This window comes from Streptomyces sp. NPDC005266, from assembly GCF_040607655.1.
Taxonomy (GTDB): Bacteria; Actinomycetota; Actinomycetes; order Streptomycetales; family Streptomycetaceae; genus Streptomyces.
In genome coordinates this window covers 518,972-573,340 of record NZ_JBEXHC010000002.1, presented here as the reverse complement: position 1 = coordinate 573,340, position 54,369 = coordinate 518,972, and the positions used below count along the sequence as shown (strand labels likewise).

The window sequence follows — 54,369 nt, the reverse complement described above, 5'->3', positions numbered from 1 at the left end:
CGATTAAAATCATTCCATAGTTGAGGTGGAATTTGGCAACAGCGGTAGTTACACTTTCAAGCTCATCAAGCAAGGTGGTGAATGGTTGATCGATGGATCGACTTGCTACCACCACTGCGGATAGCCCCAGCCGGCTCCGTGGACGTCGCCCGCGCCCTGGCCGCCATCCGCGGAGCCGTGGCCGCCGGCACCGAGACGTCTCACACGCGAGACACCACCCGGCCGCCGCGGCCGCGCTCGACTACGGCCTCTCCCAGCGCGCCCTGATCGCCGTCTCCGGCCGTACCGGCGACGTCGCAGGCTGATCCCCGCCGACTCGCCGCACTCGTCCACAGCGGCCTCCAGGCCCTCGATGAGCCCATGGTGCGCGCGGTGGTCCGCCAGGCCGTCCGCGACGTACGCACCGCACCGCCCCGCCCCCGCCGCCCGCCGAACCGCCGGCGGATCCCGCGGTCGCCGAACTCCGCCGCGTCGTCGACGACCTCGCCGCCAGCACGCACGCGATCGGCGAGCTGATGCTCGAAGTCGCGCTGGCCTACCTGTCCGACACCGAGGCGGCCGACGTCCTCGCCCTGCTCTGTGAGGAGATCGGCGAGCCCCTCGAGCACGGCCTGGCCGCCCGCGGCTACGCGATGTCCGGGGACCGCCGCGCCCTGCACCGCACCGTCCTCTGACCGCCGCCGCTCGCGGGCACTCGGCTTCCGCTGTGAGTCACACACCCTGTTCTCCCTGGTGGGCCGGGTGCGCTGTGAGGCTGTCAGGTGTGAAGCGAGGGCCTGCGGCGGGGACCTGGTGCTGCTCCTGGTGGTGGTGCAGCGCAGCATTTGCATGGGCCCGCGTAGCACAAGGCTGCTGCACGGGTCGGCGGCCGGTCCCGCGGTGGTGCAGCGGGTGGCGCCGGTTTGTTCTGCTGCTCCAGAACGGTCCGGTGTAGCTGGTGCTACCGGCGTGCTGCTCCGTCCCGGCCGGGAACGACGACGGCGCCCTCCCGGTCGGGGGGCGCCGTGATGGTGCGCGGAGTCGACGGCGGTCAGCCGGCTAGCCGGAGGGTGGGACGGGCCTCGGGGGCGGGGGCGTCCTCGCCGCCGTCCGGGTCGGGGTCGAGGTCGGTGCCGGTGCGGGCGTCTCGGGCCCGCGGGGGCCGGATGTCGCCGGTGGGGAAGTTCAGCGGCCACACGAACGTGTCGAGGTCCTTGAGGTGGTTGACCATGTGGGTCAGCGACTCGTAGCCGGCCAGCAGCGGGTGGATGAGCACGGTGCCCTTGCGCTGCCGCTCGCTCAGGATGCCCTTGTCTCGCAGCTGGCCGATCGCGCGCGAGACGACGGACTGGGTGAGCCCGAGGCGTTCGGCGATCTCCTGCTGTCGGATGCGGACCAGGCCGCCGGGCTCCTGGCGGGCGGTGAGGACGCCGAACACGTCGCGGACCGTCGGCGACAGGCACGCGTGACGCCGATGGCTGATCATCGTCTCGTGCTGGCCGCGCGCCGGCCGCCACAGTGACGCAATGGACGCAGGACTCGCCGCCGTTCTCGGCGCCACCGGCGGAGCTCTCAGCACAGCGGTGACGGGTGCCACCGCCGCGCTCCTCAGGATAGCCGGGCATGAGACGTGTCTGACAGACGGTGCGTCTGCCTGGTATTGGGGTTGACGGGAATCGCGTCTGAGCCCCGGATCAGGGGTGTGTCTCCCCAGGCCGTGGTTCTTAGGTGTGATTCGAGGCTGGTGCTTCAGGGGCGATGTGCCCAGAACAAAGCATGTCCGCCTTCACCTTCAGGGACAAATTCTTCGCGGTCGACGATCAGGCCGGCTTGTGTGAGCCAGGTGCGATTCGTTGCGGCGTCCGCGTGGCTCCACCACATGGCGGCCCCTCCTTCGAGCCAGTTGTCCTCGGTTCCGGTCCAGGCGTCGTGCCCGGTGGTTCCCAGGAAACAGCCGCCGGGGCGGAGCCAAATGGCGATCCGTTTCAGCATGGGGAGTTGTTCCTCAAGGGGAACGTGGATGAGTGCGTAGAAGGAGACGACGGCGTCGAAGGACGCGGCAGGGAAGTCCGCTGTCGTGGCATCGGCATGGATGAACTCGGCTTCCGACACAAGTTGTCGCGCCCTGCTGATCTGCACCTCGCTGATGTCAATACCAGTGACACGGTGTCCAGCTGTCGTCAGCGATCGAGCCACTGGAATGCCGCATCCGCAGCCCAGGTCCAGCACCGAGCTCTCGGTCGGGATGCGGCTGCACAATTCGCTGATCCACGGTTGATACTTCGTCTCGGCAGCGTATGCCTCCTCGTAGTGACGGGAGAGCGCGTCATAACCACCCCCGCACCACGCCAGTGTCGACCCCGATGGGCGGCTGACTGCGCCTACACCGAGAACGGCCGGGACTCTCGGTGGTCCAGTCGCCGTCGAAGAGCGCGGCGACCAGGCGGGCGTGGCCGTCGGAGAGTTGCCCGGAGGGCGGGTCAGCATGCGCGGGCTGGGCCTCGCGGGGCACCCAGGGAAGCGGCGTCGGTACAGACCCGTGGGCGGGGCGGTAGGGGGCGGGTTTGGGTGCCCTGGAGAGCGGGTCAGAAGTGGGTGGTGATGCCGAAGGCCTGTCGGAGCTGCTCCATGTCGTGACGGTCGCGATCGGCCGGTTCGTAGTCCTGGTGGAAGTAGACCTGCTGATCGGCCGACAGGCAGGGGACGGCGGTCCCCTGGATCTGGGAACTCACCATGCGCAACGGACGACCCGCCACCATCCCCCACCCGACCACCCCTGGCCCCACAACACCCGCTACCCCAAAGCCGCATGAACCACCACTACCCTCCCGCCCCACGCCGGAACGCAGCGCGGTAATCCCGCGGCCGACAACCGGTCCGGCGCGCGAAGACGGCACTGAAGGTGCTCGGGTCCGCGTACCCAAGCTCGGCGGCAATGCCTGCGACGGTCCTGTCCGTGTTCTCCAGAAGGAGCCGAGCGCGCCGGACCCGTGCCCACTGCAGGTACTCGAGCGGAGACTGCCCGGTCTCCTCGCCGAAGCGACGGAGCATCGTCCGGGTGCTCACATGGAACTCCCGGGCGAGAGCGGACAGGTCGTAGCGGGTCCCGAGACGCCTGTCGAGCCACCGCTTCACCCCGAGTGAGAACTCACGCCCCAGCTCAGGCAGCAGGTCCAGGTCGACATACGGGGCCTGGGAGGAGCGGGCGTCGTCGAGCAGCGCGATGCGGGCGATGTTGCGGCCGACACGGGAACCGTCATGTTCGCGGATCAGCTGGAGAGCGAAGTCGTACATGGCGCTGAAGCCCGCGGTCGTCGTCACACCGCGATCGGTGACCACCAACTGATCCGGACGCACCTTCACCTTCCCGCTGCGACTGGCCAGTTGGTCCGCGAAGAGCCAGGACGTCGTGGCTTCCCGTCCGTCGAGCAGACCGCCCTCGGCGACCAAAAAGGCTCCTACGCAGATCGATACGACCGCCACGCCGGCGGCAGCCTGGGCCCGGATGGTCGCCACCTCGGGCTTCAGTTCGGCGAGCGTCGCATCGAGATCGGTGTCGGGCGAGAGCTCGAAGCCCGGCACGATCAGCACATCCACGGGCCGCATCACCGACACGTCAATGGCTGAACCGCCGGACGCTCGTACCCTGCGCCGAGGCGAGACGACGGACACCTCGTAGGAGGGCCGGGACGCCCCTTGGGCTGCGGCGACGCGGTTGGCCATGGCCAGCAGGTCGGGAACGCCGTATACCTCGGACGCAAAACAGCCGGGATATGCCAGTACCCCTATGCGCAGCGCGTCCACGGCCCCTCCAACGCTCGAACGAATGGCGACATCACCCTGCTGGACGGCGATATCGCCGCTTCGCGCCGGGACAGTCTCCCGACAGACTCCCGTCATGACAACCAAGCGACCGCAACGCCACTCCCCCGAGGACGACCCGCTGGACGACTTCTCCCGAAGGATCGTGACCATCGACGGCGTCGCCAAGACCGTCCACGTCATCGGGTCGGGTCCGGCCGTCGTCCTGATGCCCGAGATGCCGGGCATCAGCCCGGACGTCGCACGGCTTGCGCGCTGGTTTGCCGCGGCCGGCTTCTCCGTCCACCTGCCCTCCCTCTTCGGCATCGACGGTGCCTACCCGACCGCCGATGAAGGAAAAGCCGTGGTCCGCCGCGCCTGCGTCAGTGCCGAGTTCCGGGCCTTCGCGGGTGGCGGCACCAGCCCCGTCGTCAGCTGGCTCCGTGGGCTGGCGCGCATCGCGCACGCGGAGTGCGGCGGACCGGGCGTCGGTGCGGTCGGGCTCTGCTTCACCGGCAACTTCGCGCTGACCATGGCGCTCGAACCGGCGGTCATCGCCCCGGTGGTCAACCACCCCTCGCTCCCCCTCGACGACCCCGCCGGGCTGGAGATCGGTGACGAGGACGCCGACTCTCTGGCACGACGCGTCGCCCGTGACGATCTGCGGGTGCTCGCCTACCGCTTCGAGGGCGACAGATGGTGCACGGGACAGCGCTTCGCCGCCTACCGGGCACTGCTCGGCGACGCATTCGACGGTCGCGTGCTGCCGGCCGGCGCAGCGAACCCGGAGCCGCCGCCGTTCTTCCGTGATGTCGTCGGATGCGCGCACAGCGTGGCGACTGCCCATCTCGTCGACGAGCAGGGCCACCCGACGCTGCGTGCCCGCGACGAGATCATCGCATTCCTCGCCGAACGCCTCCGCCCCGACCGGACACCCGTCGGTGCCCCGTCCTCTCCGGGGGCACCGCACCACCCGCGGTCATAGTCTGTCGCCATGCAGGAGACGTCGAAGCAGGAGACGTCGAAGCCCAGGTCGTGGCAGGAGATGCGCGAGTGGCAGATCGGACTGCTCGAACGCGACACGGGTGAACCGCTCGGGGCGTTGACGGAGCGGATCCGCCGCCAGGCACCTGCCACCGATCAGGAACTGCGGGCCTGGCCGAGCTGCTCGACATGACCGTCCAGGCGCGCAAGACCTTCGTGGCACTGGTCGGCCCGAAGCGGACCTTCGCCAGAATCCGGGCCGCCACCCGCATGCGCGTCGACGCGGGCCTGCGCATGCCGGGCGCGGAGCCCGACGGGCGGCTGCTGGCGGCGAAGGGTCTCGGGGACGAGATGGCACTGTCAAGCTCCGCACCGACCCCGGCCACGCCACCGCGCTCCTGCGCGCCCTGACCAACCTCGAAGTCAACCGGTGACGGACGATCAAGACCGCAGACTGCCGCCCGCGGCCAGCGTGAGCACCCTGGTCGAGCGCCACGTCAGCCCCTCCGACCAGCACGTTCGAAGATGGCGAACCTTCCCTGTTGACGAAGAACCCACCAGGACCACGATCCGGCTGCGGCCAGCCACCACATCCCTGACCGCTTCGTCCAGCACGCGGTCATGGTCACGCCGCACGTACCCAGGCAGCGGCCGGGTACCGGGCACATCGGAGCCGTCAACTGCCTTGCTGTGCCCGGCCGGGTGGATCTCCAGATCGTGCGGTTCCCACTCCGTGATCAACCTTCCAGGCCCCGGCCGGTCATTGACCCCGCTCCGGGCCGCCTCCCGCTGCAGCACCAGCAAATCCTCGCTGGGCAGCTTCAAGGCTTGGGCCAGCGCGGCCACGGTCTTTGCCGAGGGGACCGGCCCATCGGTCTGGAATGCCTGCGACACGGTCGTGCGTCCCAGCCCCGCCCGTCCAGCCAGAGCCGTCTTGTCCAACCGCATGCGGGCCAGACCGCTGCTCAGCATCCTGCGCAGTTCGGCGAGTGCCGGATTGTTTCCGTTCTGCTCGTCGCGCACGTGCTTGTCCCCGGGCCGTTATGTGTTCGCCGGTGTTCATCTTCGTCCCGGCGAACCCCGGCGAACACCACTTCCGCGACCTTCGTCCACGTCAACGCCCCTTCGTGTACTGGGAGTCTGCCGTGACCGTCGCCGTCGTCCTCCTCGCCACCGCTCTCGTGATCGTCGTCGCGCTGCTGGCCGCCGCCGGCGCGGGCAAACTCGCCCGCATGGACGGCGCGACCTACCCCACCGCACTCCCCCGCGCCACCGTCGCCTTCGCTGCGGTCATTACCCTCGCCGCCACCGCGGCCAGCGTCTTCGTCACCCTCCTGACCTGACCACCATGGATCTGGGGCAGGCTCGCGTGGTGGACATCCTGCCTGCGGTCTATGCGACTGTCCCGCCAACCATCGAGCGGATCTACATCACTGCCGGAGATCCGTGGCACCGCGGCGCGCAGTCATGAGTTTCTGCGGGACGCGGTCGCCGCGCGGCTCAACGCCCCACTGCCCGAGGACTGGCAGGTGGAGTCCCGCGCAACGAGGACCGGCCGACCGGACACCTGGTCCCCCTCCCCCGCAACTCGGTGGCAGCGCGGCAGCCCGCCTGTGGAAGGCGCTGCACGAGCACTGGTCTCCGCGATACGGCGCCCGCCAGGTCATGGCGGTGTGCCGGGTCTCGGCTCGGGTGATTGGGGCGCGGTGGCAGCGGTGGCGGCCGCGGGGGGCTCGGAAGTGGCGGGGACCGCGGACGGAATCCGGGCGAGGTCGTGCAGGAGAAGAGTGCGGTCCGGTACCGGGAGCTCCTTGGCGGCCTGCAGGACCCTGGCGGCCACTGCCGCTGGCCTGGCTAAATCCGCTGGCCTGCGCGCCTTCGCCCTGCTCGGCGTCGTTCAACTGGGCCTGGCCGTCATTCCCGCTGTGGCCCGCTACGCCGAGACACGGCGGCACCTCGTCTTCCGCAGGGAGCTTGCGTGGTGAGCCAGTCACCGGGATGCGCTTGCTGGGCTGGGATGGCGTCCTGCCACTCTAGGTGGTCACAACGGTCGTGACGGCACCCGCCGCCGCAGACGTCGAACGCCTGCTGACTTGCGCCGTTGTGACGCGCGTGTGAGGAGTTGCGGTCAGGAAGCAGCGCTGATTGATCATGGTCGGGAGCTGCGTGGAGTATCCGACAGCCGATGGCATGATCCGACTCCTTCCGGGCAGGTGACGGCAGTGCAGTCCACTCATTCCCAGCTCGTTGGACGGGTTCGCCATGCCCTGAAGCTGGCGGGCTTCCATGTCGTCGATGAGGCGGATGACACCACGGCGGGGCTGAGGGTGAGCGAGGCGGCGGCGGGCGTGCTGGTGAGCTGGACGGCGTCGCACGGGTTCACCGCGTTGGCGGCGGATCAGCGTGGGGCGTCCAGCGAAGGGATGCGGGTGGTGGTGCAGGCGGCGATGGCGGGCCTGCTGGTTCAGTGCGGGCACACGGTGGTGGAGGCTCCGGACGGGAACGGCATCGTGGTGCTGGCGGAGGGGTCGGCGGGCGGTGCGTGACCGCCTGCCCCAGTCCCACCCGGTCACAGCTGGCGGCCGGCAGCGTCCCCGCCGGGGTCGTCGGCCAGCACGATCATGGTGGTGATCCGCTTGCCCACCGGTTCGCGGTGGATGGCGAAGCTCTGGCCGACGGCCATGACGATCTCCAGCCCATGCCGGCCGATGCGGGTCGGGTCGGGCGCGAGGATCGCGGGCGGGGTGGGATTGCTGTCCCAGACGGTCACTTCGATGGCGCCGCCGTCGATCTCCAGGGTGAGCAGGCAGGGACCGGGCGCGTACTTGCGGGCGTTGGTGACCAGCTCGCTGACCACGAGCTGCACCATGTCCATCGCGCGTGCGGACACCGGCAGCCCGTGCACGGCCTGCACGTCAGTGAGGAAGGTGCGGGCCAGGTCGCGGGCGACGGCGATGTCCTCGCTGCCCTCGAATGCGCCGGACGCCGCTATGACGTCCCCCAGTAGCGACTGCTCGTCCTCGCCGCCTGCTGTCTGTTCCATACCGGTCCGCCTCGCCCCCGTACCCAAACGTTTACCCCGTACCTTCACATCAGGCGTGGGCGGCTCGGGCAGGGGGGTGGTGTCGGAGCCGTCTGCGCGGGTCTCGGTGTCGGGTCTGGGTGTCGTCGCCCTCGCTCGGGCCGAGCCGCCCGCCGAAGGGGCCGTCCTGGCCGGGCAGGGCCTCGAGAGCTGGGCGCCCTCACGCTGGACATACGCAGTCGCCGATCAGCCTGTCGTCCGTGCCTGTGCCCCATACCCGTGATCTCAGCCTGCCTGAGCTCTGGCAGGCAAAAAGAGGCTGGCGACGTTGACACACAACCTTCACAAGACCGTCTGAACAGCACTGCACGGCGCTGTCCGAACTCCACCGGGCAGACTGTCTTGGAACCAGCGCTGTATCGCGGACCGATGGCCGGTGTTCATGGCACGGCGCATCTGGTCACTCGGGCCGTTCAGGGTGAGCTTGGAGTTGCAGCCAGCAGTGCCGGACATGTTCTTCGGCGTCCTTCACGGCTGCCCTTGCGGACTCGTCCGACGCGGGAGGCGGGATCATATCCGGTGCGTGTGCGGTGCGGCGCCACGGGGGGCGGGCGGAGCCGGCGCCATGGCTCTTTCGTGACGGGTGGGTGGCGGCCCGCCGGGTGGCCAGGATGAGGCCGAGGGCGGCTACGGCGGTCAGGGCGGACATCGCGTGGGATGCGGACACGGCGGTGGAACCATTTCCTGCGGGGGAAGACCTGGACGGGGGTGCCGGTATCCACGTCACACCGGCACCCCCGGTCGGTCACCTGCGTCAGCCGGGCCAGGTGCCGGTCAGACGGCGTGTGGTGGCGGCGCCGGCTCGGTCGACGGCGGCCTTGACCCCAGCGAAGATCGCGCCCTGCAGTGTGGCGGCGATCAGCACCTCTGTCCAGGTGCGGTCCTCGTCGGTGGCGTCGGGGGCGTCCTCGTCGTGGCCGAGCATCTTCCACGCCCGCTTGAACACCGCGCCGGCGAGCATGCCGCTGACGGCTCCCAGAGCGAGACCGACCGGCTTGTAGGCGATCTTCGAGGCTTTCATCCGCTCACCCCTTCCGGCGACGGCACGCCAGCCACACCAGGACGGCCACACCGGCTGCCGTCAGCAGCAGGGTGCGGTTGTCCCGCGCCGCCTGTGCCCCCAGGGCCGCCTTCTGCCGCACCGGTTCGGGTGCCTTCTCCTGCAGCAGACTGGTGGCCTGGGCGGCCTTGGCCCGGGCCTGCCCGGCAGCGGATGCGGCCTTGTCCTTCACCGGGTCGGGGATCTTCTCCCGCACCTGGGCTGCCGTATGGGCGACCTTGGCCTGCAGCTCCCCGGCCTTGGCGGCTGCCTGCTGCTTGACCTCGGCTGCCTTCTCCTGGGCGCGGGCCTTGACGTCCGCCTTGGCGGCCAGCGCCTCGACCGTCTGTCCGAGCTCCTCCCGGGTGTGGTCGACCTGCTCGCGCAGCTCCTCAGGGCTGGAAGCGGTTGTCTGCTCGTGGGGCGGCTGGGTCATCGCTGTGCACTTCCCTTGATCTCGGCTACATCGGCCTTCACGCTCTCCACCGTTCGTTCGGGCGTCGGCGGCGCGCCTTCCTTGATCTGCTTCTTGCCGCTCAGGGCCATCACAGCGGTGATCACACCCAGCAGCGCCGTGACGATCAGCGCCGCCGCCCATACCGGCAGCGGCACCGCGAGGACGGCGATCGCGGTAGCCACCAGGGCCTGCAGCATCAGGAAGCCGACCACCCCGGCGCCGCCGAACAGGCCACCGCCTTTGCCGTAGCGTTTGCCTTTCTCCTTCATCTCCGCCTGCGCCAGCCTCATCTCGCCGCGCACCAGCTCCGTCAGCTGCTGCGACGCGCGCTGCACCAGCTCGCTCACCGGCTCGTCGGTGCTCTGCGTACTACTGCCCCCGCCAGGGGGTGGCTGGATCGTCGACACGACGATCACCTCCCGTCTTCTGTGCTCTGAGCAACGACGGGCCGTGCAGGGCCCGTCGCGTGTGTACGCGAGTACCCCGAACTGACCAGATCAGGGCACCGCGTCGGCGCGGTACGCGAGCGAAGGGATGGAGCCGCGTGCGTGTGGGTTACCCGCACGCACGCGGTCCTGGTGCGTGCGGCGGCCGCCGGGGTGGCTTGTCCGCGTATGCCTGGCAGTTGGGGCTGCCGGACACACGAGCCGGCTCGCTCATGCACGTCCCGAGCGGGCCGGCGCAGGCAGCAGACTCCAGCCGGGTGCTGACGTCAGGCATGACTGGTGATTCGGCCATAGGCCGCTCATCACCGTGAGGCCGCAGGGTCACGGGCAACGGCCGCTAGAGCCAAGAGCACGAGACCAGGCGCAGGGCGCGGTGGGTGAGCCAGGCGCTGGCTAGGCCGATGGCGGCGCCGGCGGCGACGTCGCTGGGGTAGTGGGCGCCGCTTTGCACGCGTTCGACGGCCACCATGGCGGCCGGTACCGTGCACAGGACGCAGGCCAGCGGCCACGTGGGGGCGACGCCGGAGGTGAAGGCGACCGCGGCGGCGGTATGCCCTGAGGGGAAGGACGAGGAGTCGGGACGGTCCTCGACCTCGTCGTGCGGGAACCACTCCTTCGGCGGCCGTGGACGCTCGGCCAACTGCTTGCACACCGCGTTGGACACCAGTTGCGCCACGGCCACAGCAGCCAGGCCCGCGGCGGCGGCCCTGCGACCGCGCCAGCCGCCCCTCCAGGCCATCACCGCGGCCGCGCCGCACCACAGCTTGGTTCCCTCCGCCGCCTCCTCCACCGCCGACAGCGTCCGGTGAAGCCCGGGTGAGGCACTGGCAGCGAGTCGCTTGGTCAGTCTCCGGTCTGTCTCACGAAAGCGTGCCATCACATCCATGGCCTGCGAGTATCCCGTAGATCACCAGTCATGCCACGCCAGAGACCACGTACGGTGCCGCGGCACGGTCAGGTTGGCTGTGGCCGGGGAGAAGGGGAGTCGTTTGTCTGCGGCTTCGGGAGTCAGCGTGCTGTGCGGGAGCCCCTGCTACCAGGAGGCGGCCACCGCGAGGGCAGTCGAAGCAGAGGAGGGCTCGGGGACTTCGCGTTCCCAGGGCCCGTCCCTGGCCACCGACCCAGCAGGCGCGCAAGGCGGCCACCGCTGGAAGCAGCGCGTGACTGGCGAAGTCACGTGCATCAGCCCATCGCGTGCGCCTGCGACTGGCCATCTCGTGTCGACATGACGCCACTCCTCGCGTGCATGGCCACTCACGTCTCCTCCAGGCGGCGCACGTCCTCCTCATCCCACGTGCGGGTGTCGCGGGGCTGGGTGTAAGGCTCGGCCTCGGGCGGATGGCCGCCGGCGATGGCCCGCTGCCGTACCGTCTCCGCGTCGAACTCCAGACCCAGCAGGATCACCAGATTGGAGATCCACAACCAGACGAGGAAGACGATGACACCGGCCATCGTGCCGTAGGTCTTGTTGTACGAGGCGAAGTTGGCGACGTAGAATGCGAAGCCGGCGGAGGCGATCATCCAGATCACCAGGGCCAGGAAACTGCCCGGGGTGACCCACCTGAACCCCCTCACCTTCGCGTTGGGGCTCGCCCAGTAAAGGATCGCGATCATCACGGTGACCAGGACGACGAGGACCGGCCACTTGGCGATCGACCACACCGTCAGCGCCGTGTCCCCGACCCCCAGCGCCTGCCCGGCCCGGCGGGCCACAGAGCCGGTGAAAACCACGATCAGCGCGCTGATCACGGCCAGCACCATCAGCACGACCGTGACCCCGACCCGCACCGGCAGTACCTTCCACACCGGGCGGCCCTCGGGTATGTCGTAGACGGCGTTGGAAGTGCGGATGAACGCCGCCACGTAGCCGGACGCCGACCAGATCGCCAGTGCCAGACCGGCGAGGGCCATGACCGACCCGATACCGGCGTTGCCCTGCAACTGCTCCACGGCCCCGGTGATGATGGTGCGGGCGGAGCCGGGGGCGAACTGTTTGAGGTTGTTCAGCACCGTGTCAGTGGCCGACTTCCCGGCGATGCCGAGCAGGGAGACCAGCGCCAGCAGCGCCGGGAACAGCGACAGCACCCCGTAGTACGTCAAGGCCGCGGCGCGGTCGGCCAGTTCATCGTCCTTGAACTCCTTCAGCGTGCCCTTGAGGACTTTGCCCCACGACCGCTTGGGCAACTCGGTCGGGGCATCCGGTGCCCGCTGTTCGACCTCCGGCCCCGGACCGGCGCTCTCCGGTGCAGGCACCTCGTCATCGCGGTCGGCGTCTTTTCCTGGATGCAGTTTCGCCATACCCACTGAGTAACCCCAACGCCGGGCCCCTAACGCCCGTTCGGCAGCCTCGGCCATCCCCGATCAGGCCGACGCGAAGGTCCCCACGGATCAAGCCGAGGCTGCCGAAGGCGTGGAGGAACGAGCGCCTGGAGGCCACGCTGGAGGCGTCGGCCAGGCCGTCAGCTCGCCACTACGCCGCGGCTGCCCTGGTGGGCGCGGCAGCGCGCTGGGTGACCTGATGCTGGGATGCGGGCCCGCAGTCAGCCAAGGGCCCGCCACGCGGTCAGTGTCGCGTCTCCCACCACAGGATCAGCAGCGTTAAGGCGCCGCTGCCCAGCTTGCACGCCACGCCCTGAAGGAAGTGATGTGGACACTGTGTTCACCGCTTCCGGCCCATTTCCGCAGGTGAAAGCGGATGGACGGGCGGCGCGGGCCACGGCGGCGGGTCCCCGATCCGCTCGCGGCCCGCCTGGCGGGGGTTTTGAGGTGGTAAGAAGCCGCAGCAGCCGTGTGCCGGAGCCTCATTACGGGGTCCTGGCCCCGTCGGCCGTGGTGTGCGCTGGGCTGGAGGCGCGGGGGCTGTTGCGCCCGGCACGGCTCAGTCGTCGCAGTGCTGTCTCTTGCCTTCCCCTGTCCGTGCTTGTCCCGGCTTTCGTGGTCCTGGTCGTCATCGCGTTCCCGTGCGGGCGGCACGGTGACGGTCGAAGTGGCAGAGGATGCGGCCGGGGACGGGGGCCGGGTTGCGGGTACGGAGGCGGCCGTAACCGGGCTGGCCGTCGCCGGGGCGGGCGAGGATGGCGACGAGGGGGCGCCGTCGCCGGATCACATCGACGTTCCCCGTGCTGCTGCGGCAGCGAAGAGCGCCAGGCCGATGCCGCAGAACGTGGCGTGGGTGGCCAGTCTGCGGCGGCCGCGCGGGCGGGAGTGCGTCGCGCCCCGGGATCGACGGGACCGCGGGCCGGGAGCCATGGGCGGCGCGGGCATGGTCGCGGTGCTGCCCGGTGCGGGCGGGGTCGGCGTCCGGTGAGAGCCGGCGAGCCAGTAGGCCGCCTGCTCGGCGGTGGGCCGGTGCGCCGGGTCCTTGGCGAGCAGGAGCAGCAGCACGTAGTCGAAAGAGTGAGGCCAAGAACGCCGATGCGGCCCGCTCCGGGTCGGCCGGGCCGGCGCCGAGGAGATCGGTGGCCGCTTGGGCATGAGCGGCGACGGAGGTGCGGGTGGCTGCGGTGACCCACACCAGCAGATCCACTTCGTCCCTGTCCCATGTCGCGCGGGCGCGGTTGGCCGCCAGTTGTGTCGTGCCGACCCCGCCCATGCCGGCCAGTACCTGGCCCAGCACGACCGTGCCGCCCTCGGTCACGGCCTGCTCTGGCTGCGCGGCGACGGCACGGTCCTGGAAGCAGTCACCTGTCGAGGCAGCACTCCCCCTTGGTGTCGGCCGCTCACCACCGACCGCGGCGCGGCATACTACGCGCTCTGCCCACCAGCGGCTGCCCAACAGCCGGGCGGCGTACCGTGGTTGTCAGTGGTCAGCTGAACGTGTTGCAGCCGGCGACGCGGCCGGTGCGGTAGCCGGTGGAGAACCATTGCCGGCGCTGGCTCGCGGAGCCGTGGGTCCAGGTGTCGGGTGTGACCTTGCCCTGGTAGCGCTGCTGGATACGGTCGTCTCCGACGGCGGCGGCCGCGTCCAGCCCGCGGTTGATGTCGTCCTTCGTCACGTCGGTGATCAGTGGCTTACCGCTCTTGGGGCCGGGGGTGGTGGTGGCGTGGTGGGCCCACACTCCGGCGTAGCAGTCCGCCTGCAACTCGAGTTTCACCGAGCCGCTGTTCTGGCCCTTTCCGCTGCCGCGGGAGATCGTTCCGCTGAGGTCCTGGAAGTGGTGGCCGTATTCGTGCGCGATGACGTAGGCCTCGGCGAACGGGCCGCCCTTGGCGCCGAACTTGCTGCTCAGGTCGTTGAAGAAGCCGAGGTCGAGATAGACCTTGTCATCGGCTGAGCAGCAGAAGGGGCCGACGTCGGAAGTCGCGTCCCCGCAACCGGTGTTCACACTGCCGGTGAACAGGAACGTCGGGGCCTGCTGGTAGGGCTTGCCGGCAGCTGTCTGCGTCTGCTTCCAGAACGCCTGCACGCTGTCGACCACGGCGACGATCCGGCACGCCTCCTTGCGGTTGGCGTCGGCACCGGTCCGGCAGTCCGCCGCGAGGTCCGCGGCTGACGTGCCGGACGAGGACGTGTCGCTGCTGCCCGAGCCGAACATGCCGGGGTCGACACCCAAGAGCACGGACGCGACCAGCACCACGAGCCCGACCAGTCCCCCGCCGATGGTCTTCCCGCCGCCCGGGATCCCGCTCAGCGCACCTCCCCGACCGTCCTCGACCTCGGACGTGTCCAGAGCAGCATCGTCGTCGAATTGCATACACCCTCCCTCAAGCAGCACGCCGGACCGCCCCGCGTCGTCCCGCTCGCCTACCCCGTACGAGGACATCCCCATCCCGTCCTCTTCCTGCTCCGCCTCATGGAGGAGCAGGCCCGGCGACGCCGCGACGCCGCACTATGGGTGAACGGCGTTCCTCTCCGTTGTTCAGCTACGCGCTGGAGGTGGAGCCGATCACAGCTTGAAAACCACTCCACGCCAGATCCATCCCGCGCCGAGGACCGTGTTGCGCAAAGGGTTCTTCATCTCCCGCGAGTCGAAGCCGAACGTCTGAACCCTTTGCCGGCGGCCGTCGGGCCCCTGTTCGTTGGTCCACCGCTTGGAGACCGTGGTCGTCGGCCCGCGGTTGTACTTGCCCGAAGTGGCGACTTTGGGCGTGGTCCCGACCCATGTCACCTCCCACTGCTCGTCGAGGGTGCGTACCTCGTGTTTCTCCGGGACCAGGCGCATGCGGATCCGAACCTGGCGGTCCAACTGGCTCCGGGCGAAGAAGGTTTGCCAGGCGGGTTCCTGGATTCGCCACTCGGCCACCAGGTCGGCCTTCTCCTCCGGGCGGGCGTCGCGTACGACGAACGGCACGTCCGGGCCGTTGAGCGCGAGCAGCGCGGCCCGCAGATGCGTGGCAGGCAGCGCCGCGACCCCGCTATCGGGGTATTGAGTGCCGGTGTACTTGTCCCAGAAGCGGCCCATCGCTATGCCTCCGCCCCGGTATCGGGGCGAACCGTGCGCAGGAACTTTTGGAAGTCACCCACAACGCTGTCCTCCTGCTCTGCGGTGGAGGTCAGGATCAGTCGGACCACCGCGCGCTTGTGCGGACTGTCCGTGTCCAGCATGGCCAGGTAGACCTGGGACTGCACGAGCTCGCGGCGTGCACCGTCGGTGACGGCCGACAGGGTCAGCCTCTGCGCCAGGCCGGGCGCGGCTTCAGAGCCGAGCTCGCGGCGGCTGGTCACCACCACCGACTCGGCGACCTCATGCAGGCGCTCCACCGCCTCGTCGGCCATGTCGGCCAGCGTCGCCTCATCCGGCCGGAAGTCACCGTCGATGGTGATGTTGGCCGTGAACCCGGAATCTGGCTGCCGATGCAGCGCGGTGAAGGCCACACCCGGAGGGCCGACCTCGTCCGGAGAGGCAGGTTGCCAGCCCTCCGGCAGGCTGAACTCGATCGGCACCGGCGGTGTTGCAGGCATCTCACGCCCTCCTTCCACGGGCAAGTACATCAGTCGAACAATCCCACGACGCCGTCCTTGAAAGTGCCGGCCGCGTCACCCACGGAGTCCGCGGTGTCACCCACGAAGTCGGCCGCGTCACTCGCGGCGTCGGAAACCTTGCCCGGGTCTATTGTGATTATCGGACGAGCAGTGGACCCTGATCGAGCCGGTGATCACCGCATGGGAGGACCGGCACCGCTCGGTCAGCGGCCATCAGGGCGCCTATGACATGCGGGACATCGTGAACGCGATCCTCTACCAGGGGCGAACCGGATGCCAGTGGGCCTATCTCCCGCACGACCTGCCGCAGAAGAGCGCGACGTACTACTACTTCGCCGCCTGGCGCGACGACGGAACCGATCAGGCCATCCACGAGCTCCTGCGCTGCCAGGTCCATGAACGCGCCCGGCGATTAGAGGACCCGACTCTGGTGGTGCTGGACACGCAGAGGTCCACGCAGCCGCCGGGGTCCCCGCCGCCACGACCGGCCACGATCCGGCCAAGCGGGTGCCGGGCCGCAAGCGTGGCCTGGCCGTGGACGTCCTCGGTCTGGTCATCGCAGTCGCCGTCCTCGCCGCGAACGTCCACGACAACACCGCGGGCATCGCCCTGCTAAGCGAGGTTGCCGTGAACGCCGGCGGCACCGTCCGCAAGGCTCTGGTCGACCAGGGCTTCAAGACCCAGGTCGTCACACACGGAGCCGGCCTCGGTATCGACGTGGAGATCGTCCAACGCGACCCGCAGCACAAGGGGTTCGTCCCGCAGCCGAAGCGGTGGAGGGTCGAGCAGACCTACGGGATCCTGATACTGCACCGGCGCCTGGTCCGCGACTACGAATACCGCACTTCCTCCTCATCCTCCCGTGTCTACTGGGCGATGACCCATGTGGGTCCGACGCCCGTCCTCTCAGAGCAAGCCAGGGCCGTCAAGGACATGCGGACAGCCCTGGCAAGCCGGTGCCAGGGCCTGGCTTTTGTGGTTCCGGCAACTGCCGACACAGGACCTGGCTCACGGTTCTCGGGCTGCCCCGTAACAAGCGCAAAGCACTTCCCGGCTGCTCTGTCTTGGGCAGGGAGGTGTGATGACAGACATCGCGGATGACCCCGAACTCGGTCGCACAACGCTCCGTAAGGCACTCTCGGCAGTGCCCACCCCGGTCACCGTGGTAAGCGCTTCGGACAGTGAGGGGCCATACGGCCTGGCCGCCGGGTTCGGCGGCGGGATCGGTTGGCGCGGGGGCGGGAACGGTCGGCGCGGCTGCGGCGGCCGCCCGCGCGGCGGGCGCGCGTTGGGCAAGGGCCGCCCGCGCGGCGGGAGTTCGGCCCGCGGCGGGAGTTCGGGCAGTCGGCGGCCTTGGCTAATCTGCACGGGTGACCACTGACCTGACCCTGCTGCCGCGTGTCGCCTATCGCGGACAGGAGGTCACCGCGCCCCGGCTCCGCGGCCTCCTCGCGCTGCTCGCGGGCGACTTGCGCACGGGCTGCGGCACCGAACGGCTAGTAGCAGGGCTGTGGCCGGACGAGTTGCCGGAGCGGCCGGGAAAGGCGGTGCAGGTCCTCGTGTCCAGGACGCGGGCGCAGCTCGGCGCCGGCGTCATCGCGAGCACGCCGACCGGATACCGGCTCACACTCGCCGAGGATCAGGTCGACAGCTCCGCCCTGCTGCTGCACGCCGCCGCGAGCGCGGACCGGGCCAGGGCCGGGGACCACGCGGGATCGCTGGCTGCGGCCGAGGCCGGGCTCGCGCTGTGGGAGGGCACCCCTGACGGGGCCGGCGGCACCGACGACCCCGTAGCCGCGTTGCGCACCGAGCGCGCCCCCGTCCGCGGCACGCTCGTACGCGCGCAGGCGCTCGCGCTCGCCCGGCTGGGGCGGCACGCGGAGGCGGCCGGGCCACTGGCCGTGGCCGCCACGGAACATCCGCGCGACGAGGAGGTGCTCGCCGAGCTGCTGCGCGGCGAGGCAGCGACGGCGGGCCCGTCCGCCGCGCTGACGCGGTACGAGGCGTACCGCCGTGAGCTGCGCGACGAGCTGGGCACGGATCCGGGCGCCGGGCTCAAGGCCGTACAGCAGGAGCTGCTGCGCGGCGAGGCTCCTGTGGTCAGGCACGGCGTGCCGCACGAGCCGAACCAGTTGCTGGGACGGGACGAGGACATCGCGGCGGTGGAGCGGCTGCTGCGCGCCTCCCGCGCCGTCGCCGTCGTCGGCCCCGGCGGCCTCGGCAAGACCCGGCTCGCGCACGCCGTCAGCCGCCGGGCCGAGCAGCGCGTGGTGCGTTTCGTGCCGCTCGCCGGCGTCACCGCGGACGAGGACGTGGCCGCGGAGGTGGCCTCCGCACTCGGCGCGGGCGAGGGGCGGCACGGCGCCATGAGCGGCCACGCCTCGGCCGACCCGGTGTCCGGCATCCTCGGCGTACTCGGCTCCGGGCCCGCTCTGCTGGTGCTGGACAACTGCGAGCAGGTCGTCCGGGGCACCGCCGATCTCGTACAGGCCCTGGTCTCGTCCTCGAAGGACCTGCGCGTGCTCGCCACCAGCCGGGCCCCCCTTGGCCTGACATCGGAGGCGGTGTACGCACTGCCGGAGCTCGGTCTCGACACCTCCATCGAGCTGTTCACACAGCGGGCCCGGGCCGCCCGGCCCGGCGTGCAGCTGCCGCCGGAAGTGGTGGCCGAGCTGTGCCGCCACCTCGACGGGCTGCCGCTGGCCGTGGAGCTGGCCGCGGCGCGGGTGCGGGTGCTTTCGGTGCCGGAGATCGCCCGCCGCCTCGGCGACCGGTTCGCGCTGCTGCGGGGTGGGGCGAGGGACGCGCCGGAGCGCCACCGCACGCTGCACGCGGTCGTGGAGTGGAGCTGGAACCTGCTCGCGGACGACGCCCGGGCGGCGCTGCGCACGCTGTCCGTCTTCCCCGGCGGCTTCTTGGGCGAAGCGGCGGAGCAGGTGCTGGGCGCGGACGCGCTGTTCCTGCTGGAGCAGTTGGTGGACCAGTCGCTGCTGACCGTCGCCGACACCCCGGCCGGCGTGCGGTTCCGGATGCTGGAGACCGTTCGGGAGTTCAGTGCGGCCCGGCGTTCGGAGACGGGCGAGGACGAGGAGGCCGTCGGCCGGTTCCTCGCCTGGGCGCGGGACTTCGGGGTCACGTACCACGACTGGTTCTTCGGCTCGGAACCGCGGGCCGCGGGCGAGCGGATCAGGGCCGAGCAGGACAACCTCGTGCTGGCCCTGCGGCACGCCCTGGCCCGTACGGACGGACCCACCACCGCCGCCCTCACCGCCGTCCTCACCGCCCTGTGGTCCACCGGCTCCAACTACCGCCGTCTCACCGCCCTCGCCGCGGACACCGGCCCGCCGCTGTCGCACTACTACCCCGAGCCCGAATACGTCGAAGTCGCCCGCGCCGCCGCGGTGTTGTGCACGGTGAGCCTGTTCATGGGCTACGGCCCGCACGTCGTACGCCAGCTCGTCACCCTCCGGCGGCTGCCCCCGGCCCCGCCGGACACGCTGCTGCGCGCCACCGCGGCAGTGCTGAGCGCGGTTCCCGAGATGCTGCCTCCCGACTACGGCGTGCTGCAGAAACTCTGCGACAGCGAGCAGCCGCTGCTCGCCGGCATCGCCGAGTGCGTCGCCACCTACGTCTGGGAGTACGAGCACGACATCGACCGCGCGCTCGCCTCCGCTCGCCGGACCATCGCCGCACTGGCCCCGGTCGACAACCCGTTCCTGCAGGTCATGAGCCACACCCGGCTGAGCCAGCTGTGCTTGCAGACGGAGCAGGGCGAGGCCGCGTACGGGCACCTGAAGGCGGCGCTCGAGGCGCTGCCGCGGCTCGGCGACGAGCACGACTCCATCGGCGTCCGCGGGGGCCTCGTCCTCGCCTGCCTGCAGCGCGGCGACCCCGACGAGGCCGAGTACTGGCTGCGGCAGGCGGAGGACGTCACCACCCTGCAGAAGGACGACTCCGACAGCACCGACCTCGGCGGCCGCGCCGAGATCGCGCTCGCCCGCGGACTGACGGAGGTCGGGCTCGGCTTGTGGCGCAGCGCCGTGGAGGGGGTGGCCGAGGCCGGCTCGATGTACAGCGGCGATCCCTTCCTCGACCGGTGGGTGCTGAAGATCCAGTCGGCGGCGGTGACGGCACACGCGTATGCCGGCCGTCTCGAGCTGGTCGCGGAGCCGGTCGACCGGCTGCGGCAGGGGCTGCGGACCCTGCTCTCCGGTCCGTCCGGCTCACCCATGGAGCGCCCTGTGTTCGGGACGGTGCTGCACGCCCTTGGCATGGCGGGGCTCGCCTCCGGCGACGCCGGTGCCGTACGGATGATCGCGCTGGCCGAACGGCTGCGGGCGCTCCGCGACTACCAGCCGACGATGTCGGCGGACCGCGCCCGGAAGGCGGTCAGGGCCGCCGGGAACGCTGCCGGGGCGACGTACGCCGACGCGGTGTCGGAGTACGCCGCCCTGGGGCGGGACGAGTTGCGGGAGGCAGCCCGCGCCGTCATGGCTATTACTTCGGGTCGCGGTTGAACAACGCCGTCGACCAGCGGTAGCCGAGCGCGGTCAGGCCGACGCACCAGACGATCGCGAGCCACCCGTTGTCGCCGATCTCGGTGCCGAGCAGCAGGCCGCGCAGGGTCTCGATGGCCGGCGTGAACGGCTGGTATTTGGCGATCGGCTGGAACCAGCCCGGCATCGTGTCGGCCGGGATGAAGGCACTCGAGATGAGCGGGAGGAGGATCAGCGGCATTGCCATGTTGCTGGCCGCCTCGGGGTTCGGGCTGGCCATCCCCATCCCGACCGCGATCCAGGTGAGCGCCAGGGCGAACAGCGCGAGCAGCCCGAACGCCGCCAGCCACTCCAGGGCCGTGGCGTCCGTGGACCGAAAGCCGATGGCCACGCCGACGGCGCCGAGGAGGACCACGCTGGCGATGCACTGCAGCACGCTGCCGACGACGTGCCCGATGATCACAGAGCCGCGGTAGACCGCCATCGTACGGAAGCGGGCGATGAGGCCCTCGGTCATGTCCATGGAGATGTATACCGCGGCCCCGATCACGGTGCTGCCGATGGTCATCATCAGGATGCCCGGGACGATATAGGCGATGTATTCGGAGCGGTCGGCGCCGCCGCCACCGATGCCCGCGCTCATCACGTCGCCGAAGATGTAGACGAAGAGCAGCAGCATCATGATCGGCGTGAGCAGCAGGTTCAGGGTTGCGGACGGGTAGCGCCGCGCGTGCAGCAGATTGCGGCGCAGCATCGTGTTCGAGTCGCGGACGGCGAGGGAGAGGACACTCATCGGACGTTCTCCTTGGGCTGGTTGGGGACGTTGATGCCGCCGGTCAGGGCGAAGAACACGTCGTCGAGGTCGGGGGTGTGCACGGTCAGCTCGTCCGCCTCGATGCCGGCCGAGTCCAGCCAGTCGAGGATGGCGCGCAGCTCGCGCTGGCTGCCGTCGCTGCGGATCTGCAGCGCCAGCGCCTCGTCGTCCCGGGTGACATCGCGCAGGGCGACGGCGGCGGACTGATAGGCGGACGGGTCGGCGAACCGCAGCCGCACGTGCCCGCCCGGGATGAGCCGCTTCAGCTCCTCCGGGCTGCCCTCGGCGGCGATCTTGCCGTCGTTCAGCACCGCGATGCGGTCGGCGAGCTCGTCGGCCTCCTCCAGCATCTGGGTGGTGAGGAAGACGGTGACGCCGCCGGAGACCAGCTCGCGGATGATCCCCCACATGTTGTGGCGGCTGCGCGGGTCGAGGCCGGTCGTCGGCTCGTCGAGGAAGATGATCCGCGGGTTGCCGATCAGCGTCATGGCGAGGTCGAGGCGGCGCTTCATGCCGCCGGAGTAGGTGGAGGCGGGCTTCTTCGCGGCCTCCACCAAGTCGAAGCGCTCGAGGAGTTCGACGGCGACGTGGCGGCCCTCGCTGCGGGTGAGGTGGTGCAGGTCCGCCATGAGGAGCATGTTCTCCTCGCCGGTGATCAGGCCGTCGACGGCGGAGAACTGCCCGGTGACGCCGATCGCGGCCCGCACGGCCTGCGCGTCGGCGGCCAGGTCGTGGCCGCCCACATGCAGGTCGTCGGCGTCGGCGGTGATGAGGGTGGACAGAATCTTGACGGCGGTGGTCTTGCCGGCGCCGTTCGGGCCGAGCAGGGAGAAGACGGTGCCGGCCGGCACCGCCAGGTCGATGCCGTCGAGGACCGTCTTGTCCCCGTATGCCTTGCGCAGCCCCTTGGCCGCGATGGCGAGTGAGGGCGATGTCGTTGTCGTCATGCCGCAGAGCTTGCGGCAGGGCGCATTCAGCGCGGTTTCACGATGGTTTCAGCGCCCTGGAACCGGGGTTGCCTCGGCTAAGCGGATGCGGTGAAGTTCGCCGCTGATCCCTCGCCGTTCGGCCTGGCCGAGGGCTTGGACGCCGAGAAGGATCAGCACGTGACTTCGCCGTAACCGCTTAGTACTGCAACCGGCTGTGCGTCAAGCTCAGCGGGGACGGCCTGGCTTCCGTCACCGCCGACCGCGCCCTGACCGCTGCCCTCGGGCGCGGCGCGCTGACCATCGCCGAGGCGCACCGCAGGGTCTCCAGAACCTGGCGCCGCCAAGGCCACCTGTCCCGTGCCACCGACATCGCCGTGCGCGCCGGACGCCGCGCGGCTCTCTGTCCAGGGCAACCTCTACGCCACCGCCGCGTACACCGCCGCCCAGCAGGGCGACCGCCACACCACTCACGCCCTGCCGTGGGAGTGATCGACACGGTGCAGGGGGGCAGCCGGAAGCCTACGTCTCATCCAGTCGCCTTGGCCTCGGTGGCGCAGGTGGGATGGCCCCAGCCGTCGGCGTTCTTCGTGATGACTTCGCCCTTCGCGTACGGCTGGCCACAGCGACACCGACCAGGGAACTTCGCCTTGACGGATCCCCTTGAGCGGCCGCTCCCCCGCTGTGCCGCCCCGGTGCGCCGGTGTGGTGTGCCGCTGCGGCCTGCTGAGCGTGTGGTTGTCTGGGCTTCGGGTGGGGGCAGCGCGGATCCGAGCGAGGTACCTGCGGGCTGCTGCGTGCGGGCCGTGTGGCTGGCTGCCCGGTCCGCGGCCGCGTTGAACGGGTCGCCGTCGATCTGGTGCGCGGGAACGTAGACGAACTCCACCGTTCGTCCGTCCAGGAGCTCGTCGATACGTATCACCAGGTCGCGGTTAGCCACTGGTGTCCCCGAAGCGGTCCGCCATCCCTTCTTTCGCCATCCTGGCAGCCACGTGGTGACCGCTTTAATCGCGTACTGGGAGTCCATCCGCACCTGCAGGGGCACAGCCCGGTCGACGGCCTCCAATAGTCTTCGCAACGCCGTCAGCTCGGCCACATTGTTGGTCGCGGAGCCAAGTGGCCCCGCTTCCCAGCGTTCCACCGCACCGTCGGTACCCGCGATGACCCACGCCCAGGCCGCGGGCCCGGGATTTCCCTTCGACGCCCCGTCACACGCGGCAATGATCTGTTCAGCCATCCCCCGATACTGCCAGTTCGCTTTCTGTGCTCGAGGACACACCAGGCCGCACCGTCCCAGGCGGACCGCTGAGCATTCACATCAGGCACCAGAAGCGGATCGGTCCTGCAAAGGAGCTCGCCGACGGCCAAACGTCGACCGCCCGGGTGTATGACGACCTGTCCGGCTCATCTACCGCCGCGCATGCGGTGCAGCTGCGGCCACAGGTCTTCCGTCGCGGCGTCCAGGTGCCCACTGACCACGTGCCCTCGGCCAGTCTCGCCCTCAAGCCCCAGTACGACGGCCGGACAAATGCTCCGTCGTCAACCTCTCTTCAGGTGTCGCGGGATCCGTGCTCGGCTCGGGGTTGGTCCCGTCGGGGCTTGCCGACCGCCCCCGGGCATGGACGCGGACTCGGTACCACCCGGGTCCCCGGGAGTTGACTGTTGTTCCGCTACGGAGGTGGTGCCTCTTTGGCTTACTTGGATACGACCCGTCCGAGCGGGTTGGGGGTGACGTTCACCAGCGCGGATCAAGCGCGTGGGAACCGCACTCCGGCGCGGGGCATTCGCCCGCGTTACATTCTGGTCAAAAGCGTCATGCGGTTGGGGCCTGGAAGTAGTGACCCTTGTCGAGGTCATCGAGGAGCCCACGGTGGGTCGGCTGCCACCCGAGCAATTCGCGAGTCAGCTTGCTCGAGGCCGGGCTGTCGGCTGCCAGGAAACCGCCCAGCCAGCCGAAGTGCTCGCCTGCGTCCTCGGGAGAGACGGCGAGCACGGGGAGGTCGAGATGGCGTCCGATCACTTCGGCGATGGCGCGGATCGGCACGCCCTCGTCGGCGACCGCATGCAGCGTCGATCCCGCCGGGGTCTTTTCCAATGCCAGGCAGATGAGGTTCGCGGCATCCAGCCGGTGCACGGCGGGCCAGCGGTTGGACCCGTCGCCGATGTAGCCAGAGACGCCCTTGTTACGGGCGATACCGACCAGGGCCGCCATGAACCCGTGATCTCCTTCGCCGTGCACCGTCGGGGGGAATCGCACAACGGACGAGCGGACGCCGCGGGAGGCGAGGGAGAGCGTCATCTGCGCATTGGCCAACCGAGTCTGCGCACCGCCGATCAGCGGCGCCACCGAGTCGGAACCTTGCCCGTCCCGTTCGGTCCCGACGCGCCCCGGTGCGAGCCCGAGCGTCCCAGAGGCGATGACGAACGGCCGATCAGAACCCGCAAGCACCTCGCCGAATGTCTCGATGGCGCGGCGATCCGCATCGGCGGCACCCTGGAAGTCCCCCGAGAAAGCAAGGTCGTGCTTGAACGCGAGGTGGATCACGCCATCCGAAGCGGCAGCTGCTCTCCGCAGGTTGTCGAGATCATCCAGAGCGCCGCACAGCACCTCGGCCCCGGCCGCGACAAGCGCAGCGGCCGAGGCGTCCGAGCGAGCGAGTCCGACGACCTGATGGCCCGCGCCGACGAGCTCGGGCACGACGGCGGAACCGATCCAGCCGGACGCACCGGTCATGAACACGCGCATGGGAAACCTCCCGGGTAAGTCGACCGTCCGCCTCACGGCAAGCGTGGGCAGGGCAGTCGATGTCAGCGACTGTCGTCAATCTACACGTGATGTCAGTAGCTGTCATCACATAGGATCGGAGGCATGAGTCGATGGGAGCCGAACGCGCGCGGCCGGCTGGAGCAGGCCGCACTGGAGCTCTACAGCGAGCGCGGGTTCGAACAGACAACCGTGAGCCAGATCGCCAGGCGGGCGGGACTCACGGAGCGAACGTTCTTCAGGCACTTCGCCGACAAGCGCGAGGTCCTGTTCGCGGGCGCGGCCTCCTTGCAGGAACTCCTCGTGAGCACCCTCGCCGGCGCGCCTGAGTCCGCGGCGCCGATCGACGCGGTAGCCGCGGCTCTCGACGCCGCCGCGGCCGTCTTCCAGGATCGCCACGAACACTCCCGACAGCGCCAGAGGGTCATCGCCGCGAACGCAGAGCTGCAAGAACGCGAGCTGATCAAGCTCGCATCCCTGTCCGCGGCACTCGCCGACACGTTGCGTCGGCGCGGCGTCGCAGATCCAGCCGCGAGTCTGGCTGCCGAGGCAGGGATCGCTGTCTTCAAGATCGCGTTCGAACGCTGGATCAGCGGAACCAAGCAGCGAGACATGTCACAACTCATCAAAGAGTCACTCGACGAGCTGAAAGCCGTGACCGCGGGCAATTAATCACCAGCTCAGGCCCCGGCACCGCCCTCTTCCGTGGGCGGCACCGGGGCAGATCGCGCGGCTGCAGCACCACCCGCATCGTCCAAGCCGTCCCCGCCCTTCACCTCGCCACGTCGGCCTGCCGTTGTGCTGAGGTGTGCGTGTTGGGCGAGATCGGCCACCGCGAGGTCGTCGGCAAGATGTTCCTCAGCCCACCCAAGAGTCTCCTGCAACGCACTCGTGGGCGGTCGGCACCTGGGTGGCCTCGCATATGCAGGTAGGCGGCCGTGATGCCGTTCCCGAACCCGATGGTGGCGGCGGCGAGTTGATATAGGTGTCACCGCCTCGCAGGCGGGCCGGGCGAGCAGAGCCTGAGCGGTCCGGTCCTGACTCGGGAGGAGTCTTCTCCGTAGGTGCGGTCCCCGATCGGCAGCCCGCCGTCGGGAAACGCGGCGAGGGCCGTGGCCGACGGCCTGGTCCGGAACGGCGGGCAACCCCTTGGAGGCATCGACATCGGGTCAACCCCTGCGACCGCACCACGCAGCAGCGGCTCGCGAGGACCAGCCTGCCGTCAACATGCGGATCCCTACCGGGAGATGAGCAACAGAGTCCCCCCCTGCTATGGTGCGCCGATGTCATCGATCAAGCAGTTCCAAGTCACCTTTGACTGCGCAGAACCTGAGCGCGTTGCTCGCTTTTGGTGCGAGGTGTTGGGGTACGTCGTACCGCCGCCACCGGAGGGGTTTGCTACGTGGGACGAATTCGATCGCTCGCTGCCGCCTGAGCGGCAGGGTTCAGCGTTCGCCTGCAGTGATCCCTCAGGCGTCGGCCCGCGCCTGTACTTCCAGCGCGTCCCCGAAGGCAAGGTCGTCAAGAATCGGCTGCATCTTGACGTGCGGGTCGGCACCGGGCTCGTGGGTGAAGAGCGCCTGGCCACGCTCGAAGCCGAGTGCGCACGACTGGTCGCGCTCGGCGCGATACGCGTGCGACTTCTGGTTGCCGATGACCACAATGAGTCGTGCATCGTGATGCAGGACATCGAGGGCAACGAGTTCTGTCTCGACTGAGCATCCTCCGAGAGGGCGGGGTGGGAAGCCGTGTCCCTTGGGCCTCTCTTAAAGGTGGTCCCGTATGGGGCGGGAGCTATCCCGTGAGAGCGAGGTTGTGAAGTCGGGCGATGCCGAGCATCGCGGTGTGAATTCGGGCGACGCCGAGCATCGCGGTGTGAATGCCGTCGCCCTTCAGACGGCAGTCGCGAAGGACCTTCCAGGTCTTCATCCGCGCGCCGACGTGCTCGAGGCGGGCCCGGACCTTGCGGTGGGAGGTGTTGTGCTCCTCCTTCCAAGCAGGCAGTGCGGTCTGGCGCGTTCGCGGCGGTGCGGGATGACCGGGCCGGTGCCCCGACAGCCGCCGTCCGCGATAGCCGCCGTCCGCGATGACCGTGGTCCGGCCGACGGCGGCCTTGGCACCGGACAGTTCCCACACCTTGCAGTCGTTGCGGTTGCCGGCGACCGGCCGACCGACGGCGGCGACGAGTCGGGTGTCGGCGTCGATGACGACCTGGTGGTTGGTCGAGTACCGGTAGTCTCGAGGGTCCCCTGACGGGACGTTCCTCCTCCGGAACCTGCTCGTAGGGATGCGGCATCAGCTCGGGACCCCACGGGTCCGGAGCGTCGCGGGAGCCCCGGGCCATGGGGGTTCCTCAGATCCTGCTGCCCGAGGCGGTGTCGGACGACAGCCGCTGGGCGAGGTAGATCGGTATGACCGACAGCAGGACGAGGACCGCGGCGACAACGTTGACCACGGGTGCCTGCCGGGGCCGGGCCATGTTGGAGAAGATCCAGATGGGGAGGGTCTGGACGCCGGGCCCGGCCGTGAAGGTCGTCACCACGATCTCGTCGAAGGACAGGGCGAAGGCGAGCAGCCCGCCTGCCACGAGCGCGGAGCGCACCAGGGGGAAGGTGATGTCGACGAAGACGCGGAAGGTGTGTGCGCCCAGGTCCATGGCGGCTTCCTCGTACGAGCCGGCCATTCGGCGCAGCCGGGCGACCACATTGTTGAAGACGACCACGACGCAGAAGGTGGCGTGACCGACGACGACCGTGAACATGCCGAGGCCGACGCCGAGCGGTTCGAGGACCGTACGGAAGGCGGTGTTGAGCGCGACGCCGGTGACGATGCCGGGCAGCGCGATCGGCAGGACGATCACGAAGGAGATGGTCTCCCGGCCGAAGAACCTGAAGCGCTGGACGGCGAAGGCGATGAGCGTGCCGAGGACCAAGGCGATCGCGGTAGCGCCGAGCCCGGCCTTGACCGAGGTCCACAGTGCGGCGCGGGCACCGGTGCTTCGCCATGCGTCGCCCCACCAGTGAAAGGTGAGTCCGGGCGGCGGCCAGCCCGAGCTGCGGTCCGGGTTCAGGGAGTTGACCAGGACCAGCAGCAGCGGGAGGTAGATGACCGCGAAGCCGAGCACGGCGGCGATGCGCACGGTGATACGCGCGGGGCGGGAGAGATTCATCGAGGGGCCTTCGGTTTGCGTACCGTCAGAGGCTGTCAGAGGCTGCTGAGGGCTCCGGTGCGGCGCACCGCGAGCAGATAGAACACGATGATCACCACGGGTACGGTGCCGAGCGCCGCGGCGAGCGGCAGGTCGAGGGTGATGTTGGAGTAGATGAGGTTCCCGATCAGCTGGGTCTTGCCGCCGACGATCTGCACGGCGATGTAGTCGCCGAGGCTGAGCGAGAAGGTGAAGATCGAGCCGGCCGCGATGGACGGCAGAATCATCGGCAGCACCACCAGGCAGAAGGTCCGGCCGGTGCGGGCGCCGAGGTCGGCGGAGGCGTCCAGCAGGCTGGCCGGGAGCTGTTCGAGCCCGGCGTGGATCGGCAGGATCATGTACGGCAGCCACAGGTAGGTCAGCACCAGAACGGTGGCCGTCAGTCCGTAGCCGGGTCCGTGGAGGCCGAGGGGCGCGAGCAGCCAGTCCAGCAGACCGCCCTCGGCGAGCATGAGCCGCCAGGCGTACGCCTTGACCAGATAGCTGGCCCACAGCGGGGTGAGGATGGCGACCACCAGCAGGGGCCGCCACCTGGGCCGCGCGATCCGGGCCGTGTAGAAGGCGACCGGGAAGGCGATCACGGCGCACAGGACGGTGACCACGAGGGCGACGCCGATGCTGCGCAGGGCGACCTGGCGGTAGACGTCAGTGGTGAACAGGGCGGTGAAGTTGTCCGTGTTCCAGACTTTCACCACGCTTGAGGTGAAGCTGTCCGTGGTCCAGAACGCGGACATGAACAGCGCGGCGAGCGAGCCGAGGTAGGCGAGGACGAGCCAGGCCAGCGGCGCGGAGAGCAGCAGGGACAGTTGCAGCCGGGGACGGCGGTGCAGGGTCCCGGCGAACCGCCGGACGAATCCGGCGGTCGGCACGGTCTTCGTCATGTGATGCTCAGCCCTTGATCTCGGTCCATGCCTGGACCCACTTGCTGTAGGGCACGCACTTGGTGTCCTTGCGGCCGTCCAGGCACTGCGGGACGGGCGTGGTCCAGAAGTGGACCTTCTTCCAGTACGGCTCGTCGGCCGCGTGGTACGTGGCGCAGTGGTCCTTCACCGAGGTCAGGGCACAGGACTTGGCGTTGGACGGGGCCTCGCCGAAGTACTCGGCGACTTGGGCGTTCACCTTGGGAGAGATGATCCAGTCCATCCACTTGTAGGCGCAGTTGGGGTGCTTGGCCTTGGCGGAGATCATCCAGGTGTCGGACCAGCCGGTCGCGCCCTCCTTCGGCAGCACCGCCTTGACCGGGGCCTTCTCCGCCTGTGCGGCGTTGACGATCACCTGCCAGGCGGTGCCGACGACCGAGTTACCGCTCTTGAAGGCGGAGATCTCCTTGAGGTAGTCGCCCCAGTATTCGCCGATGTTGGCGTTCTGCTCCTTGAGCAGATGGACGGCGGCGTCGAACTGCTTCTGGTCCAGGGCGTAGGGGTTCTTGATGCCCAGCGACGGCTTGCTCTTCATCAGGTAGAGGGCGGCGTCCGCGATGTAGATCGGTGAGTCGTACGCGGTGACCTTGCCCTTGTGGGCCGATGCCTTGTCGAAGACGGCGGACCAGGAGTCGGGGGCCGGGGAGACCTTCTTCGTGTTGTACATGAGGAGGTTGGCGCCGCGGCCGTGCGGGATGCCGTACGGGACACCGTGGACGGAGTTCCAGTCCTGGTTCTTGAGACCGGCGAAGACGTCCTTGTAGTTGGGGACGAGCTTGGTGTTGACGGGCGCGGCGTCGCCGGAGGCGATCAGGCGCAACGAGGCGTCGCCGGAGGCCGAGACCGCGTCGTACTGGCCGGACTTCATCAGGCTGACCATCTCATCGGAGGTGGCCGCGGTCTTGGCGCTGACCTGGCAGCCGGTCTGCTTCTCGAAGTCGCTGGCCCAGTCGACCTTCGGGTCGTTGGAGCCGTCCTCGACATAGCCGGCCCAGGCTATGAGGTTCACCTTGCCCTCGGTCTTGCCGAGCTTCTTCTGCGCCTTGAGGTCGGGCGGGTTGAAGCCGTCGGCTGACGAGGACGTGCCGGACGAGCCGCAGGCGGTGGCGAGGAGGAGGGCGCCGACCGCGGTGGCGGCCTTCAGCGAACGGGACATGCGCACGGAGAGCTCCACAGGGGATGGGGGGAAAGGTGGCGGCGACAGGACGTGCGGGGTGGTGCGATCACTGCGATTCGGGAACACGGACGTTGTGGCGTGGTTGCCACTGGAGCCTGACCCGCGAGCCGCGATAGGCCGCGACGTCCTCGGACGAGGTCTCCAGGTTCTGCTGGAGGGCGGTGAGCCGCCCCCCGGCGTCGAGGTCCACGAGGAAACGAGTCGCGTCCCCGAGGTAGACGACCTCAGCGACGGTGCCGACGGCGCTGGAGCACCCCGGCTCGCCGCTGTCCCGGTCCTCCTTCAGCACGCGGATCTTCTCCGGACGGATGCTGAAGGTGCCGGCCGTGCCCACCACCCGCTCCGCGGCCTGGCCGGTGAGCAGGTTGGAGGTGCCGACGAAGCCGGCGACGAAGGGCGTGGCGGGACGTTCGTAGATCTCGGCGGGGGTGCCGACCTGCTCGATGCGGCCCTGGTTGAAGACCGCGATGCGGTCGCTCATGGTCAGCGCCTCGTCCTGGTCGTGGGTGACGAAGACGAAGGTGATGCCGACCTCGCGCTGCAGCTCCTTGAGCTCGATCTGCATCTGCTCGCGCAGCTTGAGGTCGAGGGCGCCCAGCGGCTCGTCGAGCAGCAGCACCCTGGGCTTGTTGACCAGGGCCCGGGCCAGCGCCACGCGCTGCCGCTGGCCTCCGGAGAGCTGGGACGGCCGGCGGTCGCCGAAGCCTTCGAGCCGCACGTTCGCCAGGGCCTCGCGGGCCCGCCCCAGGCGCTTGGCCTTGGGAACCTTGCGGATCTTCAAACCGTAGGCGACGTTCTGTTCGAGCGTCATATGCGGGAAGAGCGCGTAGTCCTGGAAGACGGTGTGCACATCCCGCTCGAAGGGGGCGAGGCGGGTCACGTCCCTCCCGGCGAGTTCGATGGTGCCGCTGGTGGGCGGCTCAAAGCCGGCGATCATCCGAAGCACGGTGGTCTTGCCTGATCCGGACGGCCCCAGCATCGAGAAGAACTCGCCGTCCGCGATGTCCAGATCGACCCCGGCTACCGCCTTCGTCTGCCCGAAGGACTTGCACAGGCTCTGCAGTCGGACGGCTTTCCCTTCCATGGGCGGGAACCTTTCTGGCGCTGCCGGACGTTGACCTTAAACATATGAAGTCATAGTTCTAGTTTCAATACCCCGCTAAGGTAAAGCCTGAGTCAACGAACATGGGGATGGTTGCCGTGACGCGAGAACTGGGCGGCGCCCGGCGGACCGTCTTCACACCCGTCGACAATCAGGCCCGGGTGGACGCGGTCGTGCGGCGGCTCGGCGACGCCATCGAGCTCGGGCTGCTGGCGGACGGGGAGCAACTGCCCGGCGAGTCCGACCTCGCGACACAGCTCGGGGTCTCGACCGTCACCCTGCGTGAAGCACTGATGGCGCTGCGCCAGCAGGGGTTGGTCACCACCCGCAGGGGGCGGGGCGGAGGGAGTTTCGTCACCGTTCCCGAAGGTCCCGCCGAGGAGCGGCTGCGGAGCCTCCTCGTCGGCTGGAGCACCGAGGAACTCCGTGACCTCGGCGACCACTGGGCCGCCATCTCGGGGGCCGCCGCCCGGCTCGCGGCCCAGCGCACCGAGCCCGGGGATCTGCTCCCACTGCGCAGGTCTGTTGAGCAGTTGACGGAGGCGGCTGACGGCGCGGCACGCAGCCGGGTGCACGGGCGCTTTCACGTGGAACTGGCCGCCGCGGCCCAGTCCGCGCGGCTGACCCGGGAGGAGATCGGCATCCAGACAGAGGTGGGGGCGCTGCTGTCTCTCGTGCTCGGCGAGGAGGGGTATCTCAAGGACGTGTGCGATCGTCACCGCACCGTGATCTCCGCACTGCAAGATGGTGCGGACGAGCAGGCGAGAGCCCTGACCGAGGGGTGCGTCCAGTTGTGCATGGCGCGCTTGGTCGAACTCCGCCTCGGCACCTCCAGCTCCGCTGGTGGTCCCCATCCCCAGGAGAACCCCTATGGGTAGCAGTCCCCGTCCCACAGGCGGCGGACCCGACATCCTTGACGAGGTGACGGCCGCCGACGTGGCAGCCTGCGTCCGCGACACCCTGGAGGGCGTCTTCGACGCCGTCTCCGAGACCCGTACGGACGCGGCGGCACTCCTCGCCTCGGCCACCGAGAGCGGCCGGCGGCCCCTCACCGGCGACCTCGCCGCGCTCCGCCCCGGCCTGCACACCCGGCTCACGCGACTCGATCTGGTCTCCGGCGCCGGTTTCGTGGCCGCTCCGGGGCTGCTCGCCGACGTATCGGCCTGGCTCGAATGGTGGCAGATCGGCGCGGGCGGTGCCGTGCGCCCGCTGCTGCTGGACCTGGACCCGGAGCGCTCGGCGTACTCCGACTACACCCACTGGGACTGGTTCACACTGGCCCGCGACACCGGGCGGCGCGCGGTCGCGGGGCCGTACGTGGACTATCTCTGCTCCGACGAGTACAGCCTCACCCTGTCCGTGCCGGTGGCGGTCGGGGGCCGCTTCACGGGAGTGGCCGCGGCGGACGTGTACCTCTCGCATTTCGAGGCGGCGGTGATGCCGGTCATGCAGAAGCTGCCCGGCCCTGCCTTCCTCGTCAACGCGCGCGGCCGTGTCGCTGCCTCGGCCTGTGCCGATTATTTGGCCGGTTCTCTCATCAAGGGCCCGGACTTCGGGGCCGTACTGGCCGGACCGGCGGACGGCGTCGAACACGGCGGGCTGCGGCTGCGACCCTGCGGTGACATCCCCCTCATCCTGGTCACGACTCCGCCGGTAGGGCGTGCGTAGGTCTCCGAGCCTCCCCCTACCGGCACTGCCGACCCGGCCCGGACGAGCGTCACCCGCTGTACTGCGCCGGCACGTTGCCGCGCCCAGGCCCTGCTGGGCTGACCGGGCACTGCCGCCTCTGATGGCCAACACGGGGGCGCCCGTGCCGATCGTATTGATCTTCCTGATCGCCATCGGCGTGACCCACGCCGCGTTGACGGCCACTCAAGCGGCCTGGTCCGCCGCACTGTTCACCACCAGCACGCGGACGTCCGGAGCCTCGATGGGATACCAGAGGGCTGCGTCGTTGGCCGGCTTCGCCCCGTTCCTCGCCGTGCTGCTGGCGGAGTCCTTCGGATGGACGGGGCCTGCGCGGTTCTACGGGTGCGTCGCGGTGGTGGGCCTCCTCGGGGTGCTGTCCACTCGGGAGACCTGGGGCCCCGAGCAGCGCGCGGCCGTCCCGGCCACCACGGAACAACCGACCGGCGTCCCCACCCAACCCCCTCCCAGCAGCACCACTGACGGTCCGCCAAGGACCACCAGGCCGCTGACGGCTCGGACACCGGACCGATCATAGTCGGCCATCCCTTCGGATACGTCCTCGTGCGCTCAGGACGCGGTGGCATGCTCTCCTTGCGTCCTGAGGGTGCTGAGGCCCGCGGCCGGGTGACGCCGCTTTCCCGCTGTGCACCGCGGGCCGGCTGCCCGTCGGACGGCACCCGGCACGGCGTTCCGTTCATCGGAGAGGGGAGAGCCCGTGCTTGTCGAGAGCCACGACTACCTTGTGGTCGGAGCAGGTTCCGCCGGCTGTGTGCTGGCCGCCAGGCTGAGTGAGGACCCTGGCGTCCGCGTACTGCTGGTGGAGGCCGGCCCGTCCGACGATGCCCCGGAGATCCACATTCCTGCGGCGTTCGGAAAACTGTTCAGGACCAAGTACGACTGGGACTACACGACGGAGCCCGAACCCGGCCTCGGCGGACGCCGCTGTTACCTCCCGCGCGGCCGGATGCTCGGCGGCTCGTCGTCCATGAACGCGATGGTCTACATCCGCGGCAACCACCGGGACTACGACGCCTGGTCCGACGCCGGCGCCAAAGGGTGGAGCTGGGACGAGGTCTTCCCGTACTTCCTGCGCGCGGAGGACCACCATGGCGGCCCGTCCGACTGGCACGCCGCGGGAGGCCCGCTCACCGTCAGCCAGGGGCGCTCCCGCAGCCCGCTCATGGCGGCATACCTGGAGGCGGCGCAGCAGGCGGGCCATCCGCTCAACCCGGACTTCAACGGCCCTGAGCAGGACGGCGTCGGCTCCTACGAACTCACCCAGCGGAATGGACTGCGGTGCAGCACATCGGACGCGTATCTGCGGCCCGCCATGGAGCGGCCGAACCTGACGGTGCTCTCCGGGGCGCAGTGCACCCGGCTGCTGTTCTCCGGTGATCGTGCCCTCGGCGTGGAGGTCGAACGGAACGGAGCACTGGAGGAATTACGCGCCGAGCGGGAGGTCATCCTCGCCGCGGGCGCCTACAACTCCCCTCAGCTGCTCATGCTCTCCGGGATCGGCGTCGCCTCGGACCTCGAAGCCCTCGGCATCACCCCCCGTGTCGACCTCCCCGTCGGCGAGAACCTGCAGGACCACGGGCACCTGCCCCTCATCCATTTCACCGATACCGAGTCTCTGCTGACCGCGGAGTCCCCGCAGAACCTCGCGCTCCTGGAGTCCGAGGGCCGCGGACCGCTCACCTCCAACGTGGGCGAGGCGGGCGGCTTTGTGCGCACGCTCGACGGGCTGGCCGCGCCGGATGTGCAACTCCACGCACTTCCCGCCATGTTCCACGAAGAGGGCCTCGGCGCCCAGACCGCACACGCCTTCCACCACGGCGCGGTGCTCCTGGGCGCCACCAGCCGCGGCAAGGTCTCCCTCCGCTCGACAATGCCCAGCGCCAAGCCGCGCATCCTGCATCGCTACCTCGCCACGGAAGAGGACTGTGCGGCAGCGGTACGAGCCATGCGGGTGCTCCTCGACATCTCGGCCCGCCCCGCCCTGCGAGCACACCGGCGGTCCGACTACCGCATGCCGCGCTCGGACACCGACCGCGACCTCCTCGACTTCGCCCGACGTGAGCTCCACACCCTCTACCACCCCGCGGGCACCTGCGCCATGGGCCCGGTCGTCGACTACACACTGCGGGTGCACGGGGTGACCGGGCTGCGCGTGGCAGACGCCTCGGTCATGCCGACCCTCGTCCGGGGCAATACCAACGCACCCACGATCATGATCGCGGAGAAGGCCGCCGACCTGATCCGCGGCACCGCCGGCACCTCTCCTTCCTGAGTGGTCGGACCGCGCGAGTGTCCGGTCAGGCGAGAGCGCCGGCCGGGTCCATCTCGGGCGACAACCGCCGGTGCACCAGGGTGGCCGTCAGGAGGGTGACCAGGACCCCGCCGAGCGCGTAGGCGGCCGGCACCGCCAGGTTCGCGGCGGTGCCGTGGCCGGCGAAGTACATGATGTGGCGTACGGCGTGGGTCGCCGCGCCATTGGGGAGGGCGGGGGGCTGGTCGCCCGCCAGAACGGCGGCAGCAGTTCGGGCCCGTAGGCGCCGCCGGCACTGGGGTTGCCGAGTACCACGAAGAGCAGCACCGTCACCCCGATCCCCAGCACGCCGAAGAGGACCTGGAGGGCTATCGTCACGGCCGCGGCGCCGAAGACGGCCAGCGCGCCGATCCCCCACAGGGCGAGGAAGTGACCGGTCAGGGCGCCGAGCAGGGGGCCCACGATCGCCGCGCCACCCAGGCCGGACAGGACGGCGTACGGCACGGCCGCCAGCAGACGCTGCGCGGCGCGGCGTACGGTGGCCGGCCGGGCGCCCTTGGACACGCCCAGGAGCGCGGCGAACAGATATCCGCCGACGGTCCATCCCACGACGAGATAGAAGCTGCTCAGTCCTAGGCGTCACCCGCCTGCGCCGGTACCGCGTCGACGACCGACGCGGTACGGTGCTGCGCCTTCTCGGCCTGGGCGATCACCGATTCCAGCACGGTCGCCGTGGAGGCGCCCCTGGCGCCGAAGACCAGCAGAGTGTCGGTCCGGGACGTGGACCCAGATCAGGGCATCCAGCGCTCAGTGATCACTTCAGGATTTCTCACAGACCGTCAGGGTGGCAACGAAGGCGAGCGGGCTAATCGTCGATGCACTTGGGGTACTTCGAGCCCCGGTTGCAGTCATGGTAGTCATACTTGCTGACTCGGAACTTCTTTCCCTTGCCTCCCTTGGCCGGATCGACGACCAAGTAGAACTTCTTTCCGTCCTTGACCTTGTCGGTTACTCGCCCTTTAGGACCCTTGTCGAAGTCTTGCGCGCACCCGGCGAGTGCAAGGGCTGCGACGGCAAGGAGGGCGAGGGCGAGGCGTTTCATGTCGTGCTCCGATCAACTTTGAGGACGAGGGCAGTCTAGGGGGCATCAGACGACTGGCCTGGCAGAGGGGGTGCTGCCGCGCTCTCACTCCGGCGAAGGAGGATCATCCGGACAAGGCAGTGATTGAGGCTGGAAAATGCGTGTAATTCGGCTCCGGGAACATCAGCTGCACGAGTCCGGCTCAGACTCCGGCCGAGGCGCAGGGGCACGCTCCACTCCTTGCAGCCGACGGCGGAGGCGGTGGCCGCGGTCCGCTCGCGGGCGACGTCGTCGGTGTGGCGGCCTGGGCGGCGATTTCATCAGCCTGCCGCTGGGCCTGTCCGGGGGCATGATGGCCGTGTGGGGAAGGTGGTACGGAGCCGATGGTGTGCACTGGTCCTGGGTTGGACGTGGCAGTGCTCGTCGGGCTGCAGGCGGCCGGGAAGTCGACGTTCTACCGGCAGTGCCTGGCAGAACGGTACGTGCTGGTGAGCAAGGGCCTGTTTCCCCGTAGCTCCCGGAACAAGCAGCAGCGGCAGATGCGGCAGGTGGACCAGGCGCTGCGGGCGGGTCGGTCCGTGGCGGTGGACAACACCAACCCGTCTCCTGCCGAGTGGGGACCGCTGCTGGCCGCCGGCCACGCTCACGGGGCGACGGTCACGGCCTACTGGTTCCCTGCCGACGTGGCGGGCTCGCTGCGGCGCAACGCCCAGCGGGCCGGGCGGGAGCGAGTCCCCGATATCGGGGTCCGCGCCACAGCCAAGCGGCTGTGCAGGCCGGCACTCGCTGACGGGTTCGACCAGGTGCTGGAGGTGCGGTTCGACGGGCACGGTGGATTCCAGGTGCAGCCCGCCACCCGGGGGTGACCACCAGGTTCGGGAACGTCCCTGCCGGCATACCGCCATCGTGGCCGCGCTCTCCCTCAGCACCCCCGCAGGCGGGCGTGAGTCATCGAGGTGGTCCAGGGCGTGCTCGTGCGCGACGTCGAGGGCCTGGCCGGCTGGGGCGGAGAGGTCGGGCGTAACGCCTGGGCCTGATGGTGCGTCCGGTGGGGACAGTGACGGTGAGGTGCGCCGTTACGGTGGCGACCGCCGCGGCGTGCCTGGGGAAGTGAGGCTTTTCCAACCTCGTATCGAGAGTGTGAGGTGGAGGGTGAGGACGGCCCTGACCAGGTCTGTGATGCGTGTGGTGCTGCATCGCAGCTTGCGCAGGAGTCGCCAGGCCTTGAGGGCCACGGCTTGTTCACCGAGTGCGCGGATCTTGGCGTGGGAACGGTTGACGGCCTGTGGCCCGGCGGACAGCTTGCCTGGGTCAGGGCGTCGATGATGCCATGGGTGCGGGCCGCCTGGATGTCGTGAACCCCGCCGGGCAACGCGGGCGAGGCCCACAGCAGGTTTCCGAACGGACCGGCGTTAGCTCCGGCGGACCAGTTGCTCTTGGTCGACAACCCATCTACCAGGAGCTTCACTTCTTGCAGTACATACCCCACGCTGGCGTGGGCGACGTTGACCGTGCGCCCACCGTCCGAGAGGCTGTGGTGTTTGCCAAGGTCGGGGGGCTCCTACCCTGCCGCTGACGCCTGGGCGTCCCCTTGTCCGCCCTGCAGCGGATGCCGACAATCAAGGACGCTGGCTCCGACGGATGGACAGACGGGGGAATGCGTGCGGACTCTCATCGAGACGTCGCGGTTGCAGTTGCAGTGCTTCCAGCCTGGCGACACGGCTGAGCTGCACGAAATTTTCAGTGACCCACGGACGAATACGATCGGCACAGGGCCCTTCGTCGAAGTCGGGCAGACCGCGGACTGGATCGGGCGCCGGGTCCGTGCGGTTCAGGAGAGCGGGTTGGTCTGGTATGGGCTGCGCTTGCGCGACACCGGGCTCCTGGTGGGCAACTGCGGGGTCTTTGCGGGGCGAACCGGTGCCGTCGAGCCCGAGGTCGGCTACATGATCCGCTCCGGCCATCGAGGGAAAGGTATAGCAGGCGAAGCCGCCCAGGCGGTTCTGGAGGAGTGCTTCTCAACAGGCATTCGCCAGGTGTGGGCGACGATCCGCCCGGGTAACGCCGCCTCGCTGCGGGTAGCTGCTCGCTTGGGCATGGTCACCCAGTACATACGTAAGGACGAGCGCGGGGAACTCTTGTACCTGTCTGTCGCGTATCGCGCCGACCAGGGTTGACGAGGCGGATCGCGAGCAAGCTCGACCGTCCCGAATCTGAGGTTGGAAAAGCCTGAGTGGCAGGATGCAAGGGCCGATCCTGACTTTTCCGGTGGGTGACGGACGACGGTGGGCCCTCGGACTTCGTGTGGTCGGGTGGCCGGGTCACGTTGCCGTGACCCGGCCACCCGACTCGGGGCAGCGTGAAGCCCGCCGCGGTGGCGGCCGGACTGTCGCGCGGGCAAGCGCAGCATGCGGCATCGCCTGCGCCGGCACAGGCCGGTGGCGGGGCAGGGCCCCGCCCGCCCGTGTGGCTACAACGTCCGCAGTGTTACTGCAGTCGCTGCTGGTTGCCGCGGTACCGCTGGGCGAGCTTGGCGAGCGCTACGGCGCCGAGCAGCAGTCCGAAGTCACGCAGTGCGACGTCATAGTGCCCCGGGATGGTCAGCAGGTTGATGATGATGCCGCCCAGCCAGCCGGCCACGAGCCAGCCGCCGAAGCGCGGGGCCAGGGCGACAACAACCCCTGCCACGATCTCGATCACGCCCACCGCGTACATGGCTGCCTGGGCGCTGCCCGGAACGAGGTTGTTGATCCACGGCGCAAGGTAGGTGGGCCAGTCCACGAGCAGGTTGGCGAACTTGTCCAGCCCGAACAGGATCGGCGCCACCGTGAACCCAGCGCGCAGGATGAGGAATGCCTGGTAGCCCGGGTCGGCGAGCGCGGCCCTCCCGGCGGTGGCGGACGTGGTGGATGTGGTTGCGGACGACATGACGCTCTCCTTCTATCGACAACTCTCGTTAGCAATAGAAGCGGTCGTTCGTTCTTTAGTCAATGACGATGGGTTTTACACTGGTGTTCGTGGACGCCCCGGAAGAAGCACACGACGCCGACCTGTCAGCCGTCGCCGCACTCGACGAGCCCACCCGCCGAAGGCTGTATGACCACGTTGTGCGTCAGCCGGGACCGGTCAGCCGGGACGAGGCCGCGGCCGCCCTGGGCCTGGCACGGCAGACCGCGGCCTTCCACCTGGACCGGCTGGCTGACGAATCACTGCTCGATGTGGTGTACGAGCGCCGTAGTGGGCGCGCCGGGCCGGGCGCGGGCAGGCCGGCCAAGCTCTACCGGCGCTCGGCGAAGCAGTTCGCCGTCAGCCTGCCTGATCGGCGCTACGAGCTGGCCGGGCGGCTGCTCGCCCAGGCCGTGGAGGAATCAGCGGCGACCGGCGAGCCCGTGCGAACCGTGCTGGACCGCAAGGCCGCAGAACTGGGCACGCAGTTGGGCCGACAGGGCAAGACAACGGCCTTCGAGCTACTGGAAAGGTACGGGTTCGAGCCACGACGTGAGGGCGAGGCCATCGTTCTGGCGAATTGCCCCTTCCACGCGCTTGCTCGAGAACACACCGAGACGGTGTGCGGCATGAACCTTCACCTGCTGCGCGGTGTCCTTGACGGACTCGGCGAGCAAGGGTTTGTGGCGCGCCTGGCACCTCAACCCGGCCTGTGCTGCGTACGCCTGGAACCAGCCACCTGATCACAGATCCGAATGCTCCTCACGCGCGGGCGCCCCACGCCCGGCAAGCGGCCCGTGATCGAACGTCCGCGACAGCTCGACGCCGACGCCTCAGCGCCTGAGAAGAGTCCCCGATGCTCCCCCACCGAGAGCCAGTCGTATGCCTCCTCCACCAAGAGCCGTCGTATGCCTCCTCCACCAGAACCTCGTCCGGGTTGCGCTGGTGGAAGCTGCGGCAAGTGGGCGAGCAGGGGATGCGACCCGATTCCGGGTGGCGGGGGTCCGCGGGGGCCAGCGGGCTGGTCAGCGGGGCCAGCGGGCTGGTCAGTGCCTTGCCGGGGGGCCTCGGGCGGCGCGCACTCCACGTCGGACGCGCGCGCTGGGCCGCGTTGGCGGGCGCCTCGAAGGCCGGCCTGGGGGCTGGCTGCTGCTGGGGGGTGTGAGAAGGAGACGCGCCCTCGTGCTCAGCGGGCCCGCCGCGAGCAGCGCGGTGCGGCGACGCGCATATGAAAGCACTTATATGAGTGCTATTACGATTCACCTCATGCCCGAACACCACGCGCTTGACCCCGTCCAGGAAAGCCTCTGGCGGCCTGCGCGGCTTCTCCAGGCGTCCATGGACGCCGACATCGCACGGATCCACTCCGAGCAACAGATCGCGGTCTCAAGCCGAGCTTCGTCATGGAGTTGCTCCGGCTCCATGCCTGCGGACCCATACCATCACGGAACTGGCCGAGTCAGTCCGCGCACGGTTTCAGCCCTCAGCCGGAAAGTGGCAGCCATGCGCAGGGCAGGCTGGGTCCAGACCGTCGCGGGTAGGACGCACACACCCAGAAGGTGACGCTCACCGACGAAGCTCGCCGCGTCGTCGGTCGCCTGGCGGCGGAGTGGCGGGCCACCGAGGCCGCCCTCGCCGGCCTTGAGGCGGAAATCCCCTACCCGCTCTCCCGGGTCGTCGCCGACATCGAGCACGCCCTCGAACGCAAGAGCTTCCACGACCGGATCGCCGAGAAGCTGGAAGAGGACGCCGCATGGGACTGAGACACACGCTGCTCGATGTGACGCCGCTCCGGTCCTCACCACCGTTCCGGCGGTTGTGGATTGGCCAGACTCTCTCCGGGCTGGGCGGCCAGATGACCCTCATCGCCGTGATGTTCCAGGTGTGGCAGACCACGAAGAGCACCACGTGGACGGGCGCCGTCGGGCTTGCCCAGGCAATTCCAGTGGTCGTGCTCGGGCTCTTCGCCGGATCAGTAGTCGATCGCGTGGACCGCCGGAAGTTCTACCTCCTTGCCACCAGCGGGCAAGCAGTGTGCTCGCTCCTGCTCGCATTACAGGGCTTCCTCGCCCCCCTTCCGGCCGCCGGAGTCCTCGCACTCGTCGTACTCCAGTCCTGCTTCGTGGCCGGCGGCGGCCCGGCCTCGCGCACCTTCATTCCGCACCTGCTGCCTCAGCACCAACTTGCCGCAGGACTGGCCCTGAAACGCACAGCCTTCCAGGGCGCCATGCTGATGGGCCCCGCTCTGGGCGGACTGGTCGTGGGCGGGCTGGGTATCGGCGGCTGCTACCTGATCGACGCCCTCACATTCGTCGCCGCGCTCTCCAGTGCGTTCGGTCTGCCGCGGATGAAGCCCGAAGACGAGCCCGCACGCCGCGGCCTGCGCGGAGTACTCGATGGCCTGGCCTTCCTGGCCCGCACTCCCGTGATCCGCGGAGCCCTGCTCACAGACCTCGCCACCACCGTGCTGTCGATGCCGATCAGCCTGTTCCCCCTGATCAACTCAGAGCGATTCGGCGGCAACCCGCGCACTCTCGGACTGTTCCTGACCGCCATAGCCGTCGGTGGCGTCGCCGCGTCCATCCTCTCCGGGACCTTCACCCGGCTTCCCCGCCCCGGCCTGGTCATGCTCGGCGGATCCGTCACCTGGGGCGCGGCACTCACGCTGTTCGGGATGTCGCCGAACCCGTGGGCTGGCCTGGCCTTCCTCGTCGTGGCCGGCGCGGCCGACACCGTCTCGGTCGTATCCCGCAGCACCGTCGTCCAGACGCACACCCCCAGCGCGCTTCTGGGCCGCGTCAGCGCCGCTGAACAGATCGTTGGGCAAGCCGGTCCCGACATCGGCAATATGCGCGCAGGGCTCGCCGCCGACGCTACCTCGGGAGCTGCGGCCCTCATCAGCGGTGGCCTGCTCTGCCTCGGCGCGGTGGCGGTAGTGGGAGCCACCCATGCGGACCTGCGTGAGCCGGTGGCGTAAACGGTGGCCAAATGCGGTGGACAGAGATCGCGCGAGCGGCAGACTGGCACCATGACCGTATCGGATGCCAAGGCTGACCTTCACTTTTACCTGCAGTCCGCCCGCGATGCCCTGCTGTGGAAGCTAGAAGGGCTCTCGGAGTACGACATCCGCCGCCCGCTGACGCCAACCGGAACCAACCTCCTGGGCCTGGTCAAACACGTGGCCGGCGTGGAGCTGGGCTACCTCGGCGACACCTTCGGACGGCCGTCAGGCGAGCCGTTGCCCTGGCTCGAGGACGGTGCTGAGCCCAACGCGGATATGTGGGCCACCGCCGACGAGTCACGCGAGTACATCGTGGAGCTCTACCGCCGGGCGTGGGCTCACGCGGACGCGACGATCGACGCGCTCGCGCTGGACACGATCGGCAAAGTGCCGTGGTGGCCGAGCGGCAGGGACGAGGTGACGTTGCACCATGCCGTAGTGCGCGTGATTTCTGATACGCACCGGCACGCCGGGCACGCCGACATCATCCGGGAACTCCTGGACGGTGCCGTGGGGATGAACAAGGGCAACGACAGCATGCCGCCGGGCGACTCGGCGTGGTGGGAGAGCTATCGAAGCGGACTGGAGCGTGCAGCTCACGAAGTCGAAACTTCGGACCGGATCAACTGAGCAGCATCCGGCACCCGCTCGCCCAGGACCGCAACACCGACCCCCGCACCGTCTTCAGCGACAGCCCCGCGCGCTGGACCTCCACCGCACCGGCACCGGTCATCAGGCCCGTGCACGCGGCAGCACCCCGGGCCTCCCCTGCCCCGGCCCCCGCGAAGCGCTCCCCAGCCCGCGCCGCCGCTCGCCGCTAAGCGGCCCTATTCAGCAGTAGGAAGGCCAGCCGGTGTTCCCAGTCACGACCGGGCTACTCCTCGGCACATTCCGGAGCATCCGCGTCCACCGACAGGGGGCTGCCCTCGGGCACCAGATAGGTGACGTACAGCTCCACCGGCTCGGTGCCGAGATTGCGGCCGATGTGCACATGGTGGGAGCCGGGGGGCTCGATGAAGGACGTGCCCGCCGGGGTCACCTCGACCGAGCAGTCGTGGAGGGTCCGGGTCAGGGTGCCGGACTTGACGACGGCAATGAGCGGGCCAGGGTGGTAGTGCCAACCGGTGGAGCCGCCCGGTTCGACGGTGATCGTACGGACGATGACATCCGTACGCCCCTCGGCCTTGACCTTCAAGGTCCCGGCGGAGGTGCCCTTGGCGAGCACCGTGCCGGTTACCCCGCTGCCGGGCGTGGCGACGGCGGCCGTGGACCCGAACGCCAGGGCCGCCGCGCAACCAGTCATGACGAGAGCTCTGCGGATTCTCCGTGTACGGAACGTACGGCGCATAGGATCCCCTCCGACGATGGCCGACTCCCCTGTCGGCTCGCCCGAGGAACTGCCCACGGCAGCCACCGGTTACACCCCGGCTGATGGAAGCTCTCCTTCAGCCCTCCAGGAGGATTTCCCTGCCCACGCCAGCCTCACCCCCGATCACAGTCGTCATCGCCACCCGCCTTCGCGAGGACCGACTTGGCTACTTCACCGCCATGCGCGCCGGCCTCACGCGACAGACCGTGCCCTGGCAGGCAGTGATCGCCTTCGACGGCGCCGATCCCGGGCGCCTGCCCGCACCCTCGGATGCGCACTCATCTGCTGGAGGCGCCTGAAGTCATTGCGATAGGAGTTCTTAGGAAGTCGCGTCGGCCATCTGCTCGGTGTAGGCGGTTGTATAGGCGTGGGCAGCCGGCTCAAACTGGAGTCCGATGTGGGTCGCCGCCGCGTTGACGTCCCGCCAGAAGCGCTGGAGCGCCTTCTCGCTGCCCTCCCTCGCGGGCGACCCGGAGGAGAAGCGCAAAGCACTGCTCGAATCCGCCCTGGAGACCCTGGACTCGGCGGCCGAGGAGGGCCTGTGAACCCGGAGCCCGGCAGGCCTCAGCGTCCGGCTCGGTGTGAGCCGGCCAGCTCCTCCAGGTCGGCCGAGACCCGGGACGGCGCGGGCATGGCGGCCATCTCCTCGCGCAGCTCCCCCGCCGCCTTGGCGTAGCCGGGCTCGCCGAGCAGCGCGGCCACGGCCTCGCGCACCGGCGCCGGGTCGTCCTGGCGCGCGCCGTCCTCGATGGTGATGCCCGCGCCCACGCGGGCCAGGGCGTCGCCGTGCCAGAACTGGTCCGCCAGCTGCGGCAGTACGAGCTGCGGCAGGCCAAAGGCGCTCGCGGTCATCGCGGTGCCCGAGCCGCCGTGGTGGACGACTGCCCGGCAGGAGCCGAGGAGCAGGTGCAGCGGCACGGGGTCGATGAGGCGTACGTTGCCGGGGACCTCGCCGAGCGCCTCCCGGTACTCCTCCTCCACCGTCGCGAGCACCTCGGTGTCCGGCAGTCCGCCGAGTGCGCCGAGGATGTTCCGCATGAGGGGAACGCCGTTGTACGCGAGGGTGCGCCCGCCCAGGGAGACGGCCACCCGCCGGGCCGCACCCCGCTCCTCGGCGTCGCGGCGGAGCCACTGGGGCAGCTGCCCGTTTCCGTTGAACGGGACGTAGCGCATCGGAGTGCCCGGCGTCGTGCCGGCCAACTGCAGGCTGGGCGGGCACGGGTCGAGCAGGACGGCGGGGCGGGGCAGGTCGGACAGGCCGAGCTCGGCCAGGACGTCCTTGAACCAGGTCTGCCCTGTTGTCCTGGCCTGGTCGGAGATGGGGTCGACTCCCCAGCGCTGCTGCACCACGGGAACACCGAGCCTCTCCCCCACGACCAGGGAGAGGTACTCGATCGGGTCGGAGAGGATCAGATCCGGGCCGAAGTCGCGGGCCAGGTCGAGATAGTCGGGCAGCACGTCCAGGGTCTGCGGCATCCACAGGGAGCCGACGTTGGAGAGCTGGTCCAGGGCGGGCCTGCCCCAGGACTCGAGGGGCCGCTTCCCGCCGAGCCGCTCGATCAGCATGTCGTCCAGCTTCAGCCGGTCGCCGATGCCCACGGCGTTCAGGCCCGCGGAGGCGGCCGCGGCAAGGACGTCTTCGCGGCCGGCGACCAGCACTTCGTGTCCAGCCGCCCGCAGCGCCCAGGCGAGCGGGACCAGTGGGGTGAGATGGGTCGAAACGGGGGTGTTGATCATGAGGACGCGCATGGTCGTCTCCTGCCGATCCTGCCGAGATGAGAAGGGAGTGGGGCTGTGCCGACCAGGAGGGCCGTGTGCCGGCCGGGGCGCTCGGCCCAGCCGGCACACGGCCCTGGATTCCGTGGTCCGCGATGCGTGGGCCGGTGTCAGACGCCGGAGGACTGCCCCACGTGGTCGCGCACCCACTCGGCCACGGCCCACGGCGGCGTGCCCGAGGAGAAGATCTGCGCGACGCCGCGCTCCTTGAGCACCGCGATGTCGGCGGTCGGGACGATGCCCCCGCCGAACACGGTGACCCGCCCGGCGCCCCGCTCGGCAAGGAGGTCGAGCACGCCGCCGAACAGCTGCTCGTGCTCGCCGAGAAGGCTGGAGATGCAGACCGCGTCGGCCCCCTCGCGCACGACGGTGGCGACCAGGCCCGCCGGGCTCTGGTCCTCGCCCGCCTGGACGGCCTCGATGCCCGCCTCGCGGAAGGCGCCGACGAGCGTCGGCGGAGCGGCCGAACCCTTTCCCCCCCCGCTTCCGGCTTGGCCATCACCACACGGATCGGACCTGACTCACTCATGACTGGCTCCCCTTCTCTGCATTCGGTCGGTTGTTGGCTCGGTTGTCGGTGCGTGGCGCCACGAGGCGCTCCAGGGCGCCCACCACTTCGGCGGGCAGCGGCAGGGCGGCGATCTCCGCGGAGAGCGCACGCGCCCGCTCGGCGTATGAGGGGTCGCTGATCAGTTCCCGGCAGGCCTTCTCGACGGCCTCCGGGGTGTTCTCATCGACGGTGATGGCGGCTCCGAAGTCGGAGATGCGCTGTCCCGCCTCGACGAAGTTGCCGCCCTGCGGCACGATCAGCTGCGGCACACCGGCGTTCATCGCCGTCAGCGCGGTGACACCGCCGGCGTGATGGGCGGGCAGATGTCGATGAACAGGTCCGGATCGGGCAGCTTGTCGAGCCCCAGTTCCCGCAGCTCCGGCTGGAGTTCCTCGCTCGCCGCCGGGTCGGTGCGCCAGGCATCGCCGGTGTCCCAGGCCTGCCGTACGTAGGGCACGCCGAGCTCGGTGGCGATCAGCGCGGCGGCGAAGGACATCGAGCCGCCGACCACCAGATCCGGCCGCCAGTTCTCGGCGAGCTTCCGCAGCGCGTCCATGCTGCCGGCGGCCATCCGCCCGAACCAGTGCCCCGAGAAGTCCAGTTGTGACCGGATTCCCCGCCCGGTCGGTGGTGCTGAACCGCCGTATCGAGGAGGGCGCGATCGAAAGCGCCGGGATACCGGCCGACGCAATCTAAGGAACCATGTCCTCGACGGCACCCATGAACACATCGTGTCCGGCATTGCGCGCTGCCGTGGCGAGCGGAGCCAGGGCGAATACCGTCGCGGGGCTCCCGCTCGCGACGAAGAGGATTTTCACGGATACTCCCTGCCGCATCTGAATAGGGTCATGATCAGTCGATAATCAGGACGGTGTTGCCGTCCGGGTCCTTCACGAAGAACCGTCGCATGTCGGAATGCTGTTCTCTAACCGCGATCGGGCAGGCGGAGGTGCCCGAAACGCGCGCGCTCCTTGAGGACTTGTGTCGGCTGTTCCTGCTCAAGCAGATCGGCGAGCACACCGGCGATCTGCTCGCCGAGGGCCATATGGCGGCCGACCACGTCCGTGCGCTCCCCCTCGCCATCGACGAGGTGGCCGCCGGCCTGGCCCCGCACATGATGACCCTCGTCGAGTCGTTCGACCTGCCGGCGGATTTCCTGGCCCGCATCCCGATCGCCAACGGCGACTACGTCGACCGCTCGCTCAGCGATCTCCCGGTAAGTGGCCCCGCAGCCGTGCGCACCTCTTTCACCGCTGCCTGGTCCCGAGGGCCCCACGCCGCGTAGCGCTCCCAGCGAGGCCGACCGGGTTCCACCCGGTCGGCCTTGTCGCCGCCCGCGATACGGTGCAGACCCCCGATGACAAGGCCGCCGCGCGCTGCCGCGCATCGCGGCCTGCTTCGGTACCGCCCCCGCCCGAGGAGAAGCTGCCGTCTCAATGGACCTCCTGACACACCACAGTGCCACCGAACAGCTCCACGCCCTGGAACAACGAGAAGTCTCCAGCCGGGAACTGACGCTCGCTCATGTGGATCGCATTGACCGTCACCCCCAGTACAACGCGGTGGTCACCGTCGATCGCGACGGCGCACTGGCCGCGGCTGCCGCTGCGGACGAACTGCGCGCCCGCGGCCGGGACGGTGGGGCCCTCCTCGGCCTGCCGGTGACGGTCAAGGACGCACTGGAGACCAAAGGGTTGCGCACCACCTGCGGCGCACCGGACCTGGAGCGGCACATACCCGGCCAGGACGCCGACGCCGTCGCACGGCTGCGCAACGCCGGCGCGGTCATCCTGGGCAAAACCAACACTCCCCCCATGTGCCAGGACATCCAGACCAGCAACCCCCTGTTCGGAACCACCCCTAACCCGCACGACCCGCAGTACACCGCCGGCGGCTCCTCAGGCGGTTCCGCGGCAGCCGTCGCCGCTCACCTCACCGCCTTGGACATCGGCAGTGATCTTGCCGGATCACTGCGGCTGCCAGGCCATTACTGCGGCGTCCACACTCTGCGCACCAGCCAGGGCATCGTGCCCCTGCGGGGCCACCTCCCCCGCCCGCCGGGCTGGCTGTCCACCTCCGACCTCCTCGCCCTGGGCCCCTTGGCCCGCAGCGCGGCAGACCTCGGCCTCGCCCTCCAGGTCCTGGCCGGCCCGTCACCTCAGGACAGCCTGGCCTGGCGGCTGGAACTCCCAGCCCCTCGCCACGACCGGCTCCAGGAGTACCGCATCGGCATCTGGGCCGACGACCCGCACTGCCCCGTGGACACCGAAACACGCGCGTTGCTCGAACACGTGGCGACGGCCCTGCACACCCTCGGCGTCCCCGTCGACAGCACCACCCGACCGGTCAGCATGGCCGACTCCGACCGCCTCTTCCACACCTTGATGTTCGCCGGGTCCACCGTCGGCGCCCCCGCGGACACCTTCGCCGCCGAGACCGCAGCCGCCGCGGACCTGACACCCGAAGACCAGTCCCCCCGCGCTTCGTACCTGCGAGCGCGCACCATGCGACACCGCGACTGGCTGCTGGCCAACGAGGAACGGCAGCGCCTGCGCCGGCAGTGGGCCGCCTACTTCACCGACATCGATGTCCTCATCACCCCCGCCGCACCCACCCCGGCGGTACCCGACCAGAGCCACCTGCCCCTCCCCGACCGGCACATCACCGTCGACGGTGAACGACGCGGATACTGGACCCAGACCACCTGGCTCAACCTCGCCGCCCCCGCCCACCTCCCCGCAGCCACCATCCCGGCAGGCCGGTCCACCACCGGACTCCCCCTCGGGCTCCAGCTCATCGGGCCGTACCTAGCCGACCGCACTGTGCTCCACATCGCCGGACTGCTGACGGAAGCACTGGGGCAGGGGTAGAACCACCTGAGGGGCAAGAACTGGCACCCGAAGCCGACGGCGTGGGAAAGCTTGCCGCCTCGCCGTGACCGTCGACTTGCCCGAGGCGGAGTTGCCACGCGGCACGATCAACCGGGATTCAGCAGTGCCCACCATCACCCCGGCCACGCTACGCATCGCATCGCATCGCATCGCCGGGATGCGGCGACACTGACGGTCGTGACACCGCCGTGAGAAGATCCCATCCCGCCGTGTGCGCTGGTTTCGACCGTGGAGGGTGACCATGTACGCGATATCCCTGGGCGATGACGGTGCGCAGTTGCGTCCGCTCGAGCCGTGGCGGGCCGAGGAGTTCCTGACCCACATGGACCGGGGACGGGAGTTCATCGGGCGGTACGTGGGGCTGCCGGACGTCGTCACGGACATGGCGTCGAGCCGCTCGTATCTCCAGGCGTACGCGGAGAAGGCCGCTGCCGACACCGGGCGGATCCACGGCATCTGGACGGACGGAAAGCTGGTCGGCGGAGTCCTCTTCCGGACGATGGACGTCGAGCAGGGCAACGCCGAGGCGGGCTGCTGGCTTGAGCCGTCGGCGGTGGGCAAGGGTCTGGTGACCAGGGCCGCACGCGTGATCATCGACTGGGCCGTCGAGGAACGCGGCATCCACCGTGTGGAGTGGCTGGTCTCCGCGGAGAATGAGGCCAGCATCGCCGTGGCACGGCGGCTCGGGATGACGAAGGACGGGGTGCTGCGGGAGAGCTACGCCTACCGCGGAAAGCGGCACGACATGGAGGTCTGGTCCGTGCTCGCGCCGGAGTGGCGGGCGGGTGAGCAGACGTCCTGAGCTCCTGCCGCCCAAGAGTGGCTGGTCCTAGGAGGGTGGGGCGATCTCCTGGATATGCGTTCGGCAGCTCATCCAGGGTGTCCTGGAACTCCTGCCCGGACCGGCGTCCCGCACGGTCTGAGCCCGCTCCGCAACCAGCGTGATGAACCGGCTCCTTGTCCATGCCGCCGCCTCGTCCTGCCGGCCGTCCGCCGGGAGGCCTAGATGTCCTGGAACTCGTTCGGCAGCTGATCCATGACGTCCTGGAACTCCTTGCCCGGAACGGCGTCGTGGAGGGTCATGAACACCGCCCGAACCCCCCGGCGCGCCACCGTCTCGTCGGTATTCGCGCGCTCGCTCACCCGCCGCACGCATTCGTCCACGCCGAACTTCTCAGCCACGTCCTCCGGCGGGACCAGCGGCGGGGCGACTTCCGGAGGAAGGACTGCTGCCAGATCACGTGCTTCGCCGCCGGTGATCCGCTCCGCGAGCGTGAGCATCGTGGCACGGGTCAGCGAAGCTGCCTGATCCTCCGGCACGTGGGCCCGTTGCGCGACGAGCCGGATGAACTCGTCGTACTCCATGGCGACTCCTCATCGGATCAATCGGATCAATCGGATCCTTGCCCGAGTACCCGCGGCACGCTTCTCCACCGGCCATCCGGGGGTTTCGCGTCCTGGCGCCGCCGCGTCAGGCGGCCGGGACTCAGCTCGGGAGGTCGTCCCACTGGTCGAGGAGGTCGTCGCCTTCCTGGTCGTACGGGCGGGGCGCGGGGGTGGCCAGGGGTTGTTCGGCCCAAATGATCTTGCCGTTGGACGTGTAGCGGGTACCCCAGCGCTGGGCGAACTGGGCGACCAGGAAGAGACCGCGGCCGCCCTCGTCGGTGGTGGCGGCTCGGCGCAGGTGGGGGGAGGTGCTGCTGCTGTCGGAGACCTCGCAGATCAGGCTGCGGTCGCGCAGCAGACGGACCCGGATGGGGTCGGATCCGTAACGGATGGCGTTGGTGATCAACTCGCTGAGGATGAGCTCGGTGCTGAAGGCGAACTCCTCCAGCCCCCACGCGGCAAGCCGCTCGGCGGCCTCGGTGCGGACGCGGGCGACGGCGGCGGGGTCGGAGGGCACGTCCCACTCGGCCACCGCCTCGGGGGCGAAGATGCGGGTGCGGGCGACCAGGAGGGCGATGTCATCGCTGGGGTTCGGGGAGGCCATGGCGTCGAAGACGGCGCGGCAGGTCTCCTCCGGGCCCTGGCTGGGGTGGCCGGCGAGGACCGCGCGCAGCAGGCCGAGTCCGGTGTCGACGTCACGGTCCCGGCCCTCGACCAGGCCGTCGGTGTACAGAGCCAGCCGGCTGCCCTCGGGCAGGTCCAGCTCGGCGGTCTCGATGGGCTCGCCGCCCAGGCCGAGGGGCGGGGCGAGGGGGATGTCGGGGAAGGTGACCGTGCCGTCGGGGTGGACGAGCGCCGGCCCGGGGTGGCCCGCGCGGGCCAGGGTGCAGCGGCCGGAGACCGGGTCATAGACGGCGTACAGGACGGTGGCGCCCGTGATCCCGGGCGCGTCGGTCTCCGCCTCCGCGGTGCTCTGGTCCTGGTCGAACCGGGTGACCAGCTCGTCGAGATGGCAGAGAAGCTCGTCGGGCGGCAGGTCGAGGGCGGAGAAGTTGTGCACGGCGGTCCGCAGCCGGCCCATGGTGGCGGCGGCATGCAGACCGTGGCCGACGACGTCGCCGACGACCAGGGCCACCCGGGCGCCGGGCAGGGCGATCACGTCGAACCAGTCGCCGCCGGCGCCGGCCTGGGAGGGCAGATAGCGGTGCGCCACGTCCAGGGCGTCCTGCTCGGGCAGGCCCTGCGGGAGGAGACTGCGCTGGAGGGTGACCGCCATGGCGTGCTCGCGGGTGTAACGGCGGGCGTTGTCGATGGCCACGGCGGCCCGGGCGACCAGTTCCTCGGTGAGGGCCATGTCCTCCTCGTCGAACGGCTCGGGCTTCTCCGAGCGCCAGAAGGTGGCGATGCCCAGCGTGACGTCCCGGGCCCGGAGCGGGACCGTGATCATCGAGTGGATGCCGTACTTGACGACCTTCGAGGCCTGCTCGGGGTCCTGCTCCTGCCACCCGGCGAAGGCCCGCAGATCCGCCTCGAGCACCGGCCGGCCGGCACCGAAGCCGAACGACTGGGGCGCGGCGCCCACGTAGGTGATCAGCTTGCCCATGCGCCACAAGGGGTGGTCGGCGCGTATGCCGCTGGTGGCGGTGCGGCGCATGGCGCTGCCCTTGGGGTCGTCACCGCGCAGGACCGGGTCCACGAGGTCGACGGTGGCGAAGTCGGCGAACCACGGGACGGCGAACTGGGTCAGTTCCTCCGCGGTCCGGACGATGTCGAGGGTCGTGCCTATCTTCGCGCCCGAGTCGTAGAGCAGCCGCAGACGCTTCTCCGCCACCTCCGCCTTGCCCGACAGTGCGCGCAGCTCGGTGGTGTCGCGCAGGGTCGTCACGCTGCCGGGCAGGCCGCCGTCCCAGTCGGTGGGGCGCTGGTTGACGGCCAGCAGCCGGTCCCCGGCCAGATGCACCTCGTCGGTGGCCGTGCGGCCGGTGGCCAGCAGCTCGGCGGTGTGCGGGTCGACGCCCAGGTCGGTGACGTGGTGGCCCTCGGAGTCGGGGGGCAGGTCGAGCAGCCGCCTGGCCTCGTCGTTGACCAGGACGAGACGGCCGCGGCCGTCGACGATGAGCACGCCTTCGCGGACGGAGTGCAGCACCGCGTCGTGGTGCTCGTACATGCGGGTCATCTGGGCGGGGCCGAGTCCCCGGGTCTGGCGCCGCAGTCGCCTGCCGACCAGCGCCGTCCCGCCGGTGGCGAGGGCGAGTGCGCCGACGGCGGTGCCGAACACGAGCGGCAGCTGCTGGGTGACCAGACCGCTCACGTCCTGGGCGGTCATCCCGGCGCAGACCACGCCGACGATCTTCCCGTCGGCGGTGGTGATCGGCACGGTGGCCTGGACCTCACGGCCGAGGGGTCCGTCGACGGTCTCGGTGACGACCTTGCCGCGCAGGGCCGGACGGTAATCGGCGATGAGCTCCTTGCCGATGAAACGCGGCAGGGGGTGGGTGTACCGGGTGCCGTGGGTGTTCGCGACGACGACGAAGTCGAGGTGGGCACCCTTACGGGCCTGCTCCGCCCGCGGCTGGAGAAGGGCCGTGGGATCGTGGGCGCTCATGGCGGCCACGGTGCCCGGGGCGGCGGCGAAGGTCTGGGCGACGGCGGTCGACCGGTTGACGGCCTCGCGGTGGCTGTCGTTGCGTGCCTGGAGCACGAGCACCGTCGTCGCCGCGGCGATGAGCAGGGCGACGAGCGCCGCCTGAACGGCGAATACCTGCCCGGCGATGGATCGCGCGCCCAGCAGCGAGCGCAGGCGTCGCCAGAAGGGGACGTGCGAGGAATGCCTCGATCGACCGAAAAATCCGATCATCTCCTATTCCTAACACTTCCCACCATAGGAGAAGTAGGCGGGCCCGGAGTCCGCTCGTGAGGTCCAGCGAACGATACGCGCCCTCGACGCAGGGTCGCCGGCCGCCCGCCCTCCGTGAGGCGAGGGCGGCACGGAGAGTGTCCCTCCGTTTTGCGGGGTGAGGGAGGCCTCGCACCGCAGCTCCTCGGGGCGGCGGCTGCCGCGCCGAGGAGAAGCTTACGTTCTGGAGGAGGATGAGGTAGTGGGGGCCGGCGCTGCCCGCCACCGACCGGGGGGCGGGGTGTGCGCGGCACCGGCGCTGTGCCGCCGGGTATGGCGGTACAGGGGCGGGAGAGCCCCGCTCTACCCGCCCGCACGCCAGCATGGGAGCGGGAGGCGCGGATGACACAGGGGACGACGGGCAGGGGCCGGTGGGCCCGTGCGCGTGGGGACACTGTCGGCGAGACGGTGGAGGGGATGCCTCGCGGCCGGGTGGGCCTGCTGGCCACGGTCCCCGGCCTGCTGCTGGTCTGCGGTGTGCTGGCGGACATCCTCGGGCCGGTGCCGTACAGCGGGTTGCCGCTGCTGGCCGCCGCGCCGCTCGTGGCGTGCATGGTGCTTCCGTTCCGGGCCGCGGCGATCACCGCGGTGTGCGCGTGTGTGGCATCGGTGTGCGTGGACGTGCTGGTGGCCCGCCCGGTGATGGCGCTGGTGGTGGACTTTCTGGATGTGGCGCTCATCAGCGGGATCGCGCTGTGGCTCAAGTGGGTGGTCCGCCGTCAGGGGCGGCGCTTCGCGGCGGTGCGGGCCGTGGCCGAGGTGGCGCAGCGGGCCGTCCTTCCGCCGCCGCCCGCGCGGGTGGGGGCACTGTCGGTCGCCACCCGCTACGAGTGCGCGTACGCGGAGGCGCTGGTCGGCGGGGACTTCTACGCGGTGCAGGACTCGCCGTTCGGGGTGCGGGCGCTGATCGGGGACGTACGGGGCAAGGGGCTGCCCGCGGTGTCCGCCATGGCTGTGGTGACCAGCACCTTCCGTGAGGCGGCGGGGCGGGTGGCGACGCTGCGGGAGCTTGGGGAGCACCTGGACCGGGCCCTGTCCGGGTTCGCGGCGGACGCCTGCGACCAGCCGGACGCGCATGAGCGGTTCGCCACCGCCGTGCTGGTCGAGATCCGCGAGCAGGAAGGGAGTGTGCGGTTGCACCACCGGGGCCATCCGCCCCCATATCTGATCAGTGGCGGCCGGGTGCGGTCCCTGGAGCCGACGGCGCCGGGGCTGCCGCTGGGACTGGGCCTGTCCGAGGGAGGTCCCGCGCCGGATTGCGACGTGTTTCCCTTTCACGATGGCGACTATCTGCTGCTGGTGACCGACGGGGTCACCGAGGCCCGGGACGGGGACGGCGTGTATTACGAGCCGCGTACGGGTCTGGCCGGCCGCAGTTTTCGCGGGGCGTCGGAGGT

59 protein-coding genes and 3 pseudogenes (1 of these 62 running past the window's edge) are annotated in these 54,369 nt (G+C 69.8%); 26 read left to right on the top strand and 36 right to left on the bottom strand.

All coding sequences use genetic code 11. The features are described 5' to 3' along the window. Window positions 1–515: 515 nt before the first annotated feature. The gene (locus ABZU99_RS06285; RefSeq protein ID WP_356049967.1) at window positions 516–674 is read left to right on the top strand and encodes a hypothetical protein; all 159 of its coding nucleotides are present in this window, start codon (window positions 516–518) and stop codon (window positions 672–674) included. Window positions 675–1,030: 356 nt separating this feature from the next. Here the strand turns inward: ABZU99_RS06285 and ABZU99_RS06280 are convergent, their stop codons facing one another. The 4 genes and pseudogenes from ABZU99_RS06280 to ABZU99_RS06265 form a co-directional block, all read right to left on the bottom strand. Then, entirely contained in the window at window positions 1,031–1,465 is a 435-nt protein-coding gene (locus ABZU99_RS06280; RefSeq protein ID WP_356049969.1) for a helix-turn-helix domain-containing protein, read from the bottom strand. Window positions 1,466–1,728: 263 nt separating this feature from the next. Beyond that, a complete protein-coding gene (locus ABZU99_RS06275) occupies window positions 1,729–2,466 on the bottom strand; it encodes a class I SAM-dependent methyltransferase (protein ID WP_356049971.1) in 738 nt (245 codons plus the stop codon). A 98-nt stretch (window positions 2,467–2,564) separates the two neighbouring features. Then, a pseudogene (locus tag ABZU99_RS06270) lies at window positions 2,565–2,699 on the bottom strand (amino acid transporter); the annotation flags it as partial. Window positions 2,700–2,799: 100 nt separating this feature from the next. Continuing rightward, the gene (locus ABZU99_RS06265; RefSeq protein ID WP_356049973.1) at window positions 2,800–3,783 is read right to left on the bottom strand and encodes a helix-turn-helix domain-containing protein; all 984 of its coding nucleotides are present in this window, start codon (window positions 3,781–3,783) and stop codon (window positions 2,800–2,802) included. Between the two features lie 94 nt (window positions 3,784–3,877). On the opposite strand from ABZU99_RS06265, the gene ABZU99_RS06260 reads away from it, so the two are divergent. From ABZU99_RS06260 to ABZU99_RS06250, 3 genes are read left to right on the top strand one after another with little or no spacing between them, the layout of a single operon-like run. Further along, on the top strand, window positions 3,878–4,765 hold the full coding sequence (locus ABZU99_RS06260) for a dienelactone hydrolase family protein (protein WP_356049975.1): 888 nt from the start codon (window positions 3,878–3,880) through the stop codon (window positions 4,763–4,765). Between the two features lie 9 nt (window positions 4,766–4,774). Further along, window positions 4,775–4,957: a hypothetical protein gene (locus ABZU99_RS06255; protein WP_356049977.1), complete on the top strand. Its 183-nt coding sequence runs from the start codon at window positions 4,775–4,777 to the stop codon at window positions 4,955–4,957. Then, a complete protein-coding gene (locus tag ABZU99_RS06250; protein ID WP_356049979.1) occupies window positions 4,954–5,175 on the top strand; it encodes a hypothetical protein in 222 nt (73 codons plus the stop codon). Before ABZU99_RS06255 ends, ABZU99_RS06250 begins: the two co-directional genes overlap by 4 nt. Before the next feature lie 30 nt (window positions 5,176–5,205). Here ABZU99_RS06250 and ABZU99_RS06245 read toward each other — a convergent pair whose 3' ends face one another. Next, on the bottom strand, window positions 5,206–5,787 hold the full coding sequence (locus ABZU99_RS06245) for a helix-turn-helix transcriptional regulator (RefSeq protein WP_356049981.1): 582 nt from the start codon (window positions 5,785–5,787) through the stop codon (window positions 5,206–5,208). A 122-nt stretch (window positions 5,788–5,909) separates the two neighbouring features. Here ABZU99_RS06245 and ABZU99_RS06240 point away from each other — a divergent pair, with 122 nt between their 5' ends. Both ABZU99_RS06240 and ABZU99_RS06235 read left to right on the top strand, forming a co-directional pair. Next, on the top strand, window positions 5,910–6,107 hold the full coding sequence (locus ABZU99_RS06240; RefSeq protein WP_356049983.1) for a hypothetical protein: 198 nt from the start codon (window positions 5,910–5,912) through the stop codon (window positions 6,105–6,107). A gap of 879 nt (window positions 6,108–6,986) precedes the next feature. Continuing rightward, a complete protein-coding gene (locus ABZU99_RS06235; protein WP_355954851.1) occupies window positions 6,987–7,310 on the top strand; it encodes a hypothetical protein in 324 nt (107 codons plus the stop codon). Window positions 7,311–7,333: 23 nt separating this feature from the next. Here ABZU99_RS06235 and ABZU99_RS06230 read toward each other — a convergent pair whose 3' ends face one another. The 10 genes from ABZU99_RS06230 to ABZU99_RS06185 all read right to left on the bottom strand — a co-directional run bounded on the left by ABZU99_RS06230 (window position 7,334) and on the right by ABZU99_RS06185 (window position 15,690). After that, window positions 7,334–7,807, bottom strand: coding sequence for an ATP-binding protein (locus ABZU99_RS06230; RefSeq protein WP_356049985.1), 474 nt, complete (start codon window positions 7,805–7,807; stop codon window positions 7,334–7,336). Between the two features lie 793 nt (window positions 7,808–8,600). Further along, a complete protein-coding gene (locus tag ABZU99_RS06225; protein ID WP_355954857.1) occupies window positions 8,601–8,867 on the bottom strand; it encodes a DUF4235 domain-containing protein in 267 nt (88 codons plus the stop codon). Window positions 8,868–8,871: 4 nt separating this feature from the next. Beyond that, window positions 8,872–9,321, bottom strand: a complete 450-nt coding sequence (locus ABZU99_RS06220) for a DUF3618 domain-containing protein (RefSeq protein WP_356049987.1) — start codon at window positions 9,319–9,321, stop codon at window positions 8,872–8,874. Continuing rightward, window positions 9,318–9,689 (bottom strand): phage holin family protein, encoded by a 372-nt coding sequence (locus ABZU99_RS06215; RefSeq protein WP_355954863.1) that lies wholly within the window; start codon window positions 9,687–9,689, stop codon window positions 9,318–9,320. The genes ABZU99_RS06220 and ABZU99_RS06215 overlap by 4 nt, the downstream gene beginning before the upstream one ends. Window positions 9,690–10,125: 436 nt before the next feature. Further along, window positions 10,126–10,578 (bottom strand): phosphatase PAP2 family protein, encoded by a 453-nt coding sequence (locus ABZU99_RS06210; RefSeq protein ID WP_356049989.1) that lies wholly within the window; start codon window positions 10,576–10,578, stop codon window positions 10,126–10,128. Window positions 10,579–11,042: 464 nt separating this feature from the next. After that, entirely contained in the window at window positions 11,043–12,086 is a 1,044-nt protein-coding gene (locus tag ABZU99_RS06205; protein WP_356049991.1) for a YihY/virulence factor BrkB family protein, read from the bottom strand. An 804-nt stretch (window positions 12,087–12,890) separates the two neighbouring features. Beyond that, the gene (locus ABZU99_RS06200) at window positions 12,891–13,172 is read right to left on the bottom strand and encodes a hypothetical protein (protein ID WP_356049993.1); all 282 of its coding nucleotides are present in this window, start codon (window positions 13,170–13,172) and stop codon (window positions 12,891–12,893) included. Between the two features lie 422 nt (window positions 13,173–13,594). After that, window positions 13,595–14,482: a neutral zinc metallopeptidase gene (locus ABZU99_RS06195; RefSeq protein WP_356049995.1), complete on the bottom strand. Its 888-nt coding sequence runs from the start codon at window positions 14,480–14,482 to the stop codon at window positions 13,595–13,597. A gap of 192 nt (window positions 14,483–14,674) precedes the next feature. Then, on the bottom strand, window positions 14,675–15,190 hold the full coding sequence (locus ABZU99_RS06190) for a hypothetical protein (RefSeq protein WP_356049997.1): 516 nt from the start codon (window positions 15,188–15,190) through the stop codon (window positions 14,675–14,677). 2 nt (window positions 15,191–15,192) lie between these two features. Then, window positions 15,193–15,690 carry a hypothetical protein gene (locus tag ABZU99_RS06185; protein ID WP_356049999.1) on the bottom strand — a complete coding sequence of 166 codons (498 nt, stop codon included), beginning with the start codon at window positions 15,688–15,690 and terminating at the stop codon, window positions 15,193–15,195. 178 nt (window positions 15,691–15,868) lie between these two features. Between ABZU99_RS06185 and ABZU99_RS06180 the strand changes: the two are divergent. Continuing rightward, window positions 15,869–16,599, top strand: a pseudogene (locus ABZU99_RS06180) (IS5 family transposase); the annotation flags it as partial. A gap of 482 nt (window positions 16,600–17,081) precedes the next feature. After that, complete coding sequence (locus tag ABZU99_RS06175; protein ID WP_356050001.1) at window positions 17,082–20,228, top strand: BTAD domain-containing putative transcriptional regulator; 3,147 nt, start codon at window positions 17,082–17,084, stop codon at window positions 20,226–20,228. Here ABZU99_RS06175 and ABZU99_RS06170 read toward each other — a convergent pair. Continuing rightward, window positions 20,209–21,000 carry an ABC transporter permease gene (locus ABZU99_RS06170; protein ID WP_356050003.1) on the bottom strand — a complete coding sequence of 264 codons (792 nt, stop codon included), beginning with the start codon at window positions 20,998–21,000 and terminating at the stop codon, window positions 20,209–20,211. The two genes, ABZU99_RS06175 and ABZU99_RS06170, sit on opposite strands and share 20 nt — an antisense overlap. Continuing rightward, a complete protein-coding gene (locus tag ABZU99_RS06165) occupies window positions 20,997–21,968 on the bottom strand; it encodes an ATP-binding cassette domain-containing protein (RefSeq protein ID WP_356050005.1) in 972 nt (323 codons plus the stop codon). The genes ABZU99_RS06170 and ABZU99_RS06165 overlap by 4 nt, the downstream gene beginning before the upstream one ends. A 339-nt stretch (window positions 21,969–22,307) precedes the next feature. Here ABZU99_RS06165 and ABZU99_RS06160 point away from each other — a divergent pair, with 339 nt between their 5' ends. Continuing rightward, window positions 22,308–22,439 carry a hypothetical protein gene (locus ABZU99_RS06160; protein WP_356050007.1) on the top strand — a complete coding sequence of 44 codons (132 nt, stop codon included), beginning with the start codon at window positions 22,308–22,310 and terminating at the stop codon, window positions 22,437–22,439. A 37-nt stretch (window positions 22,440–22,476) separates the two neighbouring features. On the opposite strand, the gene ABZU99_RS06155 is transcribed toward ABZU99_RS06160, so the two are convergent. Beyond that, complete coding sequence (locus ABZU99_RS06155) at window positions 22,477–23,184, bottom strand: ribonuclease H (RefSeq protein WP_356050009.1); 708 nt, start codon at window positions 23,182–23,184, stop codon at window positions 22,477–22,479. Between the two features lie 576 nt (window positions 23,185–23,760). Continuing rightward, entirely contained in the window at window positions 23,761–24,693 is a 933-nt protein-coding gene (locus ABZU99_RS06150; RefSeq protein ID WP_356050011.1) for an SDR family oxidoreductase, read from the bottom strand. 123 nt (window positions 24,694–24,816) lie between these two features. On the opposite strand from ABZU99_RS06150, the gene ABZU99_RS06145 reads away from it, so the two are divergent. Both ABZU99_RS06145 and ABZU99_RS06140 read left to right on the top strand, forming a co-directional pair. Next, entirely contained in the window at window positions 24,817–25,383 is a 567-nt protein-coding gene (locus tag ABZU99_RS06145) for a TetR family transcriptional regulator (RefSeq protein WP_356050013.1), read from the top strand. 611 nt (window positions 25,384–25,994) lie between these two features. Beyond that, entirely contained in the window at window positions 25,995–26,429 is a 435-nt protein-coding gene (locus tag ABZU99_RS06140) for a VOC family protein (protein ID WP_356050015.1), read from the top strand. Window positions 26,430–26,505: 76 nt separating this feature from the next. Here ABZU99_RS06140 and ABZU99_RS06135 read toward each other — a convergent pair whose 3' ends face one another. From ABZU99_RS06135 to ABZU99_RS06115, 5 genes are all read right to left on the bottom strand, one after another. Beyond that, a complete protein-coding gene (locus ABZU99_RS06135; RefSeq protein ID WP_356227733.1) occupies window positions 26,506–26,916 on the bottom strand; it encodes a transposase family protein in 411 nt (136 codons plus the stop codon). A gap of 148 nt (window positions 26,917–27,064) precedes the next feature. Further along, entirely contained in the window at window positions 27,065–27,880 is an 816-nt protein-coding gene (locus ABZU99_RS06130; RefSeq protein ID WP_356050017.1) for an ABC transporter permease, read from the bottom strand. 35 nt (window positions 27,881–27,915) lie between these two features. Beyond that, window positions 27,916–28,800: an ABC transporter permease gene (locus ABZU99_RS06125; protein ID WP_355954940.1), complete on the bottom strand. Its 885-nt coding sequence runs from the start codon at window positions 28,798–28,800 to the stop codon at window positions 27,916–27,918. A gap of 7 nt (window positions 28,801–28,807) precedes the next feature. After that, window positions 28,808–29,995 (bottom strand): ABC transporter substrate-binding protein, encoded by a 1,188-nt coding sequence (locus tag ABZU99_RS06120; RefSeq protein ID WP_355954943.1) that lies wholly within the window; start codon window positions 29,993–29,995, stop codon window positions 28,808–28,810. Between the two features lie 67 nt (window positions 29,996–30,062). Next, a complete protein-coding gene (locus ABZU99_RS06115; protein WP_356050020.1) occupies window positions 30,063–31,100 on the bottom strand; it encodes an ABC transporter ATP-binding protein in 1,038 nt (345 codons plus the stop codon). Window positions 31,101–31,207: 107 nt separating this feature from the next. Here ABZU99_RS06115 and ABZU99_RS06110 point away from each other — a divergent pair, with 107 nt between their 5' ends. From ABZU99_RS06110 to ABZU99_RS06095, 4 genes are all read left to right on the top strand, one after another. After that, complete coding sequence (locus tag ABZU99_RS06110; RefSeq protein ID WP_356050022.1) at window positions 31,208–31,996, top strand: GntR family transcriptional regulator; 789 nt, start codon at window positions 31,208–31,210, stop codon at window positions 31,994–31,996. After that, entirely contained in the window at window positions 31,989–32,786 is a 798-nt protein-coding gene (locus tag ABZU99_RS06105; RefSeq protein ID WP_356050023.1) for a hypothetical protein, read from the top strand. The genes ABZU99_RS06110 and ABZU99_RS06105 overlap by 8 nt, the downstream gene beginning before the upstream one ends. A 142-nt stretch (window positions 32,787–32,928) precedes the next feature. Then, window positions 32,929–33,342, top strand: coding sequence for a hypothetical protein (locus tag ABZU99_RS06100; RefSeq protein ID WP_356050025.1), 414 nt, complete (start codon window positions 32,929–32,931; stop codon window positions 33,340–33,342). Between the two features lie 180 nt (window positions 33,343–33,522). Further along, window positions 33,523–35,097, top strand: coding sequence for a GMC family oxidoreductase N-terminal domain-containing protein (locus ABZU99_RS06095; protein WP_355954955.1), 1,575 nt, complete (start codon window positions 33,523–33,525; stop codon window positions 35,095–35,097). A gap of 87 nt (window positions 35,098–35,184) precedes the next feature. On the opposite strand, the gene ABZU99_RS06090 is transcribed toward ABZU99_RS06095, so the two are convergent. Beyond that, the gene (locus ABZU99_RS06090) at window positions 35,185–35,685 is read right to left on the bottom strand and encodes a hypothetical protein (protein WP_356050027.1); all 501 of its coding nucleotides are present in this window, start codon (window positions 35,683–35,685) and stop codon (window positions 35,185–35,187) included. Between the two features lie 256 nt (window positions 35,686–35,941). Further along, window positions 35,942–36,178 carry a hypothetical protein gene (locus ABZU99_RS06085; RefSeq protein ID WP_355947637.1) on the bottom strand — a complete coding sequence of 79 codons (237 nt, stop codon included), beginning with the start codon at window positions 36,176–36,178 and terminating at the stop codon, window positions 35,942–35,944. A 389-nt stretch (window positions 36,179–36,567) separates the two neighbouring features. On the opposite strand from ABZU99_RS06085, the gene ABZU99_RS06080 reads away from it, so the two are divergent. Beyond that, window positions 36,568–37,023: an ATP-binding protein gene (locus tag ABZU99_RS06080; RefSeq protein ID WP_355947635.1), complete on the top strand. Its 456-nt coding sequence runs from the start codon at window positions 36,568–36,570 to the stop codon at window positions 37,021–37,023. Window positions 37,024–37,233: 210 nt separating this feature from the next. Here the strand turns inward: ABZU99_RS06080 and ABZU99_RS06075 are convergent. Then, window positions 37,234–37,562: pseudogene (locus ABZU99_RS06075) on the bottom strand (hypothetical protein); the annotation flags it as partial. A 256-nt stretch (window positions 37,563–37,818) separates the two neighbouring features. Here ABZU99_RS06075 and ABZU99_RS06070 point away from each other — a divergent pair. Beyond that, window positions 37,819–38,334: a GNAT family N-acetyltransferase gene (locus ABZU99_RS06070; RefSeq protein WP_356050030.1), complete on the top strand. Its 516-nt coding sequence runs from the start codon at window positions 37,819–37,821 to the stop codon at window positions 38,332–38,334. A 310-nt stretch (window positions 38,335–38,644) separates the two neighbouring features. On the opposite strand, the gene ABZU99_RS06065 is transcribed toward ABZU99_RS06070, so the two are convergent. Continuing rightward, the gene (locus tag ABZU99_RS06065; protein ID WP_355947630.1) at window positions 38,645–39,085 is read right to left on the bottom strand and encodes a hypothetical protein; all 441 of its coding nucleotides are present in this window, start codon (window positions 39,083–39,085) and stop codon (window positions 38,645–38,647) included. An 83-nt stretch (window positions 39,086–39,168) separates the two neighbouring features. Here ABZU99_RS06065 and ABZU99_RS06060 point away from each other — a divergent pair, with 83 nt between their 5' ends. From ABZU99_RS06060 to ABZU99_RS06045, 4 genes are all read left to right on the top strand, one after another. Beyond that, on the top strand, window positions 39,169–39,846 hold the full coding sequence (locus ABZU99_RS06060) for a helix-turn-helix domain-containing protein (protein WP_355947645.1): 678 nt from the start codon (window positions 39,169–39,171) through the stop codon (window positions 39,844–39,846). A gap of 816 nt (window positions 39,847–40,662) precedes the next feature. Continuing rightward, window positions 40,663–40,866, top strand: a complete 204-nt coding sequence (locus ABZU99_RS06055; RefSeq protein ID WP_356045291.1) for a hypothetical protein — start codon at window positions 40,663–40,665, stop codon at window positions 40,864–40,866. Then, a complete protein-coding gene (locus ABZU99_RS06050; RefSeq protein WP_356045294.1) occupies window positions 40,857–42,080 on the top strand; it encodes an MFS transporter in 1,224 nt (407 codons plus the stop codon). The genes ABZU99_RS06055 and ABZU99_RS06050 overlap by 10 nt, the downstream gene beginning before the upstream one ends. 51 nt (window positions 42,081–42,131) lie before the next feature. Continuing rightward, window positions 42,132–42,734, top strand: a complete 603-nt coding sequence (locus ABZU99_RS06045; RefSeq protein WP_356045297.1) for a DinB family protein — start codon at window positions 42,132–42,134, stop codon at window positions 42,732–42,734. Between the two features lie 244 nt (window positions 42,735–42,978). Here the strand turns inward: ABZU99_RS06045 and ABZU99_RS06040 are convergent, their stop codons facing one another. After that, on the bottom strand, window positions 42,979–43,407 hold the full coding sequence (locus tag ABZU99_RS06040) for a cupin domain-containing protein (protein WP_356045299.1): 429 nt from the start codon (window positions 43,405–43,407) through the stop codon (window positions 42,979–42,981). Window positions 43,408–43,868: 461 nt separating this feature from the next. On the opposite strand from ABZU99_RS06040, the gene ABZU99_RS06035 reads away from it, so the two are divergent. Further along, window positions 43,869–44,018: a hypothetical protein gene (locus ABZU99_RS06035; RefSeq protein WP_356045302.1), complete on the top strand. Its 150-nt coding sequence runs from the start codon at window positions 43,869–43,871 to the stop codon at window positions 44,016–44,018. A gap of 19 nt (window positions 44,019–44,037) precedes the next feature. On the opposite strand, the gene ABZU99_RS06030 is transcribed toward ABZU99_RS06035, so the two are convergent. The 5 genes from ABZU99_RS06030 to ABZU99_RS06010 all read right to left on the bottom strand — a co-directional run bounded on the left by ABZU99_RS06030 (window position 44,038) and on the right by ABZU99_RS06010 (window position 46,617). Further along, entirely contained in the window at window positions 44,038–45,222 is a 1,185-nt protein-coding gene (locus tag ABZU99_RS06030) for a nucleotide disphospho-sugar-binding domain-containing protein (protein ID WP_356045304.1), read from the bottom strand. A 137-nt stretch (window positions 45,223–45,359) separates the two neighbouring features. After that, window positions 45,360–45,671, bottom strand: coding sequence for a methylmalonyl-CoA mutase (locus ABZU99_RS06025; RefSeq protein WP_356045615.1), 312 nt, complete (start codon window positions 45,669–45,671; stop codon window positions 45,360–45,362). Window positions 45,672–45,774: 103 nt separating this feature from the next. After that, a complete protein-coding gene (locus ABZU99_RS06020; RefSeq protein WP_356045307.1) occupies window positions 45,775–46,080 on the bottom strand; it encodes a nucleotide disphospho-sugar-binding domain-containing protein in 306 nt (101 codons plus the stop codon). A 5-nt stretch (window positions 46,081–46,085) separates the two neighbouring features. Next, on the bottom strand, window positions 46,086–46,370 hold the full coding sequence (locus ABZU99_RS06015) for a hypothetical protein (RefSeq protein ID WP_356045309.1): 285 nt from the start codon (window positions 46,368–46,370) through the stop codon (window positions 46,086–46,088). Between the two features lie 121 nt (window positions 46,371–46,491). Further along, the gene (locus ABZU99_RS06010; protein WP_355947611.1) at window positions 46,492–46,617 is read right to left on the bottom strand and encodes a hypothetical protein; all 126 of its coding nucleotides are present in this window, start codon (window positions 46,615–46,617) and stop codon (window positions 46,492–46,494) included. Window positions 46,618–46,748: 131 nt separating this feature from the next. On the opposite strand from ABZU99_RS06010, the gene ABZU99_RS06005 reads away from it, so the two are divergent. From ABZU99_RS06005 to ABZU99_RS05995, 3 genes are all read left to right on the top strand, one after another. Beyond that, window positions 46,749–47,084: an acyl-CoA dehydrogenase gene (locus tag ABZU99_RS06005; RefSeq protein WP_355947608.1), complete on the top strand. Its 336-nt coding sequence runs from the start codon at window positions 46,749–46,751 to the stop codon at window positions 47,082–47,084. A 151-nt stretch (window positions 47,085–47,235) separates the two neighbouring features. Next, on the top strand, window positions 47,236–48,669 hold the full coding sequence (locus ABZU99_RS06000; protein WP_356045312.1) for an amidase: 1,434 nt from the start codon (window positions 47,236–47,238) through the stop codon (window positions 48,667–48,669). Window positions 48,670–48,931: 262 nt separating this feature from the next. Continuing rightward, window positions 48,932–49,492, top strand: a complete 561-nt coding sequence (locus ABZU99_RS05995; RefSeq protein ID WP_355947603.1) for a GNAT family protein — start codon at window positions 48,932–48,934, stop codon at window positions 49,490–49,492. Window positions 49,493–49,692: 200 nt separating this feature from the next. Here ABZU99_RS05995 and ABZU99_RS05990 read toward each other — a convergent pair whose 3' ends face one another. Further along, window positions 49,693–50,055 carry a DUF2267 domain-containing protein gene (locus tag ABZU99_RS05990; protein WP_355947602.1) on the bottom strand — a complete coding sequence of 121 codons (363 nt, stop codon included), beginning with the start codon at window positions 50,053–50,055 and terminating at the stop codon, window positions 49,693–49,695. Between the two features lie 121 nt (window positions 50,056–50,176). After that, a complete protein-coding gene (locus ABZU99_RS05985) occupies window positions 50,177–52,933 on the bottom strand; it encodes a SpoIIE family protein phosphatase (RefSeq protein WP_355947599.1) in 2,757 nt (918 codons plus the stop codon). 456 nt (window positions 52,934–53,389) lie between these two features. On the opposite strand from ABZU99_RS05985, the gene ABZU99_RS05980 reads away from it, so the two are divergent. Then, window positions 53,390–54,369: the 5' portion of a PP2C family protein-serine/threonine phosphatase gene (locus tag ABZU99_RS05980; protein WP_356045316.1), read on the top strand. It continues 106 nt past the right edge of the window; the window shows 980 of its 1,086 coding nt (coding positions 1–980); it begins with the start codon at window positions 53,390–53,392; its stop codon lies off the right edge, out of view.

Coding starts and splice junctions, on each gene's coding strand:
- ABZU99_RS06285 (WP_356049967.1), top strand. CDS start 516: ATGCTCGAAGTCGCGCTGGCCTACCTGTCCGACACCGAGGCGGCCGAC.
- ABZU99_RS06280 (WP_356049969.1), bottom strand. CDS start 1,465: ATGATCAGCCATCGGCGTCACGCGTGCCTGTCGCCGACGGTCCGCGAC.
- ABZU99_RS06275 (WP_356049971.1), bottom strand. CDS start 2,466: ATGCTGACCCGCCCTCCGGGCAACTCTCCGACGGCCACGCCCGCCTGG.
- ABZU99_RS06260 (WP_356049975.1), top strand. CDS start 3,878: ATGACAACCAAGCGACCGCAACGCCACTCCCCCGAGGACGACCCGCTG.
- ABZU99_RS06255 (WP_356049977.1), top strand. CDS start 4,775: ATGCAGGAGACGTCGAAGCAGGAGACGTCGAAGCCCAGGTCGTGGCAG.
- ABZU99_RS06250 (WP_356049979.1), top strand. CDS start 4,954: ATGACCGTCCAGGCGCGCAAGACCTTCGTGGCACTGGTCGGCCCGAAG.
- ABZU99_RS06230 (WP_356049985.1), bottom strand. CDS start 7,807: ATGGAACAGACAGCAGGCGGCGAGGACGAGCAGTCGCTACTGGGGGAC.
- ABZU99_RS06225 (WP_355954857.1), bottom strand. CDS start 8,867: ATGAAAGCCTCGAAGATCGCCTACAAGCCGGTCGGTCTCGCTCTGGGA.
- ABZU99_RS06220 (WP_356049987.1), bottom strand. CDS start 9,321: ATGACCCAGCCGCCCCACGAGCAGACAACCGCTTCCAGCCCTGAGGAG.
- ABZU99_RS06205 (WP_356049991.1), bottom strand. CDS start 12,086: ATGGCGAAACTGCATCCAGGAAAAGACGCCGACCGCGATGACGAGGTG.
- ABZU99_RS06195 (WP_356049995.1), bottom strand. CDS start 14,482: ATGCAATTCGACGACGATGCTGCTCTGGACACGTCCGAGGTCGAGGAC.
- ABZU99_RS06190 (WP_356049997.1), bottom strand. CDS start 15,190: ATGGGCCGCTTCTGGGACAAGTACACCGGCACTCAATACCCCGATAGC.
- ABZU99_RS06185 (WP_356049999.1), bottom strand. CDS start 15,690: ATGCCTGCAACACCGCCGGTGCCGATCGAGTTCAGCCTGCCGGAGGGC.
- ABZU99_RS06170 (WP_356050003.1), bottom strand. CDS start 21,000: ATGAGTGTCCTCTCCCTCGCCGTCCGCGACTCGAACACGATGCTGCGC.
- ABZU99_RS06165 (WP_356050005.1), bottom strand. CDS start 21,968: ATGACGACAACGACATCGCCCTCACTCGCCATCGCGGCCAAGGGGCTG.
- ABZU99_RS06155 (WP_356050009.1), bottom strand. CDS start 23,184: ATGGCTGAACAGATCATTGCCGCGTGTGACGGGGCGTCGAAGGGAAAT.
- ABZU99_RS06150 (WP_356050011.1), bottom strand. CDS start 24,693: ATGCGCGTGTTCATGACCGGTGCGTCCGGCTGGATCGGTTCCGCCGTC.
- ABZU99_RS06145 (WP_356050013.1), top strand. CDS start 24,817: ATGAGTCGATGGGAGCCGAACGCGCGCGGCCGGCTGGAGCAGGCCGCA.
- ABZU99_RS06140 (WP_356050015.1), top strand. CDS start 25,995: ATGTCATCGATCAAGCAGTTCCAAGTCACCTTTGACTGCGCAGAACCT.
- ABZU99_RS06130 (WP_356050017.1), bottom strand. CDS start 27,880: ATGAATCTCTCCCGCCCCGCGCGTATCACCGTGCGCATCGCCGCCGTG.
- ABZU99_RS06125 (WP_355954940.1), bottom strand. CDS start 28,800: ATGACGAAGACCGTGCCGACCGCCGGATTCGTCCGGCGGTTCGCCGGG.
- ABZU99_RS06120 (WP_355954943.1), bottom strand. CDS start 29,995: ATGTCCCGTTCGCTGAAGGCCGCCACCGCGGTCGGCGCCCTCCTCCTC.
- ABZU99_RS06115 (WP_356050020.1), bottom strand. CDS start 31,100: ATGGAAGGGAAAGCCGTCCGACTGCAGAGCCTGTGCAAGTCCTTCGGG.
- ABZU99_RS06110 (WP_356050022.1), top strand. CDS start 31,208: ATGGTTGCCGTGACGCGAGAACTGGGCGGCGCCCGGCGGACCGTCTTC.
- ABZU99_RS06105 (WP_356050023.1), top strand. CDS start 31,989: ATGGGTAGCAGTCCCCGTCCCACAGGCGGCGGACCCGACATCCTTGAC.
- ABZU99_RS06085 (WP_355947637.1), bottom strand. CDS start 36,178: ATGAAACGCCTCGCCCTCGCCCTCCTTGCCGTCGCAGCCCTTGCACTC.
- ABZU99_RS06065 (WP_355947630.1), bottom strand. CDS start 39,085: ATGTCGTCCGCAACCACATCCACCACGTCCGCCACCGCCGGGAGGGCC.
- ABZU99_RS06050 (WP_356045294.1), top strand. CDS start 40,857: ATGGGACTGAGACACACGCTGCTCGATGTGACGCCGCTCCGGTCCTCA.
- ABZU99_RS06045 (WP_356045297.1), top strand. CDS start 42,132: ATGACCGTATCGGATGCCAAGGCTGACCTTCACTTTTACCTGCAGTCC.
- ABZU99_RS06040 (WP_356045299.1), bottom strand. CDS start 43,407: ATGACTGGTTGCGCGGCGGCCCTGGCGTTCGGGTCCACGGCCGCCGTC.
- ABZU99_RS06035 (WP_356045302.1), top strand. CDS start 43,869: ATGTGGGTCGCCGCCGCGTTGACGTCCCGCCAGAAGCGCTGGAGCGCC.
- ABZU99_RS06030 (WP_356045304.1), bottom strand. CDS start 45,222: ATGCGCGTCCTCATGATCAACACCCCCGTTTCGACCCATCTCACCCCA.
- ABZU99_RS06020 (WP_356045307.1), bottom strand. CDS start 46,080: ATGAACGCCGGTGTGCCGCAGCTGATCGTGCCGCAGGGCGGCAACTTC.
- ABZU99_RS06015 (WP_356045309.1), bottom strand. CDS start 46,370: ATGGCCGCCGGCAGCATGGACGCGCTGCGGAAGCTCGCCGAGAACTGG.
- ABZU99_RS06000 (WP_356045312.1), top strand. CDS start 47,236: ATGGACCTCCTGACACACCACAGTGCCACCGAACAGCTCCACGCCCTG.
- ABZU99_RS05995 (WP_355947603.1), top strand. CDS start 48,932: ATGTACGCGATATCCCTGGGCGATGACGGTGCGCAGTTGCGTCCGCTC.
- ABZU99_RS05990 (WP_355947602.1), bottom strand. CDS start 50,055: ATGGAGTACGACGAGTTCATCCGGCTCGTCGCGCAACGGGCCCACGTG.
- ABZU99_RS05985 (WP_355947599.1), bottom strand. CDS start 52,933: ATGATCGGATTTTTCGGTCGATCGAGGCATTCCTCGCACGTCCCCTTC.